General features: G+C 71.3%; 52 protein-coding genes, 3 tRNA genes and 1 pseudogene. 36 read left to right on the top strand and 20 right to left on the bottom strand.

Going from position 1 to position 56,258, the window contains the following annotated elements; all coding sequences use genetic code 11:
• The first annotated feature begins 89 nt into the window (after window positions 1-89).
• The 10 genes from dnaN to ACZ7GJ_RS27425 all read left to right on the top strand — a co-directional run bounded on the left by dnaN (window position 90) and on the right by ACZ7GJ_RS27425 (window position 11,562).
• Window positions 90-1,220 (top strand): DNA polymerase III subunit beta, encoded by a 1,131-nt coding sequence (gene dnaN / locus ACZ7GJ_RS27470; protein WP_365921884.1) that lies wholly within the window; start codon window positions 90-92, stop codon window positions 1,218-1,220.
• Window positions 1,221-1,426: 206 nt separating this feature from the next.
• The gene (gene gnd / locus ACZ7GJ_RS27465) at window positions 1,427-2,302 is read left to right on the top strand and encodes a phosphogluconate dehydrogenase (NAD(+)-dependent, decarboxylating) (protein WP_470755573.1); all 876 of its coding nucleotides are present in this window, start codon (window positions 1,427-1,429) and stop codon (window positions 2,300-2,302) included.
• Window positions 2,303-2,375: 73 nt separating this feature from the next.
• Window positions 2,376-3,512, top strand: coding sequence for a DNA replication/repair protein RecF (recF, locus tag ACZ7GJ_RS27460; RefSeq protein WP_470755572.1), 1,137 nt, complete (start codon window positions 2,376-2,378; stop codon window positions 3,510-3,512).
• A complete protein-coding gene (locus ACZ7GJ_RS27455; protein ID WP_470755571.1) occupies window positions 3,509-4,072 on the top strand; it encodes a DciA family protein in 564 nt (187 codons plus the stop codon). Before recF ends, ACZ7GJ_RS27455 begins: the two co-directional genes overlap by 4 nt.
• Window positions 4,073-4,357: 285 nt before the next feature.
• Window positions 4,358-6,415, top strand: coding sequence for a DNA topoisomerase (ATP-hydrolyzing) subunit B (gyrB, locus tag ACZ7GJ_RS27450; RefSeq protein WP_470755570.1), 2,058 nt, complete (start codon window positions 4,358-4,360; stop codon window positions 6,413-6,415).
• Between the two features lie 40 nt (window positions 6,416-6,455).
• Window positions 6,456-9,071: a DNA gyrase subunit A gene (gene gyrA / locus ACZ7GJ_RS27445; RefSeq protein WP_470755569.1), complete on the top strand. Its 2,616-nt coding sequence runs from the start codon at window positions 6,456-6,458 to the stop codon at window positions 9,069-9,071.
• A 2-nt stretch (window positions 9,072-9,073) separates the two neighbouring features.
• Complete coding sequence (locus ACZ7GJ_RS27440; protein WP_393818064.1) at window positions 9,074-9,685, top strand: DUF3566 domain-containing protein; 612 nt, start codon at window positions 9,074-9,076, stop codon at window positions 9,683-9,685.
• A 105-nt stretch (window positions 9,686-9,790) separates the two neighbouring features.
• Window positions 9,791-9,864 (top strand) — tRNA-Ile (locus ACZ7GJ_RS27435).
• 145 nt (window positions 9,865-10,009) lie between these two features.
• Entirely contained in the window at window positions 10,010-10,144 is a 135-nt protein-coding gene (locus ACZ7GJ_RS27430) for a DLW-39 family protein (protein WP_208809277.1), read from the top strand.
• Between the two features lie 119 nt (window positions 10,145-10,263).
• The gene (locus ACZ7GJ_RS27425) at window positions 10,264-11,562 is read left to right on the top strand and encodes a hypothetical protein (RefSeq protein ID WP_470755568.1); all 1,299 of its coding nucleotides are present in this window, start codon (window positions 10,264-10,266) and stop codon (window positions 11,560-11,562) included.
• On the opposite strand, the gene ACZ7GJ_RS27420 is transcribed toward ACZ7GJ_RS27425, so the two are convergent.
• Window positions 11,559-12,776: a serine/threonine-protein kinase gene (locus tag ACZ7GJ_RS27420; RefSeq protein ID WP_470755567.1), complete on the bottom strand. Its 1,218-nt coding sequence runs from the start codon at window positions 12,774-12,776 to the stop codon at window positions 11,559-11,561. The two genes, ACZ7GJ_RS27425 and ACZ7GJ_RS27420, sit on opposite strands and share 4 nt — an antisense overlap.
• Before the next feature lie 54 nt (window positions 12,777-12,830).
• Window positions 12,831-13,379, bottom strand: a complete 549-nt coding sequence (locus tag ACZ7GJ_RS27415; protein ID WP_365921903.1) for a helix-turn-helix domain-containing protein — start codon at window positions 13,377-13,379, stop codon at window positions 12,831-12,833.
• A 160-nt stretch (window positions 13,380-13,539) separates the two neighbouring features.
• Here ACZ7GJ_RS27415 and ACZ7GJ_RS27410 point away from each other — a divergent pair.
• Window positions 13,540-13,612 (top strand) — tRNA-Ala (locus tag ACZ7GJ_RS27410).
• A gap of 130 nt (window positions 13,613-13,742) precedes the next feature.
• Here the strand turns inward: ACZ7GJ_RS27410 and ACZ7GJ_RS27405 are convergent.
• Window positions 13,743-13,898 (bottom strand): hypothetical protein, encoded by a 156-nt coding sequence (locus ACZ7GJ_RS27405; protein ID WP_470755566.1) that lies wholly within the window; start codon window positions 13,896-13,898, stop codon window positions 13,743-13,745.
• Window positions 13,899-14,021: 123 nt separating this feature from the next.
• Between ACZ7GJ_RS27405 and ACZ7GJ_RS27400 the strand changes: the two genes are divergently transcribed.
• Entirely contained in the window at window positions 14,022-16,466 is a 2,445-nt protein-coding gene (locus tag ACZ7GJ_RS27400; protein WP_470755565.1) for a Z1 domain-containing protein, read from the top strand.
• Window positions 16,467-16,482: 16 nt separating this feature from the next.
• Here ACZ7GJ_RS27400 and ACZ7GJ_RS27395 read toward each other — a convergent pair whose 3' ends face one another.
• Complete coding sequence (locus ACZ7GJ_RS27395) at window positions 16,483-17,958, bottom strand: MFS transporter (protein ID WP_470755564.1); 1,476 nt, start codon at window positions 17,956-17,958, stop codon at window positions 16,483-16,485.
• 95 nt (window positions 17,959-18,053) lie between these two features.
• Here ACZ7GJ_RS27395 and ACZ7GJ_RS27390 point away from each other — a divergent pair, with 95 nt between their 5' ends.
• Window positions 18,054-18,533, top strand: a complete 480-nt coding sequence (locus ACZ7GJ_RS27390; protein ID WP_470755563.1) for a MarR family winged helix-turn-helix transcriptional regulator — start codon at window positions 18,054-18,056, stop codon at window positions 18,531-18,533.
• Between the two features lie 146 nt (window positions 18,534-18,679).
• Window positions 18,680-19,171 (top strand): LysM peptidoglycan-binding domain-containing protein, encoded by a 492-nt coding sequence (locus ACZ7GJ_RS27385; protein ID WP_470755562.1) that lies wholly within the window; start codon window positions 18,680-18,682, stop codon window positions 19,169-19,171.
• A 93-nt stretch (window positions 19,172-19,264) separates the two neighbouring features.
• On the opposite strand, the gene ACZ7GJ_RS27380 is transcribed toward ACZ7GJ_RS27385, so the two are convergent.
• Window positions 19,265-19,942, bottom strand: coding sequence for a DUF5324 family protein (locus tag ACZ7GJ_RS27380; protein ID WP_470755561.1), 678 nt, complete (start codon window positions 19,940-19,942; stop codon window positions 19,265-19,267).
• Between the two features lie 175 nt (window positions 19,943-20,117).
• On the opposite strand from ACZ7GJ_RS27380, the gene ACZ7GJ_RS27375 reads away from it, so the two are divergent.
• Together ACZ7GJ_RS27375 and ACZ7GJ_RS27370 are read left to right on the top strand one after the other, a co-directional pair.
• A complete protein-coding gene (locus ACZ7GJ_RS27375) occupies window positions 20,118-20,645 on the top strand; it encodes a peptidylprolyl isomerase (protein ID WP_365922042.1) in 528 nt (175 codons plus the stop codon).
• Between the two features lie 121 nt (window positions 20,646-20,766).
• On the top strand, window positions 20,767-21,642 hold the full coding sequence (locus ACZ7GJ_RS27370) for a rhomboid family intramembrane serine protease (RefSeq protein ID WP_470755560.1): 876 nt from the start codon (window positions 20,767-20,769) through the stop codon (window positions 21,640-21,642).
• Window positions 21,643-21,760: 118 nt separating this feature from the next.
• Here ACZ7GJ_RS27370 and crgA read toward each other — a convergent pair whose 3' ends face one another.
• Window positions 21,761-22,018, bottom strand: coding sequence for a cell division protein CrgA (gene crgA / locus ACZ7GJ_RS27365; RefSeq protein WP_470755559.1), 258 nt, complete (start codon window positions 22,016-22,018; stop codon window positions 21,761-21,763).
• A 91-nt stretch (window positions 22,019-22,109) separates the two neighbouring features.
• On the opposite strand from crgA, the gene ACZ7GJ_RS27360 reads away from it, so the two are divergent.
• From ACZ7GJ_RS27360 to ACZ7GJ_RS27335, 6 genes and pseudogenes are all read left to right on the top strand, one after another.
• Window positions 22,110-22,898, top strand: coding sequence for a DUF881 domain-containing protein (locus tag ACZ7GJ_RS27360; protein ID WP_470755558.1), 789 nt, complete (start codon window positions 22,110-22,112; stop codon window positions 22,896-22,898).
• A 28-nt stretch (window positions 22,899-22,926) separates the two neighbouring features.
• Window positions 22,927-23,625 carry a class E sortase gene (locus ACZ7GJ_RS27355; protein ID WP_470755592.1) on the top strand — a complete coding sequence of 233 codons (699 nt, stop codon included), beginning with the start codon at window positions 22,927-22,929 and terminating at the stop codon, window positions 23,623-23,625.
• A gap of 89 nt (window positions 23,626-23,714) precedes the next feature.
• A complete protein-coding gene (locus ACZ7GJ_RS27350) occupies window positions 23,715-23,891 on the top strand; it encodes a hypothetical protein (RefSeq protein ID WP_365921919.1) in 177 nt (58 codons plus the stop codon).
• Window positions 23,888-24,526, top strand: a complete 639-nt coding sequence (locus ACZ7GJ_RS27345; RefSeq protein WP_470755557.1) for an aminodeoxychorismate/anthranilate synthase component II — start codon at window positions 23,888-23,890, stop codon at window positions 24,524-24,526. Before ACZ7GJ_RS27350 ends, ACZ7GJ_RS27345 begins: the two co-directional genes overlap by 4 nt.
• A pseudogene (locus ACZ7GJ_RS27340) lies at window positions 24,493-25,341 on the top strand (class E sortase); the annotation flags it as partial. The gene ACZ7GJ_RS27345 and the pseudogene ACZ7GJ_RS27340, both read left to right, overlap by 34 nt.
• 37 nt (window positions 25,342-25,378) lie before the next feature.
• Window positions 25,379-26,116 (top strand): class E sortase, encoded by a 738-nt coding sequence (locus ACZ7GJ_RS27335; RefSeq protein ID WP_470755556.1) that lies wholly within the window; start codon window positions 25,379-25,381, stop codon window positions 26,114-26,116.
• A 182-nt stretch (window positions 26,117-26,298) separates the two neighbouring features.
• On the opposite strand, the gene pknB is transcribed toward ACZ7GJ_RS27335, so the two are convergent.
• The 6 genes from pknB to ACZ7GJ_RS27305 all read right to left on the bottom strand — a co-directional run bounded on the left by pknB (window position 26,299) and on the right by ACZ7GJ_RS27305 (window position 34,408).
• Window positions 26,299-28,335 (bottom strand): Stk1 family PASTA domain-containing Ser/Thr kinase, encoded by a 2,037-nt coding sequence (gene pknB, locus ACZ7GJ_RS27330; RefSeq protein ID WP_470755555.1) that lies wholly within the window; start codon window positions 28,333-28,335, stop codon window positions 26,299-26,301.
• Window positions 28,336-28,524: 189 nt separating this feature from the next.
• Window positions 28,525-29,991, bottom strand: coding sequence for a peptidoglycan D,D-transpeptidase FtsI family protein (locus ACZ7GJ_RS27325; RefSeq protein WP_470755554.1), 1,467 nt, complete (start codon window positions 29,989-29,991; stop codon window positions 28,525-28,527).
• A complete protein-coding gene (locus ACZ7GJ_RS27320; protein WP_470755553.1) occupies window positions 29,988-31,412 on the bottom strand; it encodes an FtsW/RodA/SpoVE family cell cycle protein in 1,425 nt (474 codons plus the stop codon). Before ACZ7GJ_RS27320 ends, ACZ7GJ_RS27325 begins: the two co-directional genes overlap by 4 nt.
• Before the next feature lie 31 nt (window positions 31,413-31,443).
• Entirely contained in the window at window positions 31,444-32,901 is a 1,458-nt protein-coding gene (locus ACZ7GJ_RS27315) for a PP2C family protein-serine/threonine phosphatase (RefSeq protein WP_470755552.1), read from the bottom strand.
• 144 nt (window positions 32,902-33,045) lie between these two features.
• Window positions 33,046-33,552, bottom strand: a complete 507-nt coding sequence (locus tag ACZ7GJ_RS27310; protein WP_470755551.1) for an FHA domain-containing protein FhaB/FipA — start codon at window positions 33,550-33,552, stop codon at window positions 33,046-33,048.
• Between the two features lie 10 nt (window positions 33,553-33,562).
• Entirely contained in the window at window positions 33,563-34,408 is an 846-nt protein-coding gene (locus tag ACZ7GJ_RS27305; protein ID WP_470755550.1) for an FhaA domain-containing protein, read from the bottom strand.
• A gap of 295 nt (window positions 34,409-34,703) precedes the next feature.
• On the opposite strand from ACZ7GJ_RS27305, the gene ACZ7GJ_RS27300 reads away from it, so the two are divergent.
• From ACZ7GJ_RS27300 to ACZ7GJ_RS27275, 6 genes are all read left to right on the top strand, one after another.
• Window positions 34,704-34,786, top strand: a tRNA-Leu gene (locus ACZ7GJ_RS27300).
• A gap of 171 nt (window positions 34,787-34,957) precedes the next feature.
• Window positions 34,958-36,634 carry a sensor histidine kinase gene (locus ACZ7GJ_RS27295; protein WP_470755549.1) on the top strand — a complete coding sequence of 559 codons (1,677 nt, stop codon included), beginning with the start codon at window positions 34,958-34,960 and terminating at the stop codon, window positions 36,632-36,634.
• Between the two features lie 17 nt (window positions 36,635-36,651).
• Window positions 36,652-37,311 (top strand): response regulator, encoded by a 660-nt coding sequence (locus ACZ7GJ_RS27290; protein WP_470755591.1) that lies wholly within the window; start codon window positions 36,652-36,654, stop codon window positions 37,309-37,311.
• Between the two features lie 73 nt (window positions 37,312-37,384).
• Complete coding sequence (locus ACZ7GJ_RS27285) at window positions 37,385-38,848, top strand: DUF2252 domain-containing protein (protein WP_470755548.1); 1,464 nt, start codon at window positions 37,385-37,387, stop codon at window positions 38,846-38,848.
• A gap of 82 nt (window positions 38,849-38,930) precedes the next feature.
• Entirely contained in the window at window positions 38,931-39,752 is an 822-nt protein-coding gene (locus tag ACZ7GJ_RS27280) for a J domain-containing protein (RefSeq protein ID WP_470755547.1), read from the top strand.
• Window positions 39,753-39,807: 55 nt separating this feature from the next.
• A complete protein-coding gene (locus ACZ7GJ_RS27275; protein WP_470755546.1) occupies window positions 39,808-40,152 on the top strand; it encodes a rhodanese-like domain-containing protein in 345 nt (114 codons plus the stop codon).
• 39 nt (window positions 40,153-40,191) lie between these two features.
• Here ACZ7GJ_RS27275 and ACZ7GJ_RS27270 read toward each other — a convergent pair whose 3' ends face one another.
• From ACZ7GJ_RS27270 to paaA, 6 genes are all read right to left on the bottom strand, one after another.
• On the bottom strand, window positions 40,192-41,334 hold the full coding sequence (locus ACZ7GJ_RS27270; RefSeq protein WP_470755545.1) for an acyl-CoA dehydrogenase family protein: 1,143 nt from the start codon (window positions 41,332-41,334) through the stop codon (window positions 40,192-40,194).
• A gap of 111 nt (window positions 41,335-41,445) precedes the next feature.
• Entirely contained in the window at window positions 41,446-42,555 is a 1,110-nt protein-coding gene (locus ACZ7GJ_RS27265) for a 2Fe-2S iron-sulfur cluster-binding protein (RefSeq protein WP_470755590.1), read from the bottom strand.
• Between the two features lie 36 nt (window positions 42,556-42,591).
• Window positions 42,592-43,134, bottom strand: coding sequence for a 1,2-phenylacetyl-CoA epoxidase subunit PaaD (gene paaD, locus ACZ7GJ_RS27260; RefSeq protein WP_470755544.1), 543 nt, complete (start codon window positions 43,132-43,134; stop codon window positions 42,592-42,594).
• Window positions 43,128-43,853 carry a 1,2-phenylacetyl-CoA epoxidase subunit PaaC gene (paaC, locus tag ACZ7GJ_RS27255; protein ID WP_470755543.1) on the bottom strand — a complete coding sequence of 242 codons (726 nt, stop codon included), beginning with the start codon at window positions 43,851-43,853 and terminating at the stop codon, window positions 43,128-43,130. Before paaC ends, paaD begins: the two co-directional genes overlap by 7 nt.
• Window positions 43,850-44,134, bottom strand: a complete 285-nt coding sequence (paaB, locus tag ACZ7GJ_RS27250) for a 1,2-phenylacetyl-CoA epoxidase subunit PaaB (RefSeq protein ID WP_132758176.1) — start codon at window positions 44,132-44,134, stop codon at window positions 43,850-43,852. The genes paaC and paaB overlap by 4 nt, the downstream gene beginning before the upstream one ends.
• The gene (gene paaA / locus ACZ7GJ_RS27245) at window positions 44,131-45,138 is read right to left on the bottom strand and encodes a 1,2-phenylacetyl-CoA epoxidase subunit PaaA (RefSeq protein WP_470755542.1); all 1,008 of its coding nucleotides are present in this window, start codon (window positions 45,136-45,138) and stop codon (window positions 44,131-44,133) included. The genes paaB and paaA overlap by 4 nt, the downstream gene beginning before the upstream one ends.
• Before the next feature lie 135 nt (window positions 45,139-45,273).
• On the opposite strand from paaA, the gene ACZ7GJ_RS27240 reads away from it, so the two are divergent.
• Genes ACZ7GJ_RS27240 through ACZ7GJ_RS27230 form a run of 3 tightly spaced genes read left to right on the top strand, consistent with a single transcriptional unit; the run spans window position 45,274 to window position 47,906 of the window.
• A complete protein-coding gene (locus ACZ7GJ_RS27240; RefSeq protein ID WP_470755541.1) occupies window positions 45,274-45,969 on the top strand; it encodes a DUF5819 family protein in 696 nt (231 codons plus the stop codon).
• On the top strand, window positions 45,957-47,141 hold the full coding sequence (locus ACZ7GJ_RS27235) for an HTTM domain-containing protein (protein ID WP_470755540.1): 1,185 nt from the start codon (window positions 45,957-45,959) through the stop codon (window positions 47,139-47,141). Before ACZ7GJ_RS27240 ends, ACZ7GJ_RS27235 begins: the two co-directional genes overlap by 13 nt.
• A 9-nt stretch (window positions 47,142-47,150) precedes the next feature.
• Window positions 47,151-47,906, top strand: coding sequence for a TrmH family RNA methyltransferase (locus ACZ7GJ_RS27230; protein WP_470755539.1), 756 nt, complete (start codon window positions 47,151-47,153; stop codon window positions 47,904-47,906).
• Window positions 47,907-47,933: 27 nt separating this feature from the next.
• Here ACZ7GJ_RS27230 and paaN read toward each other — a convergent pair whose 3' ends face one another.
• On the bottom strand, window positions 47,934-49,631 hold the full coding sequence (paaN, locus tag ACZ7GJ_RS27225; RefSeq protein ID WP_470755538.1) for a phenylacetic acid degradation protein PaaN: 1,698 nt from the start codon (window positions 49,629-49,631) through the stop codon (window positions 47,934-47,936).
• Between the two features lie 123 nt (window positions 49,632-49,754).
• Between paaN and ACZ7GJ_RS27220 the strand changes: the two genes are divergently transcribed.
• Window positions 49,755-51,281, top strand: a complete 1,527-nt coding sequence (locus ACZ7GJ_RS27220; RefSeq protein ID WP_470755537.1) for a 3-hydroxyacyl-CoA dehydrogenase — start codon at window positions 49,755-49,757, stop codon at window positions 51,279-51,281.
• Window positions 51,278-51,865, top strand: a complete 588-nt coding sequence (locus ACZ7GJ_RS27215; protein WP_365921960.1) for a TetR/AcrR family transcriptional regulator — start codon at window positions 51,278-51,280, stop codon at window positions 51,863-51,865. Before ACZ7GJ_RS27220 ends, ACZ7GJ_RS27215 begins: the two co-directional genes overlap by 4 nt.
• Before the next feature lies 1 nt (window position 51,866).
• Here ACZ7GJ_RS27215 and ACZ7GJ_RS27210 read toward each other — a convergent pair whose 3' ends face one another.
• Complete coding sequence (locus ACZ7GJ_RS27210) at window positions 51,867-52,445, bottom strand: Lrp/AsnC family transcriptional regulator (RefSeq protein ID WP_470755536.1); 579 nt, start codon at window positions 52,443-52,445, stop codon at window positions 51,867-51,869.
• A 178-nt stretch (window positions 52,446-52,623) separates the two neighbouring features.
• Between ACZ7GJ_RS27210 and pdhA the strand changes: the two genes are divergently transcribed.
• Genes pdhA through ACZ7GJ_RS27195 form a run of 3 tightly spaced genes read left to right on the top strand, consistent with a single transcriptional unit; the run spans window position 52,624 to window position 56,119 of the window.
• Entirely contained in the window at window positions 52,624-53,757 is a 1,134-nt protein-coding gene (pdhA, locus tag ACZ7GJ_RS27205; protein WP_470755535.1) for a pyruvate dehydrogenase (acetyl-transferring) E1 component subunit alpha, read from the top strand.
• Window positions 53,757-54,755: an alpha-ketoacid dehydrogenase subunit beta gene (locus ACZ7GJ_RS27200; protein WP_470755534.1), complete on the top strand. Its 999-nt coding sequence runs from the start codon at window positions 53,757-53,759 to the stop codon at window positions 54,753-54,755. Before pdhA ends, ACZ7GJ_RS27200 begins: the two co-directional genes overlap by 1 nt.
• Window positions 54,755-56,119, top strand: coding sequence for a dihydrolipoamide acetyltransferase family protein (locus ACZ7GJ_RS27195; RefSeq protein WP_470755533.1), 1,365 nt, complete (start codon window positions 54,755-54,757; stop codon window positions 56,117-56,119). Before ACZ7GJ_RS27200 ends, ACZ7GJ_RS27195 begins: the two co-directional genes overlap by 1 nt.
• The last annotated feature ends 139 nt before the right edge of the window (window positions 56,120-56,258 follow it).

Raw genomic sequence — 56,258 nt, 5'->3', positions numbered from 1 at the left:
GTCAGACTGGTCCCCGGCATCGGTCGAGGCATCGACGAGCCGACGACGAAGGCCGGCAGACGAGCGAGCAACAGCAGGAGGCGGTTCCGGTGAAGATCCGGGTGGAGCGCGACGTACTCGCGGAGGCAGTGGCTTGGGCCGCTCGTAGCCTCCCGGCCCGGCCGCCGGTGCCCGTTCTCGCGGGCCTGCTGCTGAAGGCCGAGGAGGGCACGCTGTCCCTCTCCGGCTTCGACTACGAGGTCTCGGCCCGCGTCTCGGTCGAGGCGGACGTCGAGGAGGACGGCACGGTCCTGGTCTCCGGCCGGCTGCTCGCCGACATCTGCCGCGCCCTCCCCAACCGACCGGTGGAGATTTCCACAGACGGTGTACGGGCGACCGTGGTCTGCGGCTCCTCGCGATTCACACTCCACACCCTGCCTGTGGAGGAATACCCGGCGCTGCCGCAGATGCCGACCGCCACCGGCACCGTCCCCGGTGAGGTCTTCGCCTCCGCCGCCGCCCAGGTCGCCATCGCCGCCGGCCGCGACGACACGCTGCCCGTGCTGACCGGCGTCCGCATCGAGATCGAGGGCGACCGCGTCACCCTGGCCTCGACCGACCGCTACCGCTTCGCGGTCCGCGAGTTCCTGTGGAAGCCCGAGGACCCGGCGGCCTCGGCCGTCGCCCTGGTGCCCGCCAAGACCCTCCTGGACACCGCCAAGTCCCTGACCAGCGGTGACACGGTCACCCTGGCGCTGTCGGGCTCCGGCTCCGGCGAGGGCCTCATCGGCTTCGAGGGCGCGGGCCGCCGCACCACCACCCGTCTCCTCGAAGGCGACCTGCCGAAGTACCGCACGCTCTTCCCGACGGAGTTCAACTCCGTCGCCGTGATCGAGACCGCCCCGTTCGTCGAGGCCGTCAAGCGCGTGGCCCTCGTCGCCGAGCGCAACACCCCGGTCCGCCTGAGCTTCGAGCAGGGCGTGCTGATCCTGGAGGCCGGCTCCTCCGACGATGCACAGGCTGTGGAGCGCGTCGACGCGAAGCTGGAGGGCGACGACATCTCGATCGCCTTCAACCCCACCTTCCTGCTGGACGGCCTGAGCGCGATCGACTCGCCGGCCGCGCAGCTCAGCTTCACCACCTCCACCAAGCCGGCGCTGCTCAGCGGCCGCCCGGCGGTCGATGCCGAGGCGGACGAGGCGTACAAGTACCTGATCATGCCGGTGCGCCTCTCCGGCTGAACCCGTACCCGTCGGGCCCGGTCTCGCAGGCTGCGGGGCCGGGCCCGACGGCGTCCGCCAGGGCCCGCCCTGCGTCCGCCCCGCGCCCGGCCCGGAGTGCCCGTGGGGCCGGGCGGCACGGCCCGGCGTAGGCTCAGGGCCGGGGGTGTCCCCGGGTAGCAGGGGAACCCCGGCACAGACGGCCACAACGCTTAAGGAACCACCTGATGGAGCTTGGTCTCGTCGGTCTCGGCAAGATGGGCGGCAACATGCGCGAGCGCATCCGCCGCGCAGGCCACACCGTCATCGGATACGACCGCAACCCGGACCTCGCCGATGTCCACAGCCTGCAGGAGCTTGTGGACAGCCTGCAGGCCCCCCGCGTGGTGTGGGTGATGGTCCCGGCCGGCGCGGCGACCCAGTCGACCGTGGACGAGCTCGGCGAGCTGCTCTCCCCCGGCGACATCGTCGTGGACGGCGGCAACTCGCGCTGGACCGACGACGAGAAGCACGCCGAGGAGCTGGCTGCCAAGGGCATCGGCTTCGTGGACTGCGGCGTCTCCGGCGGCGTGTGGGGCCTGGAGAACGGCTACGCGCTGATGTACGGCGGCTCCGCCGAGAACGTGGCACGGGTCCAGCCGGTCTTCGACGCCCTCAAGCCCGAGGGTGACTTCGGCGCCGTGCACGCGGGCAAGGTCGGCGCGGGCCACTTCGCGAAGATGGTCCACAACGGCATCGAGTACGCCATGATGCAGGCCTACGCCGAGGGCTGGGAGCTGCTGGAGAAGGTGGACTCGGTCACCGACGTCCGCGAGGTCTTCCGTTCCTGGCAGGAGGGCACGGTCATCCGTTCCTGGCTGCTGGACCTGGCGGTGAACGCCCTGGACGAGGACGAGCACCTGGAGCAGCTGCGGGGCTTCGCCCAGGACTCGGGCGAGGGCCGCTGGACCGTCGAGGCGGCGATCGACAACGCCGTCCCGCTGCCCGCGATCACCGCGTCGCTGTTCGCGCGCTTCGCCTCGCGCCAGGACGACTCCCCGCAGATGAAGATGATCGCCGCGCTGCGCAACCAGTTCGGCGGCCACGCGGTCGAGAAGAAGTAGCACCCAGCACAGCTCCACAGCTCCACAGCTCAAGAGAGCAGATCAGCAGGAAGCCGGGGGAGGTCGGCGCCGTATGCATGTTTCGCATCTCTCGTTGGCCGACTTCCGCTCGTACGCCCGGGCCGAGGTTCCCCTCGACCCGGGCGTCACGGCTTTCGTGGGCCCCAACGGCCAGGGCAAGACGAACCTGGTCGAGGCGATCGGCTATCTGGCGACCCTGGGCAGCCACCGGGTGTCCGCGGACGCCCCGCTGGTACGCATGGGCGCGGACCGGGCGATCATCCGGGCCGCCGTGACCCAGGGCGAGCGCCAGCAGCTGGTGGAGCTGGAGCTGAACCCGGGCCGGGCCAACCGGGCCCGTATCAACCGGTCCTCGCAGGTCAGGCCTCGGGACGTGCTGGGGATCGTCCGCACCGTGCTGTTCGCCCCGGAGGACCTGGCCCTGGTGAAGGGGGATCCGGGGGAGCGGCGGAGGTTCCTCGACGAGCTCGTGACGGCGCGCTCGCCGCGCCTGGCGGCGGTGCGCTCGGACTACGAGCGGGTGCTCAAGCAGCGCAACACCTTGCTGAAGTCGGCGGCGATGGCGCGCCGGCACGGCGGCCGCTCGATGGACATGTCGACCCTCGACGTCTGGGACCAGCACCTCGCGCGCGCGGGCGCGGAGCTGCTGGCGCACCGCCTCGACCTGGTCGCGACGCTGCTGCCGCTGGCGGACAAGGCGTACGAGCAGCTCGCGCCGGGCGGCGGCCCGCTGGGGCTCGCGTACAAGTCGTCGGCGGGCGAGCCGGTGGACGGCGGCGCGGCCCGGACCCGGGAGGCGCTGTACGAGGTGCTGCTGGCCGCGCTGGCCGAGGTGCGCAAGCAGGAGATCGAGCGGGGCGTGACCCTGGTGGGCCCGCACCGGGACGACGTACTGCTGCGGCTCGGGGAGCTGCCGGCCAAGGGGTACGCCAGCCACGGGGAGTCGTGGTCGTACGCGCTGGCGCTGCGGCTGGCCTCGTACGAGCTGCTGCGCGCGGAGGGCAGCGAGCCGGTGCTGATCCTGGACGACGTCTTCGCGGAACTGGACGCTCGGCGCCGGGAGCGGCTGGCGGAGCTGGTGGCTCCGGGCGAGCAGGTGCTGGTGACGGCGGCGGTGGACGACGACGTCCCGGATGTGCTGGTGGGTGCGCGGTTCGGGGTGTCCGGCGGTGAGGTGACCCGGCTGTGAGCGACCAGGGCAAGCAGGACAGGCAAGACAGGCAGGACCGGCAAGAGACGGCACCCCGCAAGGCGCCCGAGCCCTCCGGGGTGGATCTGGCCCGCCAGGCGCTGGCGGCCGCGCGCGAGCAGGCGCGGGCCCGCGGCAACGCGGCGGGCGGGAAGAAGCGGCAGCCGAACCCCGGGCTGCGCTCGGGTGCGCGGGCGGACGGCCGGGACCCGATGCCGCTGATGGCCGCGCTGGACCGGCTGCGCACGGAGCGCGGCTGGGAGATGCCGATGGCGGTCGCGGGCGTGATGGAGCGCTGGCCGGAGATCGTCGGCCCGGAGATCGCGGCGCACTGTGAACCGGAACGCTACGAGGACCGTGAACTCCTCGTACGGTGCGACTCCTCGGCGTGGGCGGCGCAACTGAAGCTGCTGGCCCCCCAGTTGGTGGCCCGGCTGAACGCGGACCTCGGCCAGGGCACCGTACGGCTGATCAAGGTCCAGGGGCCGGGCAGCCGCCCGAAGCGGTACGGGCCGTGGCGTGCGCCGGGCAGTACGGGCCCGGGCGACACGTACGGATAGCCCCGGATCGCGTGGTGTCCCTCACGGTAGCGGGAGGTTGACAGGCCGAAGCGCTGGACGCCCTCGTGAGCCTCTTTGAGCCCCTTCCCGGATATGGGGAGTCGGAGAGAGGAGGTTCAGGGCGGCACATGCGGACTGAGGCACCGGCAAACCCCCATTCATGTCCGTGGTACCGGTAGACTGAAGCGAATCCCGCCCGATTGCGGGATCTAGCTGATACACGCTGACAACGCAGATCGACGCAGCCGCTCCTGCTTGCATGCCTGCTGGCCCGGAGTACGGCCTGTGCTGTGCCAGAAAGGGCGCTTCGTGGCCGATTCCGGCAACCCCAACGACAACCAGTCCACAGCCGGCGAGAAGGGCGAGGTCACCGCCTCGTACGACGCCAGTGCGATCCAGGTCCTCGAGGGCCTGGACGCGGTCCGCAAGCGGCCCGGTATGTACATCGGCTCGACCGGTGAGCGCGGGCTGCACCACCTCGTGTACGAGGTGGTGGACAACTCGGTCGACGAGGCCCTCGCCGGGCACGCGGACACCATCGACGTGACGATCCTCGCCGACGGCGGGGTGCGCGTGGTCGACAACGGCCGCGGTATCCCGGTCGGCATCGTGCCGTCCGAGGGGAAGCCGGCCGTCGAGGTCGTCCTGACGGTCCTGCACGCGGGCGGCAAGTTCGGCGGCGGCGGCTACGCCGTCTCCGGCGGTCTGCACGGCGTCGGTGTGTCCGTCGTGAACGCCCTGTCGACGAAGGTCGCGGTCGAGGTCAAGACCGACGGCTACCGCTGGACCCAGGACTACAAGCTCGGTGTCCCGACGGCGGCCCTCGCGAAGAACGAGGAGACCGACGAGCACGGCACGACGGTCACCTTCTGGGCCGACGGCGACATCTTCGAGACGACCGAGTACTCCTTCGAGACGCTGTCGCGGCGCTTCCAGGAGATGGCCTTCCTGAACAAGGGCCTGACCCTGTCGCTGACGGACGAGCGCGACTCGGCGAGGGCGACGATGGGCGCGGACTCCGCGGAGGAGTCCGACGACAACCAGGCGCGCACGGTGAAGTACTACTACGAGGGCGGCATCGTCGACTTCGTGAAGTACCTGAACTCGCGCAAGGGTGAGCTGATCCACCCGACCGTCATCGACGTCGAGGCCGAGGACAAGGAGCGCATGCTCTCGGTCGAGATCGCGATGCAGTGGAACTCGCAGTACACGGAGGGTGTCTACTCCTTCGCGAACACGATCCACACGCACGAGGGCGGCACGCACGAGGAGGGCTTCCGTGCGGCGCTGACGGGTCTGGTCAACCGCTACGCGCGTGACAAGAAGCTGCTGCGGGAGAAGGACGACAACCTCGCCGGCGAGGACATCCGCGAGGGTCTGACGGCGATCATCTCGGTGAAGCTGGGCGAGCCGCAGTTCGAGGGCCAGACGAAGACGAAGCTGGGCAACACGGAGGCCAAGACCTTCGTGCAGAAGGTCGTCCACGAGCACCTCAACGACTGGTTCGACCGCAACCCGGTCGAGGCCGCGGACATCATCCGCAAGTCGATCCAGGCGGCCACGGCGCGCGTCGCGGCCCGCAAGGCCCGTGACCTGACGCGCCGCAAGGGTCTGCTGGAGAGCGCCTCGCTGCCGGGCAAGCTGTCCGACTGCCAGTCCAACGACCCGACGAAGTGCGAGATCTTCATCGTCGAGGGCGACTCGGCCGGCGGCTCCGCGAAGTCGGGCCGCAACCCGATGTACCAGGCCATCCTGCCGATCCGCGGCAAGATCCTGAACGTCGAGAAGGCGCGGATCGACAAGATCCTGCAGAACACCGAGGTCCAGGCGCTGATCAGTGCCTTCGGTACGGGTGTGCACGAGGACTTCGACATCGAGAAGCTCCGCTATCACAAGATCATCCTGATGGCGGACGCCGACGTCGACGGCCAGCACATCAACACCCTGCTGCTGACCTTCCTGTTCCGCTTCATGCGGCCGCTGGTCGAGGCGGGGCACGTGTACCTGTCGCGCCCGCCGCTGTACAAGATCAAGTGGGGTCGGGACGACTTCGAGTACGCGTACTCCGACCGCGAGCGCGACGCCCTCGTCGAACTCGGCAAGCAGAACGGCAAGCGGATCAAGGAAGACTCGATCCAGCGCTTCAAGGGTCTGGGCGAGATGAACGCCGAGGAACTGCGCGTCACCACCATGGACGTGGACCACCGCGTGCTCGGCCAGGTCACCCTGGACGACGCCGCGCAGGCCGACGACCTGTTCTCGGTGCTGATGGGTGAGGACGTCGAAGCACGACGCTCCTTCATCCAGCGCAACGCCAAGGACGTTCGCTTCCTCGACATCTGAGTCGGCTCAGCTGACCGCCTGAAAGGACTTCTGACCAGCAATGGCCGACGAAACCACCCCCACTGCCGAGAACACCGAGGAAGAGCAGCCCGTACTGCGGATCGAGCCCGTCGGGCTCGAGACGGAGATGCAGCGCTCCTACCTCGACTACGCGATGTCCGTCATCGTCTCCCGCGCGCTGCCCGACGTGCGGGACGGCCTCAAGCCGGTCCACCGCCGCGTGCTGTACGCGATGTACGACGGCGGCTACCGGCCCGAGAAGGGCTTCTACAAGTGCGCCCGCGTCGTCGGTGACGTCATGGGTACGTACCACCCGCACGGTGACTCCTCGATCTACGACGCCCTGGTCCGCCTGGCCCAGCCGTGGTCGCTGCGGATGCCGCTGGTGGACTCGAACGGCAACTTCGGCTCCCCGGGCAACGACCCGGCGGCCGCGATGCGCTACACCGAGTGCAAGCTGATGCCGCTGGCCATGGAGATGCTCCGGGACATCGACGAGGAGACCGTCGACTTCACGGACAACTACGACGGCCGCAACCAGGAGCCGACGGTCCTGCCGGCGCGCTTCCCGAACCTGCTGGTGAACGGCTCCGCCGGTATCGCGGTCGGCATGGCGACCAACATCCCGCCGCACAACCTCCGCGAGGTCGCGGCGGGCGCGCAGTGGGCGCTGGAGCACCCGGAGGCCTCGCACGAGGAGCTCCAGGACGCGCTCATCGAGCGGATCAAGGGCCCGGACTTCCCGTCCGGCGCCCTGGTCGTGGGCCGCAAGGGCATCGAGGAGGCGTACCGCACCGGTCGCGGCTCCATCACGATGCGCGCGGTGGTGGAGGTCGAGGAGATCCAGAACCGCCAGTGCCTGGTGGTCACGGAGCTTCCGTACCAGACCAACCCGGACAACCTGGCGCAGAAGATCGCCGACCTGGTGAAGGACGGCAAGATCGGCGGCATCGCCGACGTCCGCGACGAGACCTCCTCGCGCACCGGCCAGCGCCTGGTGATCGTGCTCAAGCGCGACGCGGTCGCCAAGGTCGTGCTGAACAACCTGTACAAGCACACCGATCTGCAGACCAACTTCGGCGCGAACATGCTGGCGCTGGTGGACGGGGTGCCGCGCACCCTGTCGATCGACGCGTTCATCCGCCACTGGGTGCAGCACCAGATCGAGGTCATCGTCCGGCGCACGAAGTTCCGCCTGCGCAAGGCGGAGGAGCGGGCGCACATCCTGCGCGGCCTGCTCAAGGCGCTGGACGCGATCGACGAGGTCATCGCCCTCATCCGGCGCAGCAACACGGTCGAGATCGCGCGCGAAGGCCTGATGGGCCTGCTGGAGATCGACGAGATCCAGGCGAACGCGATCCTGGAGATGCAGCTGCGCCGCCTGGCGGCGCTGGAGCGGCAGAAGATCGTCGCCGAGCACGACGAGCTCCAGGCCAAGATCAACGAGTACAACGCGATCCTGGCCTCGGAGGAGCGACAGCGCTCGATCGTCAGCGAGGAACTGGCCGCGATCGTCGAGAAGTTCGGCGACGACCGGCGCTCCAAGCTGGTGCCCTTCGACGGTGACATGTCCATCGAGGACCTGATCGCCGAAGAGGACATCGTCGTCACGATCACCCACGGCGGCTACGTCAAGCGCACCAAGACCGAGGACTACCGCTCGCAGAAGCGCGGCGGCAAGGGCGTGCGCGGCACGAAGCTGAAGCAGGACGACCTGGTCGACCACTTCTTCGTGTCCACCACGCACCACTGGCTGCTGTTCTTCACGAACAAGGGCCGGGTCTACCGGTCCAAGGCGTACGAGCTGCCGGACGCCGGCCGCGACGCGCGCGGGCAGCACGTGGCGAACCTGCTGGCCTTCCAGCCGGACGAGAAGATCGCCCAGATCCTCGCGATCCGCGACTACGAGGCGGCGCCCTACCTGATCCTGGCCACCAAGGGCGGCCTGGTGAAGAAGACGGCGCTCAAGGACTACGACTCGCCCCGCTCGGGCGGCGTCATCGCCATCAACCTCCGCGAGACGGAGAGCGGCGCCGACGACGAGCTGATCGGCGCCGAGCTGGTGTCCGCCGAGGACGACCTGCTGCTCATCAGCAAGAAGGCGCAGTCGATCCGCTTCACGGCGACCGACGACGCGCTGCGCCCGATGGGCCGTGCCACGTCGGGTGTGAAGGGCATGAGCTTCCGCGAGGGTGACGAACTGCTCTCCATGAGCGTTGTCCGGCCGGGTACGTTCGTGTTCACCGCGACCGACGGCGGCTACGCCAAGCGGACGCCGGTGGACGAGTACCGCGTCCAGGGCCGCGGCGGCCTGGGTATCAAGGCCGCCAAGATCGTGGAGGACCGCGGGTCGCTCGTAGGGGCGCTCGTGGTGGACGAAACGGACGAGATTCTCGCCATCACGCTCGGCGGTGGTGTGATTCGTACGCGAGTCAACGAAGTCAGGGAGACCGGCCGTGACACCATGGGCGTCCAGCTGATCAACCTGGGCAAGCGGGATGCCGTGGTCGGTATCGCGCGCAACGCCGAGGCCGGTCAGGAAGCTGACGAGGTCGACGAGGCCGAGACAGAGATCGGGACCGAGGCGGCAGTCGAAGGACAGGCCGCCGAGGCCGCTGAGGGCACCCAGCCCTCGGCTGGGGAGCACGAGGAGTAAGCGTGAGTGGAGCCACGGGCGCCGGACCGGCCCAGACTGGCGCGAACGGTGCCCGTGGCCCCGCCGCGGACTCCCAAGGGGGAACCGTGACGGACACCCGAGGACCGCAGGCACCGCAGCCCGGTCCGCCGCCGTACCACCCGCCGCAGGCGTACGCGGCGCCCTCGGGCCCGGGCATGGCCCGCGGCGGCGGTGACCCGGGCGCGCAGCGCAAGCCGCGCACCGGGGCCCGTACGGCGCCCAGGACGCGCAAGGCGCGGCTGCGGGTGGCCAAGGCCGACCCGTGGTCCGTGATGAAGGTCAGCTTCCTGCTGTCGATCGCGCTGGGCGTCTGCACGATCGTGGCGTCGGTGGTGCTGTGGATGGTCATGGACGCCATGGGCATCTTCTCGACCGTCGGCGGCACGATCAGCCAGGCGACCGGATCGAACGAGAGCAACGGCTTCGACCTCCAGGCGTTCCTGTCGCTGCCGCGCGTGCTGATCTTCACCTCGGTCATCGCGGTGATCGACGTGGTGCTGATGACGGCGCTGGCGACGCTGGGGTCGTTCATCTACAACCTGTCGGCAGGCTTCGTCGGCGGCGTGGAGCTCACGCTCGCCGAGGACGAATGACCGACGAATGACGGCCGGATGACCTGCGCGGACGGCTCCCGGCAACGGATTTTGGCCTGACCCGCTCTGTGCGCTAATCTTCAGGAGTCAGCGCGCAGCGCGGATGGGGCTATAGCTCAGTTGGTTAGAGCGCATCCCTGATAAGGATGAGGCCACAGGTTCAAATCCTGTTAGCCCCACAGTGTCAAAGACCCCCAGGCCCATGGCCTGGGGGTCTTTTTCGTAGGGCCAGTTGGCTGACCGCCAGGTCACCGATCGGTATCGGTCGGTGTGTATTGTTGGGCGCCAGAAGTCCCCTACGTCAACGAAAGACGAGGTCGCGCGGTGAAGAAGCTGCTCCTGGTCGCACTGGCCGCCATCGGCGGACTCCTCGTGTACCGCCAGATCCAGGCGGACCGCGCCGAGCAGGACCTGTGGACGGAGGCAACCGACTCCGTGCCTTCTGGTTCCGGTGTGTGAGACCCGAGGTTGATCCCAGAGCCCCGACTGCCGCTGCGGTCGGGGCTTTGTGCTGTTCTGTGACGAAAAGTTGCATTATGCAAAGATTTGGCTTGCGCTAGCAAACCGGGGTGGGCGGGATGAGTCGGGTACGGACAACAGCGCTGGTGGGAGCGGTGGCCCTGGGGGTCGTGGCCGCGGCGGCCGTGCCGTCGGCGGCGCAGCCGAGCCCGCAGCCGGTGCCCTCGTACCGGATGGCGGACGGCGCGAAGAAGATCGAGGGCAAGCCCTCCAGCGACGGCGCTCCGCTCCTGGAGGCCGGGTCCGTCTACCGGGACGCCATCGCCCCCGGGGAGCGCGTCTACCGGCTCGTCCTCGACGACAGGTCCAGCGTGTACGTCTCCGCCGTGCTCCAGCCGCCGCAGGGCGCCAAGGTGGCGTACAGCGACGGCATCCAGGTGGAGGTCATGACCACCGAGGGCCGCAGCTGCTCGGGCAACCCCGGGCGGGACGCCTTCATGTACGACGCCGTGCCCCTCAGCGCGATCGGCGTGCGGAGGCTGGCGGAGGACTCCGACTGCCAGCAGGGCGGGGTCTACTACGCGAAGGTCACCCGCACCGCGGCCAAGGGTTCCGACCAGGGCGAGTGGCCGCTGGAACTGCGGGTCCAGCGCGAGCCGGGCCTGGCCGCGGGCAGCGCGCCCACCACCGCGCCCAGCGTCTGGCCCTCGGCCTCACCGACCCTGCCCGGCACCGAGTCCGTGCCCCGCAGCGGCGGCACCGGCTTCAACGACGCGCGCGCCCTGGGCAGCGGCGTGTGGCGCGACGAGCTGCGGCCCGGCCAGACGAGGTACTACCGGGTGCCGCTCGACTGGGGGCAGCAGCTCAGCCTCGGGGCCGAACTCGCCGCCGCCAACCGGACCAAGGACTCGGGGTCCGCCTCGCGCGGGCTCATAGTCTCGCTCTACACGCCCTACCGGGGGCTGGTCCAGTACAAGGACGCCAGCTACGACGGCAAGCAGGCCAGCGTCACGCTGCCGAAGACGGCGCCGGTGACGTACGAGAACCGCTACTCCGGCGACACCGCGGTGCGGCCGGTGCGCGTGTCCGGCTGGTACTACATCGCCGTGACCCTGGGCGGGAAGGTCGCCGAGTTCACCGAGGACGCCGTGCCCGTGCCGCTGACCCTGCGCATGGAGGTCCTCGGCGCCGCGGCCCAGGGGCCCGCGTACCGGGAGAGCCTCGCGGCGGGCGGCTTCGGGGTCGGTGCCGAGGACCGGGCCGCGGCGAAGGACGGGCTCACCGCGCTGGAGGCCCACGACGCGGCCGGGGAGCGCTCGGTGATGCGCGTCGTGGCCGGCGCCGGCTTCGGCACGGGGAGCCTGCTGCTGCTCGTGCTCGGCGCCTGGACGCTGCTGGCCCGGCGCAACCGGGCCTAGAGCTGGGTCAGCGCCCAGGCCCCGATCGCGAAGCACAGTAGAGCGGCGGCGAGGATCCCGGCGGTGACCTTCGCGGGCGGCGGGGCGATGCCGCCGCTACGGGCCGCGGGCGCGGGCGCGGGCTCGGCGGGGTGCGCGGGCGCGGCCGCCGGCGGCTGGAGGTGGAAGCTGCCCGTCTCCGAGGGGCCGAAGACGCCCAGGGGGGCCGTGACGGGAGTCGTGGCGGGGGCCGCCGCGGTCGGCTGGTCCGCGATCGTCGTGCCGGTCGGGGCGGGAGCCGGGGCCGGAGCCTGGGTCGAAGCCGCCGGGCCGGTCGCCGTCGCCGGGGCTGCGCTCTGCGGGCCCTGGGGGGCGAAACCGGGCGGGAGCGGGCCGAGTTGGTCGAAAACCTCCACCGGGTCCTCGTCCGGTGCGGGCGGCACCAGCAGCTCCACGGCCTCGGCAAGGGCCTTGCGGGCCCCTGTGGCGGTCTTGAAGCGGTTCTGGGGGTCCGGCTGGAGGAGGCTGGCCAGAACGTCCCACAGGGGCGCAGGGACGCCTTCCGGGGCGCCGGGGGTCCCGTGGGTGAGGAAGTGCTCCACCAGGGCCTGCGAATCGGGCTTGCGGCCCTGCAGCAGGTACAGGCCGACCAGTCCGACGGCGAAGAGGTCGGCGGAGAAGTCGGGTTCGGCGCCGAGCAGCTGCTCGGGCGCGAAGTAGCCCGGCGTACCGACCACGTAGTTGGTCTCGGTCAGCCGGGGCTCGCCCTTGCGCATGGAGATGCCGAAGTCGGACAGCCGCAGGTGCGGCCGCCCGGTTCCAGTGGCCTCCATCAGGATGTTGGCCGGTTTGATGTCGCGGTGGACGACACCCTCCGCATGCACCGCCGCCAGCCCCGACAGGAGCTGGTCGAGCAGCGTGCACACGAAACGGGGAGGCAGGGCCCCGTAGTCCCCGATCACATGGGCGAGGGAACCGCCGGCGACGAGGTCCATCGTGAACAGGACCTTGTCGTCGTCCGCCGCCCAACTGGCCGGGGCGAGTACGTGCGGGTGATCGATCCGCAGCGCCTGCTCACGCACGAACCGCAGCAGGGTGTGGGCATCGCTCTGCAGGAGGACCTTGGCGGCGACGTACCGGCGGCGCCGGTGGTCCCAGGACCGCCAGACGGCGCCCGCGCCACCGCGGCCGATCGGATCGATCAGCTCGTACCGACCGGCGAAGATCTCACCCATCGCTGCGCTCGTCCCCCATGCCCGTTGCCCGTTCGTCCTGCGGTGCCGTGCGTGTCAGTTCTGGTGGGACTCGTAGTGGGCGACCGCTTCCGCGGTGCGGCCCGCGCCGTACACCCGGAGGAACTCTGCCAGTTCCGGGTGGCTGGGGGCGAGGGTGTCCGCCGCATCGATGATGTCGCCGGCCGCGGAGACCGAGCGCAGCAGCGACTGGATCTCACGGACGACGCGCTTGACGGTGGGCGCCCCGGAACTGGGGGTGGTCTGGCCGCTGTTGCTGAGGACGGATCCTCCCTGGGTCTTCTTGATCTCGTCCATCCGGTCGGTGGCCTCCGCCGCGCTGACGCTCCCGTCGGCCACCTGGCCCGCGAGATCCTGGAGGGCCTGGACCCGCTGGACCACGGCCGGGTTCCCGATCTTGGCGCGCTGGCCGCTCATCAGCTGGGACAGCATCGGCGCCGACAGCCCGAGGACGGCAGCGAGGCGAGCCTGGTTCAAGCCGAGATCATCTATGAGCCGGCGGAAGAGCGCGCCGAGGGGCTCCCCGTACCAACTGCGCTGAAGCTCTCTGGCTCTGGCCGTGGCCTCTTGCTGTACTGCGTCCACTCTTACTACTCCCCTTCGCTGGTGCGAACCTCGCGAGCATCTTACGGAGAGTGGTCGCGGGGCGGGAGTCCCTATCATTTTGCGGGAAGAGGGGGTACACCCGGTACTCTGTTCTGCAGAACGTCCACTCCTCCACAGGGGACGGGCGCGTCCATTTCCAGGGGCCTTAGCTCAGCTGGTAGAGCGCTGCCTTTGCAAGGCAGATGTCAGGAGTTCGAATCTCCTAGGCTCCACCCCTGAAACCTCCCCTGACCTGCGGAAACGCGGGTCAGGGGAGGTTTTTTCGTTCCCGGCGGGGTCTGTCCGGCGGGTGCTGCGTACGTCTTGTGACCGTGCGGGTGCAGCCGGCCGGGGCGTCCGGTATCAGAACAGCAGGCGGATCCAGTCGGGGAGCGCGGACCCCGTGGCGGTGCCCAGGCCCGTGGCGATTCCGCCGATGAAACCGAGGATCACGACCGCGGCGGTGCGGCGGAGCCGGGAGATCTTGCGCTGGGGGGCTTCGGGAGCTGTCTGCGTCATGAGTCCAGCCTGCGGCGTGGGGAGGCGGTGCACAGGGGTGCAACAGTTGCCAACGGACTGCAACGCGTTGCCAATTCACGTGCAACAGTCCGATGGGTCCAAGTGAGGGCCGACACTGGGTCGGTGGCGATCAGTAGAAGTCGAAGCGGGGCCGGCTACCTCGGCCCGATCCACCCGGAGGCGGGCCCCGAACGCCGGGAACTGGCGGTCGCCCTGCGCGAGTTGTTCCAGCGGCTCGACGTGTCCGTACGGGCGTACGCGCTCAGGGAGCCGCGCGATCCCAGCTCCGTGAGCCGCATGCTCAGCGGTGCGCGGTTCGCGCGCGAGGACTTCGTGCAGAACCTCCTCCACGAGGCGGGCGAGCCCCCTCGGACGCCGCTGTCCACGGAGGAGACCGCCCGCGTGTGGGCGCTGTTCCGCAAGGAGGAGGAGAGCCGGATGGACCCGGCCACCCGGATCCGGCTCCTTGAGCGCACCCTGCGCGAGCAGGAGGTCCGCATTGGTGAGCTGGAGAGCAGCCTGGCCGACGCGGACACGGACGGCGCCGCAGCCCAGCTGGACTCCCTGCGCCACCGGCTGCACCAGCGCGAGCAGGAGCTGGCCCGGGTCGAGCAGGAGCGGGACCAGCTGGCGCGGCGCATCGGGAAGCTGCTCGCCGAAGGGACGCCCGGGCTCCAGGGCGGCGCCGGTCCCGTTGTGATCCGGTCGTCGTTCACCCCGTGGTACGACCCGAAGGCGCAGCCCGGCCGGGGCTGGTACTGGCCCGCGTACGTCGGGCTGCTGGAGCGGCGGGGGTGGCCGGCCCCCGGGGTGGCCGACGTGGCCAGAGTGACGGATCAAGTAGTGGAGAAGCTGGCCGAACCGAGCGCGGTGGCGGCCTACCAGTCCAAGGGCCTGGTGATCACGCCCGTGGGGTCCGGCGCGAGCACCCACATCACCGGCATCGTGGCCAAGGCGGTCGACGCCGGCTACCGGCTCGTCATCGTGCTGACGGGACCGACCAACGCGCTGCGGTCCCAGATGCAGCGGACCCTCGACCGCGATCTGGTGGGGCGGGAGAACATCCTGCGCGGCGCGGACGGGCCCGGGGACTCCGACTACGCGGACGATCCGGGCTGGACCAGCGGGGACGGTTTCCTGCGGCACGGCCGACTCCCCTCCATGGAGGGCGGGTTCGACATCGTCCGGTTGACCACGCGCGACAACGACTACACCGGCCTGATCCAAGAGCTTGCCGCAGTCGAATTCGAGAAGCGGGAGCCGCGGCTGCCGTTGAACGATCCCGAGAACCTGCACGCCACGTCCGTACGGCTCATGGTCGTGAAGAAGAGCAAGAGCGTTCTGTCCAAGCTGCTCAAGGATCTGCGGCGCATCCGCACGCCGCTGGCGGAGCTCCCCACGCTGATCATCGACGTCGGCGCGGCGTGGGATTCGGACACCGTGAACACCTCCAGGAGGGCGACCGGAACGGGGAGGGCGGGCCTCACGTCCGTCAATGCCGCCACGGCGGAGCTGCTCGACCTCTTGCCCAGGGCGCAGTACGTCGCCTTCGCCACGTCACCCCTCATCGGCACCCTCCTGGACCCGTCCGCCGCGGAGGACTTGTTCCCGAGGGACTTCATCGTCTCCGTACCGCGTCCCGCCGGCTACGTGGGAGCGGAGGACTTCCTCGACCTCGACTCGGACCTCCCGGAGGAGCGCCGGACCGTCGCCAACTCCCAGGAGAAGGCGCATGTCCGCAATCTCGTGCTCCAGGGCGAGGACGACGACGAGGGCGAACGGCAGGCGATGGACATGTTCGTGCTGACCGGCGCCGTGAAGCTGTACCGGTCCGCGCGGGGCGAGGGCAGCTACAGCCACCACGTCATGGTCGTCCACTCCTCGGACCGCATCGTCCGGCGGCGGGAACAGGCCGAGCGCCTGCGCCGCCTCTGGCACGAGGGTGCGTACGACCGGGCGGAGGGTCTGGGACGTCTGCGAGAGCTGTACGAAAGGGACGTCGAGCCCGTTTCCCGTGTGCGGGCCGAGGGCCTCTCCGTCCCCGGCTCCTTCGACGAGCTCGCGCCGTACCTCGCCGCCGCCCGTTCGCGGATCGACTCCGAATCCGACGGCGAGGTCGTCGTGGTCGAGAGCGCATCCACGAACGGCGAACAGAACGGGTACGAGACGGACTTCGCGGGACAGCACGTCTGGAAGGTCGTCGTATGCGGCTCACGGCTCTCTCAAGGCGGTGTCGTCGACGGTCTGACCGTCGTCTACCAAGGGCCGCGTACCGATCGCACGGTGGGCCTGGCAGGGATGGGGTGCTGGGCCGGCTTCCGCGTCGGATACCGGGACCTGATGCGGCTCTACTTCGCGCGGGTCCCCGAGGACACCGGTGAGGGCCTCTTCGAGGTCTTCTCCGCGGTCTGCCGCAACGAGCGCTCGTTCCACGAGGAACTGGCGCGCTACGCCGTCGAGGTCGACGGCCGCCCGCCGCTCACGCCCGTTCACGTACCCCCGCTGCTCGCGCGGCACCTGAGCACCTCCGTCCCCGGGCAGCCACGGAACACCCGCCTCGACCCCTGATGTTTCACGTGAAACATCAGGAGCGGCGCGGGCCCCGCAGAAGGGTCGCGGCGACGGCGGTGGCCGTCAGGAGCAGTCCGGCGCCGACAGCGAAGGCCAGGTGGTAGCCGCCGGTCAGGGCCTCGGCGGTGGTGTGGCCGGTGGACTCCAGGCTCCCGGTGCGCGAGGCGGCCAGGGTGGAGAGGACCGCGACGCCGAGCGCCATGCCGATCTGCTGGGTGGTGTTGAACAGTCCCGAGGCGAGTCCCGCGTCCTGCTCCCCGGCGCCGGACATGCCCAGCGCGGTCAGGGCGGGCAGGGCCAGGCCGAAGCCGGCGGCCAGCAGCATCACCGGCAGCAGGTCGGTGGCGTAGTCGGCGTGGACGGGCAGCCGGGTCAGCAGGCCGAGCGCCAGGACCAGCAGGGCGAGCCCGGCCAGCACCACGGCGCGCTCGCCGAACCGGGCGTTGAGCCGGGACGCGGCGCCGAGCGAGACCGCGCCGATCACCGCGGCGGCCGGCAGCATCGCGAGACCGGTCTCGGCGGCTCCGTAACCCAGCACCTTCTGGAGGTAGAGCGCGACCAGGATCTGGAAGGAGAACAGCGCGGCCACCATCAGCATCTGGACGATGTTCGCCCCGACCACCACCCGGGAGCGGAAGATCCGCAGGGGCATCAGCGGGGTGCGTGACGTGGCCTGGCGCAGGACGAAGGCGGCCAGCAGGACCGCCGACAGCGCCCCGAGGCCGAGGGTGTGCGCGGCGGTCCAGCCGTACCGCTCGACCTCGACCACGGCGTAGATGCCCGACATGAGCCCGGCGGTGACCAGTACCGCGCCGATGACGTCGGCCCCCGCCGCCAGCCCCAGGCCCCGGTCGGCGGGGAGCGCGGGCAGGGCCAGCAGGAGCGTCGCCAGCCCTATGGGCAGGTTGATGAAGAAGATCCAGTGCCAGTCGAGCGCATCGGTGAGGACCCCGCCCAGCACCTGGCCCAGGGAGGCTCCCGCCGCTCCGGTGAAGGAGAAGACGGCGATCGCCCTGGCCCGTTCCCGGGCCCCCGTGAACAGCGTGATCAGGATGCCGAGGCTGACGGCGGAGGCCATCGCGCTGCCCAGCCCCTGGAGGAAGCGGGCGGCGATGAGCACCGCGGGGGAGGCGGCGAAGCCGGCGAGCACCGAGGCGCCGGTGAAGACGGCGGTCCCGGCCAGGAACATCCGCTTGCGGCCGATCAGGTCGCCCAGCCGGCCGGCCAGGAGCAGCAGGCTGCCGAAGGCGATCAGGTACGCGTTGACGACCCAGCTGAGGCCGCCGGGGCTGAAGCCCAGGTCGGCCTGGATGGCGGGCATCGCGACGGTGACGATGCTGCCGTCGAGGACGGTCATCAGCATGCCGGTGGAGAGCACGCCGAGTGCGGTCCAGCGGGAGCGGAGCCCGTGCGGACCGTCGGGAGTCGTGGGGCCCGCGCCGGCAGTGGAGGTAGCGGGTGCGGGCGTGGAGGTGGTTGCGGCAGGCATCGGACTCTCCAGTCAGTGAGGGCGATTGGTGAGACCGTAGCAGATGGTTTTGTTGCAGACGATTTATTTCGGATCGAGTTGCTAGGCTGGAGGACATGACTGCCATGGCGCCCACCCGGACCCAGCCCGACCTCTCGTTCCTCCTGGACCACACGAGCCATGTCCTGCGCACCCGTATGGCCGCCGCGCTCGGCGAGATCGGCCTGACCGCCCGCATGCACTGCGTCCTCGTCCACGCCCTGGAGGAGGAGCGCACCCAGGCCCAGCTCGCCGAGATCGGGGACATGGACAAGACGACGATGGTCGTCACCGTCGACGCCCTCGAAGAGGCCGGGCTCGCCGAGCGGCGCCCCTCCACCAAGGACCGGCGGGCCCGGATCATCGCCGTCACCCAGGAGGGGGCCGAGGTCGCGGTGCGGAGCCAGCGGATCGTCGACCAGGTGCACGCCGATGCCGTCGCCTCCCTCGCACCCGCCGACCGCCAGGCCCTCCTGCGCGGCCTCACGCTCCTCGCCGCCGGAGATCTGGAGGCCCCGTCCGAAAGCCCCCGCCCGGCCCGTCGCGCCCGGCAGTGACCCGGCAGTGACCCGGCAGTGACCGGGGGCAGTGGCCCGGCAGTCCCCCGGATGGCCCAGTCACAGGGCCGTCCGGAGCCCCGTGTCCGACAGTGGGTGAAGGCACTCAGCCCAGGGGGGCAACACCACGCCGGAGGCTCAAGCTCATGGGAATGTTCGACTTCCTGAAGTCAGACAAGAAGAAGAGGCAAGAGGCGGCCGAGAAGGTCAAGGAGCAGGTGCAGCAACAGGCCACCCCGGCGCCGGCGGCACCGTCCATGAACACGCCGGCCGACACCGGGAGCAAGTACACCGACGCCGCCTCGGCCACCAAGGCCGCGGCCGAGCGGATGGCCGCCGCCGCGCCCCCCAAGCCCGCCCCCGCCGCGCCGAAGCCCGCCGCGCGCGCCCCCGCGCCGCACACCCCCACCCCGGCCTCGGCCGCGCACAAGGCGGTGCCCGCGGCACCCACCCCCAAGCCCATGGCCGCCAAGAAGCGCACGTACACGGTGCGGTCCGGTGACTCGCTCTCCGCCATCGCCCGCCGCGAGCTGGGCAACGAGGCCCGCTGGCGCGAGCTCTACGCCATGAACAAGGGCGTGATCGGCTCCAACCCCGACCTCATCCACCCGGGCATGGTGCTCACGCTCCCCAGCTGACCGCGCATGACGCGGTGATGATGTGACGCGGTGACACATGGCGAAGGGCCCGGATCCACAGGATCCGGGCCCTTCGTCGTCAGCTCTCAGCTCTCAGCGCTCCGTGTCCGCCTCGCGCTCCTTCGCCGCCAGCTCGTCGTCGAAGGTCGCCGGCTCCTGCGCCCGCTCCGACAGCTCCGTGGCCGCCGGCGGCTCGACGAGCCAGTCCGGGTTCGACTGCTGGTCCCACCACTTCCAGGCCGCGAAGGCGCCGCCCGCGAGCAGGCCGACCAGTGCGACGCCCTTGCACACGCGCGCCGTGCGCGCACGACGCTCGTGGCGCCGCACCAGCTTCTGCACCTCCTTCGCCGACACCTGGCCGCGCAGGGCCGCCATCGCCACCGTCGACCGCGACACCGCTTCCTCGGCCACCGGAGTGGCCGCCGCGAGCGCGCTCTCGAACCTCGGCTGGGTGTAATCGGCCGCCTGTCGCGCCACCAGGCGCGTCTGCTTCACCGCCTTCGTCGCAGCCCTGTCCACATTCGGCGGCACGTGCGTGCGCGCCGCCCTGATCCGGGGATGCACATGGGTGTCGTACGAGACGCGGGCCTGCCGCGCGGCTTCGTTCGCCGCGTACGACACCTTCGGCGCCAGTCGCTCGTTGGCCTCTTGGGCGTAGTGCACCGCGGCATCCTTGGCGGATTCCGCGTACGGTGCCACCACTTCCGCCGCGTGCAGGAAACTCTCCCTGGCGCTCTCGGCTGCCAGGCGCACGCTGTCCTTGCGGGTCACGGGATCCTCCTCCTCGGTGGCGGACACAGTTCACCTTTCCACCCTTTGTCGGATCATGCCTGCCATACCGCCGAGCGGCATGCGTGACAGGGCATACGGGTGGAGGATTTCCGTCCGTCGCGCGGCTCCGTGCGAGTATCTGAAACCGACAGTGCTGACTATGGAAGGCAGATCAGTGGCCGAGAAGCTCTACGCCACCCTGAAGACCAACCTCGGGGACATCGAGATCGAGCTGCTGGCGAATTTCGCTCCGAAGACGGTCCGGAACTTCGTCGAGCTCGCCACCGGTGAGCGCGAGTGGACCCGCCCCACCGATGGCCAGAAGACCACGGACCCGCTCTACGACGGCACCCTCTTCCACCGCGTCATCAGCGGCTTCATGATCCAGGGCGGCGATCCGCTCGGGAACGGCACCGGCGGCCCCGGCTACCAGTTCGCCGACGAGTTCCACCCCGACCTGGCCTTCACCAAGCCCTACCTGCTCGCCATGGCCAACGCCGGGCCGGGCACCAACGGCTCCCAGTTCTTCATCACCGTCGCCCCCACCGCCTGGCTGACGCGCAAGCACACCATCTTCGGCGAGGTCACCGACGCGGCGAGCCGGAAGGTCGTGGACGCCATCGCCGCCAGCGCGACCAACCCGCGCACCGAGCGCCCCCTCGACGACGTGGTCATCCAGTCCGTCTCCGTCGAAAAGCGCTAGCGAGCGCGCCGAGAAGCGCCGGTGCGCCGGGTCGGGAACCTTTCCGCCCCGCCCGTCCGTACTCGATGTGTACCGGACCGGTGGGGCGGACCCGCTGCCCCGCCGCCGACCGAGGGGACCGATGGACACCGACCGTCTGCCGGGCTGCTACCGCCACCCGGACCGCGACACGGGCATCCGCTGCACGCGCTGCGAGCGCCCCATCTGCCCGGAGTGCATGATCAGCGCCTCGGTCGGCTTCCAGTGCCCCGAATGCGTACGCGGGGGATCGGGTACGGGCCACCGTCCCTCGGCCAACGCGCCGCGCACCCTCGCGGGCGGGGTGGTCGCCACCGATCCGCAGCTGATGACGAAGATCCTCATCGGGATCAATGTCGCGGTGTTCGTCGCGGCGGCCGTCTTCCCGGCGCTGGCGATCCGGCTGGAGCTGCTCGGCCGCTACGTCGAGTACGTCGGCGCGCCGCTCGAAGGGGTCTCCACCGGTGAGTACTACCGGCTGCTGACCTCGGTGTTCCTGCATGTCGAGTGGTGGCACATCATCGGCAACATGCTCGGCCTGTGGTTCATCGGCGGGCCGCTCGAAGCGGCTCTGGGCCGGGCCCGCTACCTCGCGGTCTATCTGCTGTCGGGCCTGGGCGGAAGCGCACTCGTCTATCTGCTGACCCAGCCGAACGCCCCGACCCTGGGCGCCTCCGGCGCCGTCTTCGGCCTGCTCGGCGCCACCGTCGTCCTCGCGCGCCGGCTGCGCTACGAGATGCGGCCGCTGGTCACGGTGGTCGTGCTCATGCTGGTGATGACGTTCGTACCGCTCGGCAGCGGTGTGAGCGTCTCCTGGCAGGCCCACATCGGCGGCCTGGTGACCGGCGCCCTGCTCGCCATGGGGCTGCTGCGGCCGGCCGCCGCCAAGGACCGCACGCTCGTCCAGTGGGGCACCTGTGTGCTGGTGTTCCTGCTGGCGGCAGCGGTGATCGCGGTCCGGACGGCCGCACTCACCTGATCACACCGGCGTCAACTCTCCACAGAGTTATCCACAGATCTTCTGTCTTTTCCTCAGGTGTGGATGACGCTGTGGATAACTCATGGGGAGAGCTTGCGTAGCCGGTATTACCGCGCTTCTACTTCCACTGAGTGGAGACGCCGAATCCCGCGGCGATGAATCCGAAACCGACCACGATGTTCCAATTGCCCAGCGCCTCGACCGGCAGCTGGGTGTCGGTCACGTAGAAGACGACGATCCACGCGAGACCGATAAGGAAGAACGCCAGCATGACCGGGGCGACCCAGCTGCGGTTGGTCAGCCTGATCGTCTGCGCCTGCTTCGTCGCCGGCGGCGGGGTGTAGTCGTCCTTCTTGCGGATACGTGACTTCGGCACGAGGGGTTCTCCTGTCGATGCGCTGGGGACGTTGCCTCCCCCGGGCGTCCGTTAGCGTAGTGGACCTGTGGCGTTGAAGGAGAAGGGTACGTTGAGCAATTCCGACGACTCCTCCGCGGGTCCCCCCCGGCGGGTCAGACCGGTCCGCCTGCTGACGGCCTCGGTCTTCGCCCTGGCCGGCCTGATCTTCGTCACCAGCTTCAACACTTCCAAGGGTACGAACATCCGCACGGATGCCTCGCTCCTCAAGCTCTCGGACCTCGTCCAGGAGCGCAGCCAGAACAACGCGGAGCTGGAGAAGAGCACCGGAGCCGTACGCGCCCGGGTGGACGCCCTCGCCGAGCGCGACGACGGCAGCACCAAGGCGGAGGACGCCAAGCTGGCGGCCCTGCGCGCGGCCTCGGGCACCGAGGAGCTGTCCGGCAAGGCCCTCACGGTCACCCTCAACGACGCGCCGCCGAACGCGACCGCCCGCATCCCCAACGTCCCGGAGCCGCAGCCCAACGACCTGGTGATCCACCAGCAGGACCTCCAGGCCGTCGTGAACGCCCTCTGGCAGGGCGGGGCCCAGGGCGTCCAGGTCATGGACCAGCGCCTGATCTCCACCAGCGCGGTGCGCTGCGTGGGCAACACCCTGATCCTCCAGGGCCGGGTCTACTCGCCCCCGTACAAGGTCACGGCGATCGGCGACCCGGGCGCGCTGCGCAAGGCGATGGCGGCCTCCCCGGCGCTGCAGAACTACCAGCTGTACGTGAACGCGTACGGTCTCGGCTGGAAAGTGGACGAGCACAAGGCGCTGACACTGCCCGGCTACTCCGGCACAGTGGACCTCCACTATGCGAAGCCCGTGGGCCCCAACTCCGAGACGGGCGCGCCCTGAGAGGGTCCGCGCCGAGGCCGTCCTGCACCTGGTGGTGCGGACGTTCAGCGAGGTGTGCCTGACCGCGGGCACCCTCATCGTGCTCTTCGTGGCCTACGTCCTGCTGTGGACCGGGGTCAAGGCCGACCGGGCCATGGACGGGGAGATGGCGCGGCTCCGCGACCGCTGGGCGGCGGCGCCCGCGGCCGCTCCGCAGCCCGCGCCCGCGCCCGCCCCTGCCCCCGCTCAGACCACGGCCCCGCCACCCCCCGCGTACCCCGAGGGCCGGGCCTTCGCCGAGATGTACGTCCCCCGCTTCGGAGCGGACTGGAACAAGCCGGTCCTGGAGGGCACGGGCACCGAGCTCCTCAAGAAGGGCCTCGGCCACTACGCCGGCACGGCCCGCCCCGGCGACACGGGGAACTTCGCGGTGGCGGGCCACCGGCGCACCTACGGCGACCCCTTCAAGGACGTCCCGGAGCTGCGCCCCGGCGACCTCGTGATCCTCAAGGACGCCACGAGCTGGTACACGTACACGGTCCGCGCCGAACCCCTGCGCATCCAGCCGGACGAGGTCGGCGTGGTCGACCCGGTGCCCCGCCGTTCGCCCTTCACCACCCCCGGCCGGTACCTGACGCTGACCACCTGCGACCCGGAATGGGGCCACAGCCACCGCCTCGTCGTCTGGGCGGAACTGACCGGTACGCGGCCCGTCTCACAGGGTGGACCTGAGGGTTTGCCGAGGTGACCCACCCCGCCGGGCGGGTGGCTTTAGGCTGTGGACGTACCGCCCCTGCGGTGCGTTGAACGATCGTGGACGAAAAGGACACAGGCGGCATGTACGGCTGGATCTGGCGGCACCTGCCGGGTAACGCGTGGGTACGCGCGGTGATCTCTCTCGTACTGGTCCTCGCGGTGGTGTTCGTGCTGTTCCAGTACGTCTTCCCGTGGGCCGAGCCGCTCCTCCCGTTCAACGATGTGACGGTGGACGAAGGATCGGGAGCCACTCCGTGAGCGCGCGCATTCTGGTTGTCGACAACTACGACAGCTTTGTCTTCAACCTGGTCCAGTACCTGTACCAGCTCGGCGCCGAATGCGAGGTGCTGCGCAACGACGAGGTCGAGCTCGCGCACGCCCAGGACGGCTTCGACGGGGTCCTGCTGTCGCCCGGGCCGGGCACGCCCGAAGAGGCCGGCGTCTGCATCGACATGGTCCGCCACTGCGCCGACACGGGCGTCCCGGTCTTCGGCGTGTGCCTCGGCATGCAGTCGATGGCGGTCGCGTACGGAGGCGTCGTGGGCCGGGCGCCGGAGCTGCTGCACGGGAAGACCTCCCCGGTGGTCCACGAGGGCCTCGGGGTGTTCGAGGGGTTGCCGTCGCCGTTCACCGCGACTCGCTACCACTCCCTCGCGGCCGAGCCGCAGACCCTGCCGGACGCGCTGGAGGTCACGGCGCGGACCGAGGACGGGATCATCATGGGCCTGCGCCACCGGGAGCACGACGTCGAGGGTGTGCAGTTCCACCCCGAGTCGGTGCTCACCGAGTGGGGGCACCGGATGCTCGCGAACTGGCTGGTGCGGTGCGGTGACTCGGGTGCCGTGGAGCGCTCGGTGGGGCTGGCCCCGGTGGTGGGCAAGGCCGTCGCGTGACGGCGTTCGCGCCGTCCGCGCCCACAGAGGGCCGGGCCGCGCGGCGCAGGGCAGCTCAGGAGGCCGCGAAGCGCCCGCGCTCGCGGCGGCGGGCCACGGGGCGCCGGCGCAGGCGCCCCGCCTCCGGCGGCCCGGTGGTGGTCATGAGCCGGCTGGCCGGGGAACTGCTCATCACCCTCGGGCTGGTGATGCTGCTGTTCGTCGCCTACCAGCTCTGGTACACGAACCTGCTGGCCGAGCGGACCGTGAACGGCGCCGCCGGCTCGCTGCGCCAGACCTGGCAGCGGGACCAGGGCGGGGCGGCCGCGCCGCCCGTCTCGGCCTTCGAACCGGGCCAGGGCTTCGCCATCCTCCACATCCCGAAGCTGGATGTGAAGGTCCCGGTGGCGGAGGGGATCAGCAAGCCGAAGGTGCTGGACAAGGGCCTGGTCGGGCACTACAGCGAGGGCGCGCTCAAGACGGCCATGCCGGGCGACCCGCAGGGGAACTTCGCGGTCGCGGGGCACCGGAACACGCACGGTGAACCGTTCCGCTTCATCAACCGGCTGGTGCCGGGTGACCCGGTCGTGGTCGAGACGGGCGACGCGTACTACACGTACGAGATCACCTCGCAGCTGGCGCAGACACCGCCCACCAACGTGTCGGTGCTGAAGCCGGTGCCCGAGGGATCGGGCTTCACGGCGCCGGGCCGCTACCTCACGCTGACCACCTGCACCCCGGAGTTCACCAGCACCTACCGGATGATCGTATGGGGCAGGATGGTCGACGAACGCCCCCGCAGCCAGGGCGCCCCGCCCGCGATGGCCGCCCCGTAGCCGCCCTCCCCGCGGCCGCCCTAAGGACGAATCAGCAGTGTCACGTGCCCGCCGCCGCGCCGCGGCGCCGTCCCCCGGCCGCAGTGTGCTCGCCGGCTTCCTGAGTCTGCTGGGCGAGCTCCTGATCACGGTGGGGCTGGTGCTGGCCCTGTTCGTGGCGTACTCGCTGTGGTGGACGAACGTGCTCGCGGACCGCCATGCGTCGGCGCGGGGCGATCAGATCCGCCAGCAGTGGCAGCAGCCGACGGCCCCGACGCCGTCGGCGGCGCCCGCCGAGCCCGGAGCGCTGGACACCCAGGGCGGGGTCGGCTTCCTGCACGTGCCGGCGATGAAGAACGGCGAGGTGCTGGTGAAGCGGGGCACCGACCCGGACACCCTCAACGACGGGGTCGCCGGCTACTACACGGACCCGGTGAAGTCGGCCCTCCCGTGGGACCCGACGGGCAACTTCACGCTGGCGGCGCACCGGGACGGGCACGGGGCGAAGTTCCACAACATCGACAAGGTGAGGACGGGCGACGCGGTCGTCTTCGAGACGCGGGACACCTGGTACGTCTACAAGGTCTTCGCGGAGCTGCGGCAGACCTCGAAGTACAACGTGGACGTGATCAACCCGGTCCCCAAGGAGTCCGGCAAGACGGCCCCGGGGCGCTACATCACCCTGACCACCTGCACCCCCGTGTACACCTCGAAGTACCGCTACGTCGTATGGGGCGAGCTGGTCCGCACGGAGAAGGTCGACGACAAGCGGACCCCGCCGGCAGAGCTGCGCTGACGCGCCCCCGGAGCCCCAGTGGCCCCGGAGGCCACAGTCGTACGTACGAGGCCGCAGGCGGCCGCGCAGAGCCCCTGCGGAGGCCGTGCCGAGGCCGTGCCGAGGCCGTGCGGCAGCCGTGCAAAAGGCCCGGCCCCTCTCGATCGAGAGGGGCCGGGCCCTTTTGCGTACCGTGCCCGGGGCTAGCGGCGGCTGCCGCCGGTGAGGCCTCCGAAGAAGCCGCCGCCGTTGCCGTTGCCGCCGTCCTGCTGGCCGGCGAGCGTCTGGACGTTGACGACCTGGCCCGTGGCGACGGGGGTGCCGGCCGCCGGGTCGGACCGGATGATGATCGCGGTGTCGTCCGACGGGCCCGCCAGGACCGAGCCGAAGGTCAGGCCCTTGGCGGCGAGCTCCGCCTTGGCCTGCGCGACGGTCTTGCCGGCCAGGACCGGGACCTGCGTCTGCTGCGAGGCCTTGGCGATGGTCACGTTGACGGTGTCACCCACGTTGACCTGCTCACCCGGGGCGTACTGCTGCCCGATGACCGTCTTCGGCGGGGAGCCGGGGGAGTCCTGCTCCGTGGTGCTGCCCAGCTTGAGCTTGACCTCGGCCAGCGCCTTGACGGCCTGTTCCTTCGTCTTGCCCGTCAGGTCCGGGACGATCGCCTTGGACTGCTCCTTGGCGACGGTCAGGACGACGACCGAACCCTTCTCGGCCTCGGTGCCGCTCTTCGGGTTCTGCTCCAGGACGGTGCCCACGGTCCGCTCGGACTCGATGGACTTCTTGTCGACCTGGAAGCCCTTGTCCTTGAGCGCCTGCTCCGCCTTCTCGTACGACATGTTGAGCACGTCGAGGACGGGCACCTTGGGCGCACCGGTGGAGACCTTCACCTTGATGACGGTCTTCTTGTCGACCTTGGTGTCGGGCGCCGGGTTCTGCGAGCAGACGTTGCCCTTCGGCTGGGTCTCGCAGGGCTCCTCGCCCTCCTTCTCGACGGTCAGGCCGACGTTCTCGCCGCTCTTCTGCGCGAGTTCGAAGGTCTGGCCGATGAGCTTGGGCACGGCCGGCCGGTTGTCGGCGCCGTTGCTGAAGAGGGAGCGGCCGATGAGGATCGCGCCGACCAGGACGAGGATGCCGGCCGCGACCAGCAGGATCGTCGAGGCCTTGCTCTTCTTCTGCTGCCTGCGGCCGTGGCCGCCCTGGTCGTAGCCGCCGTGGCCCTGGTCCCCGTACCCGTATCCGCCGTCGCCGGGGGGCATCGGCGGGAGCATGGAGGTCTGGCCGGCGTCGGCGGTGCGCAGGGCGGTGGTGGGCTGGTCGTAGCCCTGGTGCCCGTAGCCGTGCCCCTGGTCGGGGTAGCCGTAGGCGCCCGCGCCCATGGCGGCGGTCGCGGCGACGGGCTGGCCGTCGAGGCAGGCCTCGATGTCGGCGCGCATCTCGTCGGCGGACTGGTAGCGGTAGTCGGGGTCCTTGACCAGCGCCTTCAACACGATCGCGTCCATCTCGGGCGTGATCTCGGGGTCGAAGTTCGACGGGGGCTGCGGCTCTTCCCGTACGTGCTGGTAGGCGACGGCCACCGGGGAGTCGCCGACGAACGGCGGGCGCACGCTCAGCAGCTCGTAGAGCAGGCAGCCGGCCGAGTAGAGGTCGGAGCGTGCGTCGACCTGCTCGCCCTTGGCCTGCTCCGGGGAGAGGTACTGGGCGGTGCCGATGACGGCGGCGGTCTGCGTCATGGTCATGCCGGAGTCGCCCATGGCGCGGGCGATGCCGAAGTCCATGACCTTGACCTGGCCGGTGCGGGTGAGCATGACGTTGGCGGGCTTGATGTCGCGGTGGACGATGCCGGCGCGGTGCGAGTACTCGAGGGCCTGGAGGATGCCGATGGTCATTTCCAGGGTGCGCTCGGGCAGCAGCTTGCGGCCGGAGTGCAGGAGCTCGCGCAGGGTCGAACCGTCGACGTACTCCATCACGATGTACGGGATGGAGATGTTGTCGACGTAGTCCTCGCCGGTGTCGTACACGGCGACGATCGCCGGGTGGTTGAGCGATGCGGCCGACTGGGCCTCGCGCCGGAACCGGGCCTGGAAGGACGGGTCGCGGGCGAGGTCGGCGCGCAGGGTCTTGACGGCGACGGTACGGCCGAGCCGGGTGTCGTGGGCGAGGTAGACCTCGGCCATGCCACCACGGCCGAGCACGTGGCTCAGCTCGTACCGGCCGCCGAGGCGACGCGGCTCTTCCATAACGTTGCAGCCCTCTCCGTCAGTCCCGACCGCACCCGTGTGTGGTCCGGCGGTGTGCTGTTCGCCGCAAAGGCTACCGGCCGATCGTCGGTGATCGGTTCGTGACCACAGGCTGATACCGGACCGGTACCGTACGCTCGGATCCGGGCCGGAATCAGTGATCCGGGTCACATCGGCTGGCCTGTGCGGTTACCCCTTGTTGCCCGCCAGTACGGCTTCCATGACGGCCTTGGCGACCGGTGCGGCGAGGCCGCCGCCGGAGATGTCCTCGCGGCTGGCGTCACTGTCCTCGATGACGACGGCGACGGCGACCGGGGACGTGCCGTCCTTGTTCTCGGCGTAGGAGATGAACCAGGCGTAGGGGCGCTTCTTGTTGCCTTCGCCGTGCTGGGCGGTACCGGTCTTGCCGCCGACGACCACGTCGCGGATCTTGGCGTTGCCGCCGGTGCCGTTCTCGACGACGTTGACCATCATCTGCTGGACCTTCTGCGCGTTGGCGGCGGAGAGGGGCCGGCTCATTTCCTGCGGCTCGTGCTTCTCGATGACATCGAGGTTGGGCGCGGTGAGCTGGGCGACCATGTACGGCTTCATCAGCTTGCCGTCGTTGGCGATGGCGGCGGTGACCATGGCCATCTGGAGCGGCGTGGCGGCGGTGTTGAACTGGCCGATGGCGCTCTGGGCGTTGCCGTCCTTGCTCATCGTCTTGTCGTAGACGCTGGCGAAGGCCCGGACGGGGGTGTCGATCTTGTCGTTGTTGAAGCCGAACTTCTCGGCGGTCTTCACCATGTTGTCCCGCCCCACCTTGTCGCCCATGTTGGCGAAGACGGAGTTGCAGGAGACCCGCAGCGCGTTGTTCAGGCTCGACTTCTCGCAGCCGCTGGCGTGGTTGACCATCGGGGTCCTGGTGCCGGGCAGGATGTACGGCTCGGGGGTGTCGGTCGGCGCGTCGATGTCGCTGACGACACCGTGCTCCAGGGCGGCGGCGGCGGTGAGGACCTTGAAGGTGGAGCCCGGCGGGTAGGTCTCGCGCAGGGCCCGGTTCACGAGGTTCTTGTCCTCGCTGTCCTTCAGGGCGACCCAGGCCTTCTCGTCGTTCTTGGAGTTGCCGGCGAAGCTCGACGGGTCGTACGAGGGGGTGCTGACCAGGGCCAGGATGGCGCCGGTCTGCGGGTCGATCGCGGCGACGGCGCCCTTCTTGTCCCCGAGCTTGGTGAAAGCGGCCTTCTGGGCCTCGGGGTTCAGGGTGGTGACGACGTTGCCGCCCTGCTTCTTCTCGCCCGTGAACATGCCGATGGTGCGGTCGAAGAACAGCCGGTCGTCGTTGCCGGTGAGGATGCCGTCCTCGAGGGATTCCAGCTGGGTGGAGCCGAAGGCCTGCGAGGCGTACCCGGTGACGGGTGCCCACAGGGGGCCGTCGAGGTAGGTCCGCTTGTACTTGTAGTCGCTGCCGTCGGTGGTGGCCGAGCCCGTGATCGGGTTGCCCTTGACGATGATGTTGCCGCGCTCGGTGGCGTACTGGGCGATCTGGACCCGGCGGTTCTCCTTGCGGGTGCTCAGCTCCTCGGCCTTGACGTACTGGAGCCAGTTGGTCCGCACGAGCAGCGCGAGGACGAGCAGCCCGCAGAACAGCGAGATGCGGCGCAGGGGCTTGTTCATGACGGGCGGACCACCTGGGTCATCTCGGAGTCGGGGGACGGGGCGGGGGCCGGGGCAGGGCGGCGTGCGGTGTCGCTGATCCGGATGAGGATGCCGATGAGGGCCCAGTTCGCGAGGACGGAGGAACCGCCCGAGGCGAGGAAGGGCATGGTCATGCCGGTGAGGGGGATGAGGCCCATGACTCCGCCGGCGACGACGAAGATCTGAAGGGCGAAGGCGCCGGACAGCCCGATGGCGAAGAGCTTGCCGAAGGGGTCGCGGGCGGCGAGGGCGGTGCGCACACCGCGCTCGATGATCAGGCCGTAGAGCAGGAGGAAGGCCATGACGCCGGCGAGGCCGAGCTCTTCGCCGACGGTGGAGAAGATGAAGTCGGAGTTGGCGGCGAACCCGATGAGGTCGGAGTTGCCCTGTCCCCAGCCGGTGCCGAGGACCCCGCCGGAGCCGAAGCTCATGATCGACTGGCCGACCTGCTCGCAGGCACCCGACTTGGAGTAGCAGGCGAAGGGGTCGAGCCAGGCCGTCACTCGGGCCTTGACGTGGCTGGCCGTGGCGCCGACGACGGCGGCGCCGCCCACGCTCATCAGCAGGCCGATGACGATCCAGCTGGTGCGCTCGGTGGCCACGTACAGCATGATCACGAACATGCCGAAGAAGAGCAGCGAGGTGCCGAGGTCGTTCTCGAAGACGAGGACGAGCAGGCTCATCGCCCAGATCATCAGGATCGGGCCGAGGTCGCGGCCGCGCGGCAGGTAGAGGCCCATGAACCGGCGGCTGGCCAGGGCAAGGGCGTCGCGCTTCACCATCAGGTAGCCGGCGAAGAAGATGGCGATGACGATCTTCGCGAACTCGCCGGGCTGGATGGAGAAGCCGCCGACGCTGATCCAGATCTTTGCGCCGAAGACGTCGGCGCCCAGGCCCGGGATGACGGGCAGGATCAGCAGCACCAGGGACGCGGCCATCGAGATGTACGTGAAGCGCTGGAGCGTGCGGTGGTCCTTGAGCACCAGCAGCACGCCGGCGAACAGGGCGATGGCGAGCGCCGTGTACAGCATCTGGCGGGGGGCGGACTCGGTGAAGGCGCCGAAGCTGCGCTTGGCGAGGTTCTGCAGGCGCGCGGACTGGTCGAGTCGCCAGATCAGGACGACGCCGAGGCCGTTGAGCAGGGTGGCGAGCGGCAGCAGGAGCGGGTCGGCGTACTTGGCGTAGCGGCGTACGACGAGGTGGGCGATGCCCGCGAGCACGGCGAAGCCGAGCCCGTACGTGAACATGCCCGGGGGCAGCTTGTCGTGGATCGACAAGCCCACGTTGGCGTAGGCGAAGATCGGGATGACCACGGCGAAGCCGAGCAGCAGGAGCTCGGTGTTCCGCCGGCTCGGCAGCTCGATGGCGCCGATGGTGGTCGTGTTGGTGACAACGCTCATGGTGTGGCAGGCCCCCTGTGCCCGCGTATGTCTACTGCTTTTCGCAAAAACCGACCAGATCCTGCTCTGCGGGAGTCAGGGTGGGGCCGGGCGTTTGGTTGTTCTGCGCTTCGGCGGCGCGCCGCTCTTCGTCCTTCTTGCAGGCGGAGACCTGGTTGGCGAGCTCGTCGATCTTCTTGCGGGCGCCGTCGAGGCTGCTTTCGCTGATGGTGGCCTCGACCTGCTTGCGCTTGAAGGGCGGCAGGTACTTCAGTTCGATGTCGGGGCGGTCGGTCTCCACCTTGGAGAGCTCGACCGGGCCGAGCTTCTGGCTGATGCCGCGGAAGAGCGCGACGTGCTCGCCCTTGATGCCGACGTAGTACTGGGTCTGCGTCCAGCGCCAGCCCGCGTAGAGGCCGCCGCCGACGACACCGGCGATGATCAGCAGCGTCAGCGTGCGGGTGGTCCACTTGCGCCCTTTGGAGCGGCGCCGGCGCGGGTGGTCGTACGTGTCGTCGAAGCGCGAGTCGTCGTCGTACGGCTCGGCTTCGCCGAAGCTGCCGTACGCGCCGCCCTGGTCGCCGCCGTATCCGTAACCGGGGGCCTCGCCGCTGCCGGGGGGGCCGAAGGCGCCGGCGGGCGGGGGGACCTGGCGGCCGAGCCCGGAGGCGCGGCCGGCCGGGGTCTGCATGGCGTTGCCGCCGTCGAAGAGCTGGTGCTGGTTCTCGGCGACCGCGCCGACGACCACCGGGGTGTCGTTCAGCTGGGCGGCGAGGGTGTCCCCGCTGTCCGTGTCGAGGACGTCGGCGACGATGCAGGTGATGTTGTCGGGTCCGCCGCCGCGCAGCGCGAGCTGGATCAGGGCCTGCACGGTCTCGTGCGGACCGTGGTAGTCGGCGAGGGTCTCCTCCAGGGTCTGGTGGGAGACGACGCCGGAGAGCCCGTCGGAGCAGATGAGGTAGCGGTCGCCGGCCCTGACCTCGCGGATGGAGAGGTCGGGCTCGACGATGTCGCCGCTGCCCAGCGCGCGCATCAGCAGGGAGCGCTGCGGGTGGGTGGTGGCTTCCTCTTCGGTGATCCGGCCCTCGTCGACGAGGCGCTGCACCCAGGTGTGGTCCTGGGTGATCTGCGTCAGCAGGCCGTCGCGGAGCAGGTAGGCGCGTGAGTCGCCGACGTGGACCAGGCCGAGGCGCTGGCCGGTCCACAGCAGGGCGGTCAGCGTGGTGCCCATGCCCTCGAGCTGGGGATCCTCCTCGACCATGACGCGCAGCTGGTCATTGGCGCGCTGCACGGCCGTCGCGAGGGAGGTGAGGATGTCGGATCCCGGGACGTCGTCGTCGAGCTGCACGAGGGTGGAGATCACCTCGGAGCTCGCGACTTCGCCGGCGGCCTGGCCGCCCATGCCGTCGGCGATCGCGAGGAGGCGCGGACCGGCGTAGCCGGAGTCCTCGTTGCCCTCGCGGATCATGCCCTTGTGCGATCCGGCGGCGAACCGCAGGGACAGACTCATACGCACCTGCCCTGTCGAAGAAGCCTCCGGCTGCAACCGGTCTCGAGCCACACTGCCCACCCTCCGGTCGGGAGCGCGCTCGGGTCCGTGTCCCCTGTGGGACGGACCGCCGCGGCTCGCTCGCTCCGCTCGATCATTCTCGTACTACTTCCGCAGCTCGATGACGGTCTTGCCGATGCGGATCGGGGCGCCCGGCGGAATGGGCGTCGGGGTGGTCAGCCGGGTCCGGTCGAGATACGTGCCGTTGGTGGACCCGAGATCCTCGACGATCCACTGCCCGTCACGGTCGGGATAGATCCTGGCATGGCGGCTGGAGGCGTAGTCGTCGTCCAGCACGATCGTGGAGTCGTGGGCGCGGCCCAGCGTGATCGTCTGGCCGGCGAGGGCCACCGTGGTACCCGTGAGGGTGCCCTCGGAGACGACGAGCTTGGTCGGTGCACCGCGGCGCTGGCGCTGCTGCGGTGGCGCACCCTGGCGGCCGCCGCCCGCCTGCTGCTGGGCGCCGGTGGCGCTCGCGCCGCGGCGGGAGCCGCGCTGCGTGACTCTCGTACCGAAGAGATCGCTGCGGATGACCTGGACGGCCACGATGACGAACAGCCACAGAACGGCCAGGAAACCCAACCGCATGACCGTCAGGGTCAGCTCTGACATTGCCCCCGCTTCACCCTTCGGCTTGTCGGTAAATGATGGTGGTGCTGCCCACGACGATCCGCGAGCCGTCGCGGAGCGTAGCGCGGGTGGTGTGCTGCCCGTCCACCACGATGCCGTTGGTGGACCCGAGATCCTGGATCGTCGGAGGCGTTCCGGTCCGGATCTCACAGTGCCGGCGGGATACGCCGGGGTCGTCGATCCGCACGTCGGCTTCGGTGCTTCGGCCGAGTACGAGCGTGGGGCGCGAGATCTGGTGGCGGGTGCCGTTGATCTCGATCCACCGGCGCATGGTGCCGGCGCCGCCGGCGGGTACGGGAGCCGGTCCTGTGGGGGCCGGCCTGCGCGCACCGGGTCCGCCCGGGGGCGGGCCCGGCGGCATGGGCGGTGCGCCCACCGGCGGGTAGCCGTAGCCGCCGCCCGGCTGGCCCTGGGGGCCTTGCGGGCCGTGCGAGCCCTGCGGGCCGCCGGGGGCCTGGGAGGTGCTGGAGGCGAGGGTGCGGCTGCGGACGCGGTAGAGCCCGGTGTCCAGGTCCTCGGCCTTCTCCAGGTGCACCTTGATGGGGCCCATGAAGCTGTAGCGCTGCTGCTTGGCGTAGTCGCGGACCAGGCCCGCGAGCTCGTCGCCGAGCTGCCCGGAGTAGGGGCTCAGACGGTCGTAGTCACCGGCGCTGAGCTCCACGATGAAGTCGTTGGGGACGACGGTCCGCTCACGGTTCCAGATGGTGGCGTTGTTGTCGCACTCCCGCTGGAGGGCTCCGGCGATCTCCACCGGCTGGACCTCGGACTTGAACACCTTGGCGAAGGTGCCGTTCACCAGACCTTCGAGTCGCTGCTCGAACCGCTTCAGAACTCCCATGGGGCACCTCCTCCGTCGTTGTCGTCCTGGTACTGCTTACTGATCGTATCCACGCGTGGCGGATTCGGGTGGTTCCCCATCTCTCACGTGCGGAGGAGTGTTGGTCCTCACAAGCGATCGTAGGGGCGCCCCAAGGACAGTGTCCCGCACGCGGAGCGGAGTGCGGGAGGGGCCGTCGTCGTGCGCCGTGGCGGGTGCGGGGAAAGGGATGTGAATCCACCCCGTTCTACGTGCTAATCTTTCGTTCGTCGCCAGGGGAACGGCCCGAAAGGGAAGAACCGCTGGGGAGCCGCTCGGGCGAGTGGCGGAACGGCAGACGCGCTGGCTTCAGGTGCCAGTGTCCTTCGGGACGTGGGGGTTCAAATCCCCCCTCGCCCACATGTGAAAGAGCCCCCGCTCCGGAGAAATCCGGAGCGGGGGCTCTTTCGTCGTTCCCCGAACGGGCGGCGGGCGCCCCGGGGTTCGGGGGTGGGCCGTACGACTTTCGTCGTGCGGGGCGCGACGAAAGAGAGCTGTCCCGCGCGGGGGACGGTGTTTAGGGTCGGGCGCGTGGATGCGACGGCGAGGGTGCGTGCGGGCTGGGACTGGCTGAGGGGTCCCGAGCAGTGGACCCGGCGGATGCTGGCGGGGGATCTGGCGCTGGCCGGTGTGCTGGCGGTGCTCGGCGTGGGGGTCGAGGAGCTCGACAACGGTTCCGCGGGGCGGATGCTGGTCAGCGCCCTGACTGTGTTCGCTCTCACTCTGCTGCGCCGGCGGCTGCCGGTGGCGACGCTCGTGGTGGGTTCGGCCCTGGGGGCCTATCTGCCGGGGACGTTCCTGGTCACGAGCCTGCTGGGCTGGTCCGCGGGGCGGCGGATCGTCGGGGTGGGCCGGGCGCTGGGCGCGTTCACCGTGGCCCTGGCCGCGACGATCGCCTTCACCCTGCTCAAGGACCAGCCGCAGGGCCGGCCGTGGCTGCTGATCGTCTTCGGCACCCTGATGTTCCTGGCGACGACCGTGATGCCGGGTCTGGCCAGCCGGTACTGGTCGCAGCGGCGGACCCTGCTGCGGGCGCTCCAGGAGCGCAACGGGCAGCTGATGCGGGAGCGCGCGATGGTCGCCGGGCAGGCCCGGCTGCGCGAACGGCAGCGCATCGCCCAGGACATGCACGACAGCCTGGGCCACCAACTCGCGCTGATCTCGGTGCACACCGGGGCGCTGGAGGTCGACCCCCAGCTGACGGAGCGCCAGCGCGAGGCGGTGGGCGTGCTGCGCCAGGCCTCGGTCGCGGCCATGCACGAGCTGCGCGAGGTCGTCGGGATCCTGCGGGACGGGGTGGAGGCGCCGGCCCCGGAGGAGGAGGCGCAGCCCGCCGCCCGGGGGGTCGCGGGCATCGCCGGGATCGTGGAGGCGGCACGGAGCGCGGGAACCGACGTACGGCTGACGGGTGCGGGGGCGCCGCGGCCGCTGGGCGCCGCCTGTGACCACGCGGCGTACCGGATCGTGCAGGAGGCGCTGACGAACGCGTACAAGCACGCGCCGGGGGCCCCGATCACGGTGGAACTGCGGTACGAGGACGACTCGCTGGTGGTGGAGATCGCCAACGGGCCCGCGGCCGGGCCCGGTGCGGGCGAGGTGGTCTCGGGCGGACAGGGGCTGACGGGGCTGCGCGAGCGGGCGCGGCTGGTCGGCGGGATGGTGCACGCCGGACCCGCCGAGGGCGGCGGGTTCCGGGTGGCCGGGGTGCTGCCCTACGGGGCGGAGCCGGCCGGGGTCGAGGACATCGCCGACGACTTCGGGCAGCGGCTCCAGGCGCAGGGCCTGAAGGGCGCCCCGCCGATGGACTGGGCGGCGGTGGACCGGGAGCTGACGCGGGGGCGCAGCAGGACCGGGGGCGTCGCGCTGGGCTGCGGAATCGCGGTGGCGGCGGTGGTGCTGCTGGTGATCGTGATCGGAGCCGGGGTGCTGTTCCTGGTGGGCACGATGGGCGACGAGATGATCAGCCGGGCGGACTACGACGCCGTGCAGGTCGGCCAGTCGGAGGACGCCGTCCGTGAGCAGCTGCCCCACGGGGAGGGCATCCTGACGGCGGGGATGGATCGCAAGGGGCCGCCCGTGCCGGAGGGCGCGAAGTGTCTGGTGCTCCTGTCCAAGGAGGGCACGGACCTGTCCACGGACCAGGTTTTCCGGTTCTGCTTCAAGGACGGCAAGCTCGTCGACAAACAGTTTTACGAGGTCAAGAAGTAGGAGCACGGGTGACGCGGGTGACAGCCAGGGTGATCCGAGTAGTGATCGCCGATGACGAACCGCTGATCCGGGCCGGGATCAGGATGATCCTGACCTCGGCGCCGGACATCGAGGTCGTCGCCGAGGCGGGCAACGGCCGGGAGGCGGTGGAGCTGGCGAGGTCGCACGCGCCGGACGTGGTGCTGCTGGACATCCAGATGCCAGTGATGGACGGGCTGACCGCGCTCGGCGAGCTGGCGCGGGTGCTGCCCGATGTGCGGGCGCTGGTCCTGACCACCTTCGGGGAGAAGGAGAACGTGCTGCGGGCGCTGGGCCAGGGCAGCGCGGGGTTCCTGCTGAAGGACTCGGCGCCCGGTGAACTGATCGGCGCGGTACGGGCGGCCGCGGCCGGGGACGCGTACCTCTCGCCGGCGGCGACCCGGCACGTGGTGGACCAGCTGGCCTCGGGGCAGGCCGTGGGGCGCGGCGAGGAGGCCCGGCAGCGGGTGGCGGCGCTGAGCGAGCGCGAGCGCGGAGTGCTGGCCCTGCTGGGGGAGGGGCTCTCCAACGCTGATGCGGGCCGGCGGCTGCACATGAGCGAGGCGACGGTGAAGACGTATGTCAGCCGGATCCTGGCGAAGCTGGAGTGCGACAACCGGGTGCAGGCGGCCCTGCTGGCCAGGGACGCCGGGCTGTAGATACGGTCGGGCCGACTTGATGTCCTTCGATGTCGATCGAGCGGTACGAACAGTGCGGGTGGGGGCGGCGCGAATGATTGCGGTACCGGAACAGCGCGTGGTGGCGCCGGATGTGACGGGGCGGATCCCGGCGGTCGCCGGGTTCGCACGGTGGGGCGGGACGGGGGCCGAGGGCCGGTCCGGTGCCGGGTCCCGGGCCGCGTCGCCCAAGGAGGCCGGCAGGGCGCTGCGTACGCGCGTGCCGAGGTCGGCGCACGCCCGCTTCGAGGCCCCGGCCGGACGTCCCGACGCGGTGCGGGCGGTGGAGGAGTCCAACGTCGGGCGGGTCGCCGAGCTGGCGCCGATACGGGTGGGCCGGATGGCCGCCAACCCCTTCGCCTTCCTGCGCGGTTCGGCCGGGCTGATGGCGTACGACCTGTCCGGCGGGCCGGTGACCGGCGTCGGCGCGCAGATCTGCGGTGACGCCCACGCGGCCAACTTCGGGCTGTACGGGGACGCGCGCGGCCGGCTCGTCATCGACCTCAACGACTTCGACGAGACCGTGTTCGGGCCCTGGGAGTGGGACCTGAAGCGGCTGGCGACCTCGCTGGTGCTGGCCGGGCGGGTGGCCGGCGCGGACGAGGACACCTGCCGGGCCGCCGCCCTCGACTCGGTGGGCGCCTACCGCCGGACCATGCGGCTGCTGGCCAAGCTGCCGGCCCTGGACGCGTGGAACGCCATCGCCGACGAGGAGCTCGTCTCGCACACCGATGCCCGGGATCTGCTGGGCACGCTGGAGCGGGTCTCGGAGAAGGCCCGCAACAACACCTCCGCCCGCTTCGCCGCCAAGTCCACCGAGGCGGCGCCCGACGGGGGCCGCCGGTTCGTCGACGCGCTGCCGGTGCTGCGCCGGGTCGGGGACGGGGAGGCGGCAGCCGTGGCCGCCTCGCTGGGCCCGTACCTGGAGACCCTCCAGGGGGACCGGCTGCCGCTGCTGGCCCGGTACGCGATCCACGACGTGGCCTTCCGGGTGGTGGGCACCGGCAGCGTCGGGACCCGCTCGTACGTGGTGCTGCTGCTCGACCACCGGGGCGAGGCGCTGGTCCTTCAGGTGAAGGAGGCCCGGCCCTCGGTGCTGCTGCCGCACCTGCCCGCGCTGGGCTTCGCTTCCGCGCCGGAGGAGCACGAGGGACGCCGGGTGGTGGCCGGGCAGAAGCGGATGCAGGTGGTGTCCGACATCCTGCTCGGCTGGACCACGGTGGAGGGCCGGCCGTTCCAGGTCCGGCAGTTCCGCAACCGCAAGGGCAGCGTGGACCCGGCGGCGCTGGCCGTCGAGCAGTTCGACGACTACGGCCGGATGACCGGCGCGCTGCTGGCCCGGGCGCACGCGCACAGCGCCGATCCGCGGGTGCTCGCCGGGTACTGCGGGAAGAACGAGGAGTTCGACGAGGCGATGGCCGCCTTCGCGGTGGCCTACGCCGACCGCAGCGAGGCCGACCACGCGGATCTGGTGGCCGCCGTGCGCTCCGGGCGGATCGCGGCGGAGGCCGGGGTCTGAGGACCGCGGCAGCGGTGTTTCACGTGAAACCGGCCGATGTTTCACGTGAAACACCCGCGCCCTCGGGCCTTAGGCTGGCCGGGTGAGCGAGCAGACAGCCCCCGAAGAGCCCGGCCCCTCCGGCGACGAGCGGCCCGAGGCGCGCCTGGAGCGTGCCGTGCGCGCCGCTGAGCAGGCACTGATCGAGTTCGAGATCGCGGTGGAGACCTTCCGTGTGGAGGTGGAGAACTTCTCCCGGCTACACCACCAGAAGCTCGGCCCGATGTACTCGCGCCTCGACGAGCTGGACGCGCTGATCGCCGAGGCGAAGGCGGCCCGCACCGGAGACGCGGAGGACCTGCGCCGGGCGCGTGAGGCCCGTTCCCTGGTGATGCCGATGCCGGGGGTGGAGGAGCTCTTCCACGACTGGCTGGACTCGGACGGCATCTCCGACGACGCGTCCGCGATGCTCACCGACCGGAGCGTGAAGCCGCCGGAGCGCGTGCGCCCGACCGAGGAGGTACGCCGCCTCTACCGCGAGCTGGTCCGCCAGGCGCACCCGGACCTGGCCCAGGACGAGGCCGAGCGGGAGCGCCGGGACGCGTTCATCGCGCGGGTCAATGCCGCCTACGGACGGGGCGAGGAGCGGCTGCTGCGCGAGCTGGCCGAGGAATGGGCGGCCGGTCCGGCGCCGCAGGAGGCGCAGCCGAGCGAGAGCGAGGAGCTGTACGCGCGGCTGGAGTGGCTCTCCCGGCGCAAGGAGCTGCTGTCGGTGGTCGCCCGGGAGCTGGAGGACAGCGCGATCGGGTCGATGCTGCGGATGGCGCCCGAGGACCCGGACCGGCTGCTGGAGGAGATCGCGGAGCAGCTGCTGGCGCAGGTCTCCGAGCGCGAGGCCGAACTGGCGGCGATCGCCACCGCGTGACGGCCCGGCCCTCGGATAGGTTGGGCTTCCTATCTGCGATGAGAGAAGGCGACGTATGAACTTCGGACCGCTTCCCTCGGTGGACGCCGCCGCGGTGCCCTCCGAAGGCTTTGTCCTGGACGTCCGTGAGGACGACGAATGGGCGGCCGGGCATGTGGAAGGTGCGCTGCACATCCCGATGAGCGACTTCGTGGCCCGCTTCGGCCAGCTGACGGAGGCCAACGAGGACGGCGGCCGCGTCCACGTGATGTGCCGGGTGGGCGGGCGCTCCGCGCAGGTCACCCAGTACCTGCTGAACCAGGGCATCGACGCCGTCAACATCGACGGCGGAATGCTGGCCTGGGACGGTGCCGGGCGCCCGATGGTGACGGACAGCGGGAACCCGGCCTTCGTGCTGTAGCTCGGATACAGGGAGCTGTAGGGCCGGCCGTGGCCGGTCTCAGCCGAGGGGGTGGGCGGCCAGCAGGTCGCCCAGCGCCTCCTCGTGCACGGCGGCCGGGCCGAGCTGGAGCTCCAGCTGCTTGGCCCAGGCGTGGTAGCGGTGCAGCGGGTAGTCGGTGTCGGCGCCGAAGCCGCCGTGCAGGTGCTGGGCGGTCTGTACGACGCGGCGCACGCCTTCGGAGGCCCAGATCTTGGCCACCGCGACGTCACCGGCGCTCGGCAGCGGCCCGCCCGCCCCGCCGGTGGAGGCGTCGAGTCGCCAGGCGGCCTGCCAGAGGGTGACCTCCATGGCGCGCAGGTCGATGTAGCGGTCGGCGGCCTGGACGGCGACGGCCTGGAAGGTGGCCACCGGGAAGCCGAACTGCTCGCGCTTGCTCGTGTACTGGCTGGTCATCGTGAGCACACCCTCGCCGAGGCCCAGCGCGAGTGCGCAGGTGCCGGTGGCGAGGAGCTGGCGGAGCCGCTCCCAGGCGTCGGGCCGGTCGATGAGATGGGCGGCCGGCACACGGACGCCGTCCAGGGAGAGTTCGGCGAGCCGCTCCCCGGTCGTGGAGTACTGCTCGGCGAGGGTCAGCCCGGCGGTAACGCGCGGGACGAACGCGAGGACGGCCTCGCCCTCCCCGGAGTGGGCGGGTACGGCGATCCAGTCGGCGTTCTGCGCCCAGGCGACGGCGGTCTGCACCCCGTCCAGGACCCATTCCCCGCCGTCGCTGCGGGCGGTGACGGACAGCTCGGCCGGGTCGTGCCCGGTGCGGCCGTGCGCTGCCGCGGTCAGGACGAGGCTGCCCTGCCCGGCGTCGCGCAGCAGGGCGGACTTCAGCTCGGGACTGGCGTGGGCCTGGACGGCCATGGCGGTGGCGCAGTGCTCCAGCAGCGGCACTCGGGCCAGCACCCTGGCGGACTCGCGCAGCACCAGGCACAGGGCGATGGCGTCGAGTCCCGCCCCGCCGTACTCCTCGGCGAGGACCAGGCTCAGCAGGTCGGAGTCGGCCAGCTTGGCCCACAGCGCGCGGTCGAACTCCTCGGCCACGGCCCTCGGCGTGAGCGCGGGGCTGGGCACGCCGTCCGGGGCGACATCCGCGAACACCGCCTTCGCCGCCTCGACGGCGGCCTGCTGCTCCTCGGTGAAGGTGAAGTCCACTGCCTGTCCTCCCGCGCGCACCGGATCCCGTTCAGGTCTGACGGAGCGTCAAGATAGAACAGGTTCTGGAAAAAGGACAGGGCCCGAAAAAGGACAGGCAGCGCACTGCACTCAGCGGTCGAAGTCGATCTCCACTTCCTCCGTCACCGGGTGCGACTGGCAGGCCAGCACGAACCCGGCCTCGGTCTCCTCCGACTCCAGGGCGAAGTTGCGGTCCATCCGGACCTCGCCCGTCACCAGGAAGGCCCGGCAGGTACCGCAGACCCCGCCCTTGCAGGCGTACGGGGCGTCGGCGCGGTTGCGCAGCACCGCGTCCAGCAGGGATTCGCCGTCCCGGACCGCCCAGGTGCCGGAGCGCCCGTCGAGCCTGGCGGTGACCCGCCCGTGTGCGGCGGTGGCCGAGGTCGGGGCGGGGGCCGGCGCGGCCGTGTCCTCGACGTGGAAGATCTCCTCATGGATCCGGGTGCGCACCACGCCCAGGGCGCCGAGGGCCCGCTCCGCGCCGAGGACCAGCCCGTACGGCCCGCACAGGAACCAGCCCGTCAGATCGGCGACCGGCAGCAGCGCGGGGAGCAGGGCGGTGAGCCGCTCCTCATCGAGCCGCCCGGACGGCAGCCCGGCGTCCTGCTCCTCCCGGGACAGGACCGTGACCAGCTGGAACCGCTCGGGGTAGCGGTCCTTCAGGTCGGCGACCTCCTCCAGGAACATCGTCGACGCGGCGGTACGGTCGCTGCGCACCAGGCAGAACCGGGCATCGGGCCGGGCCGCGAGCAGCGTGGCGGCGATCGACAGCACCGGGGTGATGCCGCTGCCGCCGACGACGGCCGCGTAGTGGGCGGCCGTCGGGGCGGCGGCCGGGTCCAGGACGAACCGCCCGGCCGGGACCATCACGTCGAGCACGTCCCCGGCGGCGACCTCCTTGTGCGCGAACGTGGAGAACTCGCCGCCCTCGACCAGGCGCACGCCGACCCGCAGCAGCGCGGGCCCGGGCCCGTCGGCCGCCGGGGCGGGGGAGCAGATCGAGTAGGTGCGCCGGACCTCGGAGCCGCCCGGGGCGCTGCGGCGCAGCGTGAGGTGCTGGCCGGGTGCGTGCCGGTACTCGTCGCGCAGCTCCGGCGGAACGGCCAGGGTCAGCGCCACGGAGTCGTCGGTGAGCGGCTCGACCGCGGCCACCGTCAGCGGGTGGAACGCGCCGTGCCGTGCGGGGCGCGGGGTCACCATCGAGGCTGACGGCGTGGCCGGCGTGGACACAGCCATTTACAGCTCCTTGAAGTGGTCGAACGGTTCCCGGCACGCGGTGCAGCGGCGCAGCGCCTTGCATGCGGTGGAGGAGAACCGGCTGAGCAGCTCGGTGTCGGTGGATCCGCAGTGGGGGCAGCGGACCGACAGGGTGAGCGGTACGGGTCCGTCGGCGGCGTGCGGCCGCGGCGGGGCGATGCCGAACTCGGCCAGCTTGCGGCGGCCCTCGGCGCTGATGTCGTCGGTCGACCAGGCGGGGGCGAGCACGGTGCGGACCTGCACCCGGGGTATCCCGTGGTCGGTCAGGACCCGCTCGATGTCGGCGGACATGGCCTCGATGGCGGGGCAGCCGGTGTACGTGGGGGTGAGGGTGACCTCGGCGTGGCCGTCCTCATGCATCCGCACGCCGCGCAGGACGCCGAGCTCGCCGAGGGTGAGCACGGGCAGCTCGGGGTCGGGCACGGAGCCGGCCAGTGCGGCGAGCTCCGTCTCCAGCCGGGTCGCGCCCGCGGTCGCGTCCTGCGCCTCGGCGTCGGTGGTGCGGTCGGTGTACGTCACCATGACGCCCCCGGGTGGCTCCGGTGCAGGTGCTGCATCTCGGCGAGCAGCCGCCCGAACGGCTCGGTGTGCAGGCCCTGGCGTCCGGCTCCGGCTGCCCACGCGCCGGTGCGCGGCCCCTCGGGCAGTGCGAGCCCGGCCCGCTCCAGTACGCCGGTCAGCGTGGCCAGCCAGCGCTCCTCCAGGGCGGTCCAGTCCACGCCGTCGAGTCCGTCCACCGGCTGGAACATCTCGCCGGTGTACTTCCACAGCGCGTCCAGGGCGGTCCGCATGCGGCTGCGGCTCTCCTCGGTGCCGTCGCCGAGCCGCAGCGTCCACTGCTCGGCGTGGTCGCGGTGGTACGCCGTCTCCTTGACCGCCTTGGCGGCGAGCGGCCCGAACGGGCCGTCCCCGGCCGCGAGCAGGCCGTAGAGCTCGTGCTGGTAGAGCGAGAAGTAGAGCTGGCGGGCGATGGTGTGGGCGAAGTCGCCGTTGGGCTGCTCGACGAGCTGGAGGCAGCGGAAGGACCGCTCCTCGCGCAGGAACGCCAGCTCGTCCTCGTCGCCGGCCATGGACAGCAGGATGCGGGCCTGGCCGAGCAGGTCGAGGGCGATGTTGGCGAGGGCGACCTCCTCCTCCAGGACCGGGGCGTGGCCCGCCCACTCGCCGAGGCGGTGGGAGAGGATCAGCGCGTCGTCCCCGAGGGCGAGGGCCGCGGAATTCACGACATCGGTGCTGGTCACAGGTGGTGCACCCCCTCGGGGATCTCGTAGAAGGTGGGGTGCCGGTACGGCTTGTCGGCGGACGGGGCGAAGAAGGGGTCCCGCTCGTCGGGCGAGGAGGCGGTGATCTCGGCGGAGGGGACCACCCAGATCGAGATGCCCTCGCCGCGCCGGGTGTAGAGATCGCGGGCGTTGCGCAGGGCCATCTCCGCGTCGGGGGCGTGCAGGCTTCCCGCGTGCGTGTGCGAGAGGCCGCGCCGCGAGCGCACGAACACCTCCCACAGCGGCCAGTTCTGCGTCATACCCGTGCCTCGCTTTCCGTGACTTCCTGTGCCTGTGCTGCCTGGCCTGCGTGTGCGTGCTTCTCGGCATAGGCCGCGGCCGCCTCGCGGACCCAGGCGCCTTCCTCGTGTGCCCTGCGGCGCTGGCCGATGCGCTGGTCGTTGCACGGGCCGTTGCCCTTGAGCACGTCCCAGAACTCCGCCCAGTCGATCGCGCCGAAGTCGTGGTGCCCGCGCTGCTCGTTCCACTTGAGGTCCGGGTCGGGCAGGGTCAGGCCGAGCGCCTCGGCCTGCGGGACGGCGATGTCCACGAAGCGCTGGCGCAGCTCGTCATTGGAGTGCCGCTTGATCCGCCAGGCCATGGACTGCGCCGAGTGAGCCGACTCGCCGTCGGGCGGGCCGAACATCATCAGCGAGGGCCACCACCACCGGTCGACCGCGTCCTGCGCCATCGCGTGCTGCTCCTCGGTGCCCTTGGACAGGGCCATGAGGAGCTCGAAGCCCTGCCGCTGGTGGAAGGACTCCTCCTTGCAGATCCGGACCATGGCCCGCGCGTAGGGACCGTAGGAGCAGCGGCAGATCGGCACCTGGTTGGTGATCGCGGCGCCGTCGACCAGCCAGCCGATCGCGCCGACGTCGGCCCAGGTCAGCGTGGGGTAGTTGAAGATCGAGGAGTACTTCTGCTTGCCCGCGTGGAGCTTGTCCAGCAGCTCGTCGCGGCTGGTGCCCAGCGTCTCGGCGGCGCTGTAGAGGTACAGGCCGTGGCCCGCCTCGTCCTGGACCTTCGCCATCAGGATCGCCTTGCGGCGCAGCGAGGGCGCGCGGGTGATCCAGTTGGCCTCGGGCTGCATGCCGATGATCTCGGAATGGGCGTGCTGGGCCATCTGCCGGACCAGGGTGGCGCGGTATTCGTCGGGCATCCAGTCCCGCGGCTCCACGCGCTCGTCCGCCGCCACGGCCGCGTCGAACGCCGCCGCGAGCTGCGCGCCGAGGTCCTGCCCCGTCTCCGGGGTCACTGCAACCATCCCGGTCCCCTTGCCAGAGTGTCCGTCCGCCCGACCGACCGATCGTTCGGTTCATCCTCTTCAATGGTGAGACGCAGGCCCGTAGGGTGTCAACCTCTGTGGTCAACCCTGTGGACGCCGGACGATCGGGACGGGATGGATTCGAACGAGCGAGAGCCCGTGGAAAAGGCCGCCCCGCCGCCGCGAGAGCCCTCGGAAACGGCCGCCCCGCCGCCGCGGGCGCCCGGTATCGCCGGCCTGTCCGCTCCCTACCGGGTCGCCGTCGCGCTCGCGCTGGGCGCCGTGGCCGTCGCCGCCTGCTGGCACCTGGCGTTCGTCTTCCTGCACGTGGCCCCGAGCAACACCGTGAGCAAGCAGCACGCGCAGACGGTCGACGGCTGGATCTACCCCGAGTTCGAACAGAACTGGAAGCTCTTCGCCCCCAATCCGCTCCAGCAGAACATCGCGGTGCAGGTACGGGCCCAGGTGCGCGGCGCGGACGGCGAGCTGGTCACCGGCGACTGGCGCGACCTGTCCGCCGAGGACGGCGAAGCCATCCGGCACAACCTGCTGCCGAGCCACACCCAGCAGAACGAGCTCCGGCGGGCCTGGGACTTCTTCACCGGCTCCCACGACGAGGACAACAAGGCGAACGGCGAGCGCGGCGAGCTCTCCGAGCAGTACCTGCGGCGCATCGCGCTCCAGCGGCTGGAGCCCCGGCAGCCGCCCGGTGCGGTGATCGTACGGATCCAGCTGCGCTCGGCCACGAAGGCGGTGGCCGCGCCGAAGTGGTCCGACGAGAAGTCCGACACCGAGACGTACTACCGGGAGCTGGCGTGGTGGACGGTGTGAGGGTGCGGGCGTCCGCCTCGCGGGCGCTGGCGAAGGTCACCGGGCAGGCGCTGGGCCCGTACCAGAGCGCCGTGATCCGCATCGGCTTCGCCGGGACCTGGCTGTTCTTCCTGCTGTGGGAGTTCCCGAACCGGCACGAGCTGTACGGGCCCGACGGCCCCTGGAGCTGGGGGATGGCCGAGCGCCTGATCGCCTCCAACCGGGCGTTCACGGTGCTGATGTGGTCGGACTCGACGCTGTGGTTCGAGCTCGTGTACGCCGTGTCCGTGCTGGCCAGCCTGCTGCTGATGCTGGGCTGGCGGTCGCGGGCGATGTCGGTGCTGTTCATGGTCGGAGTGCTGTCGCTGCAGAACCGCAGCGTCTTCATGGGCGACGGCGGGGACAACGTCATCCACCTGATGGCGATCTACCTGGTGCTGACGCGGTGCGCGCAGGTCTGGTCCCTGGACGCGAGGCGGGCGGCGCGCTGCGGATCGGCCACGGCCGGGGCGGCCGGGCCGGTGCTGTGGGCCGTCCTCGGCGTGCTCTTCGCGTACGGGGCGGTGACCGCGCGCTTCGGGTACGGCTGGCTGGTGGCCTTCGCGGCCGTGTGGGTGGGCACCGCGCTGTGGTGGATGGTCGACCGCTACGAGCCGACGGGGGAGGGGCGGGCGGTCCTCGACGTCCTCGCGAACGTGCTGCACAACGCGGGGATGCTGGTGATCATGGCGGAGGTGTGCCTGATCTACGCGACCGCGGGCTGGTACAAGATCCAGGGGTCGCGGTGGCAGGACGGAACCGCGCTGTACTACCCGCTGGGGCTGGACTACTTCACCCCTTGGCCGGGGCTGTCCTCGCTGCTGGCGAGCAGCGGGACGATGGTGATGCTGCTGTCGTACGGGACGGTGGCGGTGCAGGTGGCGTTCCCGTTCACGCTGTTCAACCGGCGGATCAAGAACGTGCTGCTGGGCGTGATGATCGTCGAGCACGCGGGGATCGCGGTGCTGCTGGGGCTGCCGTTCTTCTCCCTGGCGATGATCGCCGCCGACGCGGTGTTCCTGCCGACCGGGTTCCTGGTCTGGCTCGGCGCGCGGGCCGCCCTGCTGAGGCCCCGCCGCGGGACGGACGCGCCGACCCCGCCGGACGCCGAGCCCGCCCAGGTGCCGGCGGGGTCCGCCGGCCGGGCGCCGTAGGGTCGGGGCATGAGTGAGCAGGCAAGTGCGGACGAGACGGTGCGGCGGTGGCGGGAGGCCGCCGAGGCGGGGGACCTGGTCCTGCTGGACGGGTTCCACGCGCTGAAGCACGCCCTGCGGTTCGGGGCCGAGGTACGGATGGCCGTCGCGGACGAGCCCGGCGCGGTACGGGGCCTCGCGCGCGAGCTGGCTCCGGACGTGGAGGCCGAGGTGGCCCGGCTGGTGCAGCGGGCGCCGCTGAAGGGGCTGCTGCCCCGCGTGCATCCCACCGGGGTCGCCGCGCTCGCGGTGCGGCCCGCGCGGGAGGCCGGGCGCGCGGCCCTGGCGGAGCTGCCCCGCCGGGCTCCGGTCGTCGTGCTCGACAACCCCCGCAACCTCGGCAACGTCGGCGCGGTCGTCCGGCTCGCCGCGGGCTTCGGCGCCACCGGCGTCGTCACCCGGGGCGACCTCGACCCCTGGCACCCGAACGTCGTCCGCGCGGGCGCCGGCCTGCACTACGCCACCACCGTCGACCGGGTCACGCTGGAGACCCTGCCGCCCGGGCCGCTGTACGCGCTCGACCCGGAGGGCGAGGACATCCGCTCCCTCACCCTCCCGGACGATGCCCTGCTCGCCTTCGGCTCAGAACGCCACGGCATCTCGCCCGAGCTGCGCGCCCGCGCCGACCAGCTGGTGTCCCTGCCGATGCGGCCGCAGGTCTCCAGCTACAACCTGGCCACCAGCGTGGCCATGACCCTCTTCCACTGGGGCGGCCCCAAGCCGTGACGGCCGGGGCCCCAGCTGCGGCTCCGGCTACGCCTGGCGGCGGACCTCCACCACCCGGAAGCGGTTCGCCACGAACGCCCCGTCGCACAGCGCCGCGTTCGCCGCGGGGTTGCCGCCGGAGCCGTGGAAGTCCGAGAAGGCCGCGGTCTGGTTGACGAACACCCCGCCCGTGAGGTTCAGCGAGAGCTGCGCCGACTCCTCCAGGCAGACCTCCTCGATGGCCCGCTCGGTGTCCGTGGACGTCGTGTACGCGCCGACCGTCATCGCGCCCTTCTCACGCACGGTGCGGCGCAGCAGGTCGAGGGCGTCCGCCGTGGAGTCCACGGCCACCGCGAAGGAGACCGGGCCGAAGCACTCGGAGAGGTACGGGGCCTCCGGGTCCGGCTTGGCGGCGTCCAGCTTCACCATCACCGGCGTACGCACGACCGCGTCCGGGAACTCGGGGTTCGCGATCTCCCGCGAGGCCAGCGCGACCTCGCCCAGCCCGGCCGCCGCCTCCAGCCGGGCCTTGACGTCCGGGTTGACCAGCGCGCCCAGCAGCGCGTTGGCCCGGGCGTCGTCGCCGAGCAGCCCGCCGACCGAGGCCGCGAGATCGGCGACGACCTCGTCGTACGACTTGTGGCCGGCGTCCGTGGCGATGCCGTCGCGCGGGATCAGCAGGTTCTGCGGGGTGGTGCACATCTGGCCGCTGTACAGGGACAGCGAGAACGCCAGGTTGGACAGCATCCCCTTGTAGTTGTCGGTGGAGTCGAGGACGACGGTGTTGACGCCGGCCTTCTCCGTGTAGACCTGCGCCTGGCGGGCGTTGTCCTCCAGCCAGTCGCCGAACTCCGTGGAACCGGTGTAGTCGATCAGCTTGATCTCGGGGCGGACCGCGAGGGTCTTGGCGATGCCCTCGCCCGGCCGCTCCACCGCCAGCGCCACCAGGTTCGGGTCGAAGCCGGCCTCGGCGAGGACCTCGCGGGCCACCTTGACCGTGAGCGCCAGCGGGAGGACGGCGCGGGGGTGCGGCTTGACCAGCACCGGGTTGCCGGTGGCCAGGGAGGCGAACAGGCCCGGGTAGCCGTTCCAGGTCGGGAAGGTGTTGCAGCCGATCATGAGGGCGATGCCGCGCGGGACCGCGGTGAAGGTCTTGCCCAGCTCCAGCGGGTCCTTCTTGCCCTGCGGCTTGGACCAGTCGGCCTGCCCGGGGACCCGGGTCTGCTCCTCGTACGCGTAGGCCACGGCCTCCAGGCCGCGGTCCTGGGCGTGGGGGCCGCCGGCCTGGAACGCCATCATGAAGGCCTGGCCGCTGGTGTGCATGACCGCGTGCGCGAACTCGTGGGTGCGGGCGGAGATGCGCGACAGGATCTCGACGCAGACCAGGGCGCGCACTTCGGGACCGGCGTCGCGCCAGGCGCCCATGCCGGCCTTCATCGCGGGCAGCAGGACGTCGATGTCCGCGTGCGGGTACTCCACGCCGAGCGCCGGGCCGTACGGGGAGACCTCGCCGCCGGTCCAGCCGTCGGTGCCGGGCTGGTCCAGCTCGAACCGGGTGCCGTCGAGGGCCTTGAAGGCGGCGAGCCCGTCCGCCGGCGCGGTCTCGCCGTACGCCTTCGGGTGCTCGGGGTGCGGGGACCAGTAGGCGCGGCTGCGGATGGCGGCCAGCGCCTGGTCGAGGGTCGGCCGGTGCCGCTCCGACAGAAGGGATGCGGGCAGTGCTGCGGCGGACTGGTCGGCGGCCATCAAGACCAACTCCTCGTTGAGCCGGGCGAAAAAGAGCAGACTGGAGTTAGAGTAACCGAACGATCGGTCGGGACAAGAGGGCCCGGCGGACCTGTGGACAAGTCGGTGCGGGAGGATCGGGTCATGACAGCAATCGAGCGGTCCCGCACTGTGGCGGTCGTAGGCGCCGGAACCATGGGACAGGGCATCGCCCAGGTCGCCCTTCTCGCAGGTCACCGCGTGCTGATCTACGACATCAACGCGTCGCTGGCCGCCGACGGCGTCGGCATGGTCCAGGACCGGGTCGAACGGATGGCCGCCAAGGGCCGGCTGGACCGGGCCGAGGCCGAGGACGCGATCGGCCGAATCGATCCGGCCGCCGAGCTGTCCGACCTTGCCGGGGCCGCGCTCGTCGTCGAGGCCGTCGTCGAGGACGTCACCGTCAAGCGGGCGCTCTTCGCGGCACTCGAAGAGGTGGTCGCGCCGGACGCCCTGCTGGCCACCAACACCTCCTCCCTGTCCGTCACCGAGCTCGCCGCCGGTCTCGCGCACCCCGGCCGCTTCCTCGGCCTGCACTTCTTCAACCCGGCCCCGCTGCTCCCGCTGGTCGAGGTGGTCAGCGGATTCGCGACCGACCCGGCCGCCGCCGACCGCGCGTACGCCACCGTGCTGGGCTGGGGGAAGACGCCGGTCCGCTGCGCCGACACCCCGGGCTTCATCGTCAACCGGATCGCCCGCCCCTTCTACGCCGAGGCCTTCGCGGTGTACGAGGAGCAGGGCGCCGACCCCGCGACCATCGACGCCGTGCTCCGCGAGAGCGGCGGCTTCAAGATGGGCCCCTTCGCGCTGACCGACCTGATCGGGCAGGACGTGAACGAGGCCGTCACCCGCTCGGTGTGGGAGTCGTTCTTCCGCAGCCCCAAGTTCACCCCCTCCCTCGCGCAGCGCAGGCTGGTCCAGTCGGGCCGCCTCGGCCGCAAGTCGGGACACGGCTGGTTCCCCTACGGCCCGGACGCGGAGGCACCCGCCCCGCACACCGCCGGCCCCGAGGACGCCCCGGCGAAGGTCTCCGTCGTCGGCGACCTCGGACCGGCCGCCGAGCTGGTCGACCTCTTCGAGGAGGCGGGGATCGCGGTCGACGCCACCCCGCACGGGGGCCCGTACATCCAGCTCCCCGGCGAGGGCCAGCTCGTCCTCGCGGACGGCAAGACCGCGATCGAGTTCGCGGACGTCGTGTACTTCGACCTCGCGCTCGACTACCGCGGCGCCACCCGGATCGCGCTCTCCGTCGGCGAGGACACCAGCGAGCAGACCCTCGCCGAGGCGGTCGGGCTGTTCCAGAAGCTCGGCAAGAAGGTCTCCGTCATCGGCGACGTCCCCGGCATGATCGTCGCCAGGACCGTGGCGATGCTGATCGACCTCACCGCCGACGCGGTCGCCCGCGGAGTGGCCGCCGCCGAGGACGTCGACACCGCCATGCGGCTCGGCGTCAACTACCCGCTCGGGCCCGCCGAATGGCACGACCGGCTCGGCCGGGACTGGGCGTACGACCTGCTCCACAACCTCGACGAGCGCTGCCCCGGCGGCCGCTACGCGCCCTCGCTGGCGCTGTTCAGGCTGGGCTACGCCGCCGGTGACGAGGACACGGCCGAAGCCCAGGAGTCGGAGTGACGGCGGCCAGGCGGGACACGTACACGCCCGAGACGCTGCTGTCCGTCGCCGTCCAGGTCTTCAACGAGCGCGGCTACGACGGCACCTCGATGGAGCACCTCTCCAAGGCGGCCGGCATCTCCAAGTCGTCGATCTACCACCACGTCGCGGGCAAGGAAGAGCTGCTGCGCCGGGCCGTCAGCCGGGCGCTGGACGGCCTCTTCGCGGTGCTGGAGGAGCAGGGCGCCGTACGGGGCCGCGCGGTCGAGCGGGTCGAGTACGTCACCCGCCGCACGGTCGAGGTCCTGGTGGCGGAGCTGCCGTACGTGACGCTCCTGCTGCGCGTGCGCGGCAACACCCGTACCGAGCGGTGGGCGCTGGAGCGCCGCCGGGAGTTCGACCACCAGGTCGCGGACCTGCTCAAGGCCGCCGCGGCCGAGGGCGACCTGCGGGCCGACGTCGACATCCGGCTGGCCACCCGCCTGCTGTTCGGCATGGTCAACTCCCTGGTCGAGTGGTACCGCCCGCACCCGGGCACGCCCCCGGACCAGCTCGCGGACGCGGTGGTCAGCATGGCCCTGGACGGCCTGCGCACGAAGCGCTGAGCTACTCCTCCGAGATCGTCGGTCCGGCGCCCGGGCCCGGGCCGCGGTCGAGGAGGTCCGTTTCCTCGAAGACCAGCAGCGTGCGGGTGGAGAGGACCTCCGGGATGGCCTGGAGGCGGGTCAGGACCAGCTCGCGCAGGGTGCGGTTGTCCGGGGTGTGCACCAGCAGGAGGACGTCGAAGTCCCCGCTGACCAGGGCGATGTGGGCCGCGCCCGGGAGCTCGCGGAGCTGCTCGCGCACCGTCCGCCAGGAGTTCTGGACGATCTTCAGAGTGATGTACGCGGAGGCGCCCTGGCCCGCGCGTTCGTGGTTCACGCGGGCCGTGAAGCCGCGGATCACGCCGTCGTCTATCAGCCGGTTGATCCGCGCGTAGGCGTTCGCCCGGGACACGTGCACCTGCTCGGCGACCGACCGTATCGACGCCCGGCCGTCCGTCTGGAGCAGCCGCATGATCGAACGGTCGACGGGATCCAGCGCGCGCGCCGGTGCCTGGGGGACCGGCGGGACCGACGGGGTCCCGGGGGCACCTCCCGGTGGGACCTGCGTGGAACCCGCTCCGGCCATTTGTTCATCCGCCATCGCCCACTGCCTCCCTCTTCTGGACGTCCTGCATCCATCCCAGGGCCCCGGCGCCACTTTGTCCACAGCCTGGAGCCGCCTGTAGCCAAATTGCGCAGACAACCGAACAATCGGTAGGTGAGGCGCCTCACATCCGAGGCTCTCCCTGCCCGCTTCCCACGAGGAGGTGTACGCCGCCATGACGGTCCAAGAGCTGCCCGGTGCCGGTGCGTCCCACCGTTCCACCCCGCCGCCCGCCTGGAGGCCCCGTACGGATGCCGCCCCGCTGCTCCCGGACCCCGAGCCGTACCGGGTGCTGGGCACCGCGGCCGCCGAGGGGCTCGACCCGGAGCTGATGCGCCGGTGCTACGCCGAGCTGGTGCGCGGCCGCCGCTACAACGCCCAGGCGACCGCCCTCACCCGGCAGGGCCGTCTGGCCGTGTACCCCTCCACCGTCGGCCAGGAGGCCTGCGAGATCGCGGCCGCGCTGGTCCTGGAGGAGCAGGACTGGCTCTTCCCGAGCTACCGCGACACCCTCGCGGCCGTGGCCCGCGGGCTGGACCCCGTACAGGCGCTGACCCTGCTGCGCGGCGACTGGCACACCGGGTACGACCCGCGCGAGCACCGGATAGCACCCCTGTGCACCCCGCTGGCCACCCAGCTGCCGCACGCGGTGGGCCTGGCGCACGCCGCCCGGCTGCGCGGGGACGACGTGGTCGCGCTCGCCATGGTCGGCGACGGCGGCACCAGCGAGGGCGACTTCCACGAGGCGCTGAACTTCGCGGCCGTCTGGCAGGCCCCGGTGGTCTTCCTCGTCCAGAACAACGGCTTCGCGATATCCGTACCGCTCGCCAAGCAGACCGCCGCCCCCACCCTGGCCCACAAGGCCGTGGGGTACGGAATGCCCGGCCGCCTCGTCGACGGCAACGACATCGCCGCCGTCCACGAGGTGCTGTCCGAGGCCGTCCGGCGGGCCCGGGCCGGCGGCGGACCGACGCTGATCGAGGCCGTCACCTACCGGATCGAGGCGCACACCAACGCCGACGACGCGACCCGCTACCGCGGCGACGCCGAGGTCGAGGCGTGGAAGGCGCACGACCCGGTGGAGCTGCTGGAGCGCGAGCTGACCGCGCGCGGGCTGCTCGACGCGGCGGGCATCCAGGAGGCCAAGGACGCGGCCGAGGTGATGGCGGCGGAACTGCGGGAGAAGATGAACGCGGAGCCGGTGCTCGACCCGATGGACCTCTTCACCAACGTCTACGCGGAGCAGACCGGCCAGCTGCGCGAACAGGCGGCGATGCTGCGTGCCGAGCTCGAAGCGGAGTCCGAGTGATGACGACGGTGGCGACCAAGCCGGCGACGATGGCCCAGGCCCTGACCCGGGCCATGCGCGACGCGATGGCCGAGGATCCGACCGTCCACGTGATGGGCGAGGACGTCGGGGCGCTGGGCGGGGTCTTCCGGATCACCGACGGGCTCGCGAAGGAATTCGGCGAGGACCGCTGCACCGACACCCCGCTCGCGGAGGCCGGGATCCTGGGCGCCGCGGTGGGCATGGCCATGTACGGGCTGCGGCCGGTGGTCGAGATGCAGTTCGACGCGTTCGCCTACCCGGCGTTCGAGCAGCTGATCTCCCATGTGGCGAAGATGCGCAACCGGACTCGCGGCGCCATGCCGCTGCCGATCACGATCCGCGTGCCGTACGGCGGCGGGATCGGCGGCGTGGAGCACCACTGCGACTCCTCCGAGGCGTACTACACGGCCACGCCCGGTCTGCACGTGGTGACCCCGGCGACGGTCGAGGACGCGTACGGGCTGCTGCGCGCCTCGATCGCGAGCGACGACCCGGTGGTCTTCCTGGAGCCCAAGCGGCTGTACTGGTCGAAGGCGCAGTGGTCGCCGGACGCACCGGCGGCCGTCCCCGGCATCGGCAAGGCGCTGGTCCGGCGTGCGGGCACGAGCGCGACGCTGATCACCTACGGACCCTCGCTCCCGGTCTGCCTGGAGGCGGCCGAGGCGGCGCGCGCGGAGGGCTGGGACCTGGAGGTCCTGGACCTGCGCTCGCTGGTCCCGTTCGACGAGGACACCGTCGTCCAGGCGGTACGCCGGACCGGTCGCGCGGTCGTGGTCCATGAGGCCGGCGGCTTCGGCGGACCGGGCGCGGAGATCGCCGCCCGCGTCATGGAGCGGTGCTTCCACCACCTGGAGGCGCCGGTGCTGCGCGTGACCGGCTTCGACATCCCGTATCCGCCGCCGATGCTGGAGAAGCACCACCTGCCGGGCGTCGACCGGATCCTGGACGCCGTGGCCCGCCTGCAGTGGGAGAACTGATGGCGCAGGTAATGGAATTCAAGCTCCCCGACCTGGGCGAGGGCCTGACCGAGGCGGAGATCGTCCGCTGGCTGGTCGCGGTCGGGGACGTCGTGGCGATCGACCAGCCCGTCGTCGAGGTCGAGACGGCCAAGGCGATGGTCGAGGTGCCGTGCCCGTACGGGGGCGTGGTCACCGCGCGCTTCGGCGAGGAGGGTACGGAGCTGCCGGTAGGGGCCCCGCTGATCACCGTGGCGGTGGGGGCGTCGTCCCTCCCGGAGGCCCCGGCGGCGCCGGCCCCGGCGGCGGAAGCCGAAGGCTCCGGCAGTGTGCCGCGGCCGCTGATCGGATACGGCGAGGACCAATCGCGCCCGGCGCGTCGGCGACGGGTGCGACCCGTCACCGCCGCGGTGTCGGCGCAGCCCGCCGTGCCGGCCGCCGTGCCGGTCAGCGTGCCGCCGGCGGCGCCCGTCGCGCCCGTCGCGCCCGCCGCGCCGGTCGTAGCCGTCCCGGCCGGGCCGGTCCCCGTGATCTCGCCGCTGGTGCGCAAGCTGGCCAAGGACAACGGGGTCGACCTGCGCGGGCTGACCGGTTCGGGCCCCGAGGGGCTGATCCTGCGGGCGGACGTCGAGGCGGCGCTGCGGGCGCCGGCGCCGGCACCGGCACCGGTCCAGGCCGCCCCGGCCGCGGCCGCGAAGGGCGAGCGGATCCCGCTCAAGGGCCTGCGCGGAGCCGTGGCCGAGAAGCTGTCGCGCAGCCGCCGGGAGATCCCGGAGGCCACCTGCTGGGTCGACGCGGACGCCACCGAACTCATGGCGGCCCGGGCGGCGATGAACGCCGTGGGCGGCCCCAAGATCTCGGTGCTCGCGCTCCTGGCGCGGATCTGTACGGCGGCGCTGGCCCGTTACCCGGAGCTCAACTCCACCGTGGACCTGGCGGCCAAGGAGATCGTCCGGCTCCCGGACGTGCACCTCGGCTTCGCCGCGCAGACCGAGCGGGGCCTGATGGTCCCGGTGGTCCGTGACGCCCAGACGCGGAGCCCGGAGTCGCTGTCGGCGGAGTTCGCCCGCCTGACCGAGCTCGCCCGGGCCGGGAAGCTGGCCCCGTCCGACCTGACCGGCGGGACGTTCACCCTGAACAACTACGGGGTCTTCGGGGTCGACGGCTCGACGCCGATCATCAACCACCCCGAGGCGGCCATGCTCGGCGTGGGCCGGATCATCCCGAAGCCGTGGGTCCACCAGGGTGAGTTGGCCGTGCGCCAGGTCGTCCAGCTGTCCCTGACCTTCGACCACCGCGTCTGCGACGGCGGCACGGCGGGCGGCTTCCTGCGGTACGTCGCCGACTGCGTCGAGTCCCCGGCGGTGCTGCTGCGCTCGCTCTGACGCCGAACGGGTGGTCGCGGGGGGGGGGGGGGGGGGGGAGGGGGCGGGGGGGGGGGGGGGGGGGGGGGGGGGGGGGGGGGGGGCGGGGGGGGGGAGGGGGGGGGGTGGAGGCGGCCCGCAAGGGGTGGATCTAAGCGGT

The organism is Streptomyces sp. NPDC037242 (assembly GCF_055604165.1).
The sequence above is the reverse complement of the archived record's forward strand: the minus strand, read 5'-3'. Positions and strand labels throughout refer to the sequence as shown.

Coding starts and splice junctions, on each gene's coding strand:
- paaN (WP_470755538.1), bottom strand. CDS start 49,631: ATGGCCGCCGACCAGTCCGCCGCAGCACTGCCCGCATCCCTTCTGTCG.
- ACZ7GJ_RS27195 (WP_470755533.1), top strand. CDS start 54,755: ATGGCGCAGGTAATGGAATTCAAGCTCCCCGACCTGGGCGAGGGCCTG.
- ACZ7GJ_RS27200 (WP_470755534.1), top strand. CDS start 53,757: ATGACGACGGTGGCGACCAAGCCGGCGACGATGGCCCAGGCCCTGACC.
- ACZ7GJ_RS27425 (WP_470755568.1), top strand. CDS start 10,264: ATGAGTCGGGTACGGACAACAGCGCTGGTGGGAGCGGTGGCCCTGGGG.
- ACZ7GJ_RS27385 (WP_470755562.1), top strand. CDS start 18,680: ATGGGAATGTTCGACTTCCTGAAGTCAGACAAGAAGAAGAGGCAAGAG.
- gnd (WP_470755573.1), top strand. CDS start 1,427: ATGGAGCTTGGTCTCGTCGGTCTCGGCAAGATGGGCGGCAACATGCGC.
- paaB (WP_132758176.1), bottom strand. CDS start 44,134: ATGACGCAGAACTGGCCGCTGTGGGAGGTGTTCGTGCGCTCGCGGCGC.
- ACZ7GJ_RS27320 (WP_470755553.1), bottom strand. CDS start 31,412: ATGAGCGTTGTCACCAACACGACCACCATCGGCGCCATCGAGCTGCCG.
- ACZ7GJ_RS27310 (WP_470755551.1), bottom strand. CDS start 33,552: ATGTCAGAGCTGACCCTGACGGTCATGCGGTTGGGTTTCCTGGCCGTT.
- pdhA (WP_470755535.1), top strand. CDS start 52,624: ATGACGGTCCAAGAGCTGCCCGGTGCCGGTGCGTCCCACCGTTCCACC.
- paaA (WP_470755542.1), bottom strand. CDS start 45,138: ATGGTTGCAGTGACCCCGGAGACGGGGCAGGACCTCGGCGCGCAGCTC.
- ACZ7GJ_RS27325 (WP_470755554.1), bottom strand. CDS start 29,991: ATGAACAAGCCCCTGCGCCGCATCTCGCTGTTCTGCGGGCTGCTCGTC.
- gyrA (WP_470755569.1), top strand. CDS start 6,456: ATGGCCGACGAAACCACCCCCACTGCCGAGAACACCGAGGAAGAGCAG.
- recF (WP_470755572.1), top strand. CDS start 2,376: ATGCATGTTTCGCATCTCTCGTTGGCCGACTTCCGCTCGTACGCCCGG.
- ACZ7GJ_RS27210 (WP_470755536.1), bottom strand. CDS start 52,445: ATGGCGGATGAACAAATGGCCGGAGCGGGTTCCACGCAGGTCCCACCG.
- ACZ7GJ_RS27370 (WP_470755560.1), top strand. CDS start 20,767: ATGGACACCGACCGTCTGCCGGGCTGCTACCGCCACCCGGACCGCGAC.
- ACZ7GJ_RS27390 (WP_470755563.1), top strand. CDS start 18,054: ATGACTGCCATGGCGCCCACCCGGACCCAGCCCGACCTCTCGTTCCTC.
- ACZ7GJ_RS27285 (WP_470755548.1), top strand. CDS start 37,385: ATGATTGCGGTACCGGAACAGCGCGTGGTGGCGCCGGATGTGACGGGG.
- ACZ7GJ_RS27395 (WP_470755564.1), bottom strand. CDS start 17,958: ATGCCTGCCGCAACCACCTCCACGCCCGCACCCGCTACCTCCACTGCC.
- ACZ7GJ_RS27420 (WP_470755567.1), bottom strand. CDS start 12,776: ATGGGTGAGATCTTCGCCGGTCGGTACGAGCTGATCGATCCGATCGGC.
- ACZ7GJ_RS27315 (WP_470755552.1), bottom strand. CDS start 32,901: ATGAGTCTGTCCCTGCGGTTCGCCGCCGGATCGCACAAGGGCATGATC.
- pknB (WP_470755555.1), bottom strand. CDS start 28,335: ATGGAAGAGCCGCGTCGCCTCGGCGGCCGGTACGAGCTGAGCCACGTG.
- ACZ7GJ_RS27220 (WP_470755537.1), top strand. CDS start 49,755: ATGACAGCAATCGAGCGGTCCCGCACTGTGGCGGTCGTAGGCGCCGGA.
- ACZ7GJ_RS27275 (WP_470755546.1), top strand. CDS start 39,808: ATGAACTTCGGACCGCTTCCCTCGGTGGACGCCGCCGCGGTGCCCTCC.
- ACZ7GJ_RS27230 (WP_470755539.1), top strand. CDS start 47,151: ATGAGTGAGCAGGCAAGTGCGGACGAGACGGTGCGGCGGTGGCGGGAG.
- ACZ7GJ_RS27405 (WP_470755566.1), bottom strand. CDS start 13,898: ATGACGCAGACAGCTCCCGAAGCCCCCCAGCGCAAGATCTCCCGGCTC.
- paaD (WP_470755544.1), bottom strand. CDS start 43,134: ATGGTGACGTACACCGACCGCACCACCGACGCCGAGGCGCAGGACGCG.
- ACZ7GJ_RS27265 (WP_470755590.1), bottom strand. CDS start 42,555: ATGGTGACCCCGCGCCCCGCACGGCACGGCGCGTTCCACCCGCTGACG.
- ACZ7GJ_RS27305 (WP_470755550.1), bottom strand. CDS start 34,408: ATGGGAGTTCTGAAGCGGTTCGAGCAGCGACTCGAAGGTCTGGTGAAC.
- ACZ7GJ_RS27240 (WP_470755541.1), top strand. CDS start 45,274: ATGGATTCGAACGAGCGAGAGCCCGTGGAAAAGGCCGCCCCGCCGCCG.
- ACZ7GJ_RS27350 (WP_365921919.1), top strand. CDS start 23,715: ATGTACGGCTGGATCTGGCGGCACCTGCCGGGTAACGCGTGGGTACGC.